At 72.9% G+C, this 56,040-nt stretch carries 53 protein-coding genes and 1 pseudogene (1 of these 54 only partly in view); 15 read left to right on the forward strand and 39 right to left on the reverse strand.

Annotated elements, in window-relative coordinates; genetic code table 11:
• Window positions 1-118: 118 nt before the first annotated feature.
• Window positions 119-850 (reverse strand): SseB family protein, encoded by a 732-nt coding sequence (locus ABZ117_RS17465; RefSeq protein WP_356821628.1) that lies wholly within the window; start codon window positions 848-850, stop codon window positions 119-121.
• Between the two features lie 141 nt (window positions 851-991).
• Between ABZ117_RS17465 and ABZ117_RS17470 the strand changes: the two are divergent.
• Window positions 992-1,949: pseudogene (locus ABZ117_RS17470) on the forward strand (serine hydrolase).
• Here ABZ117_RS17470 and mycP read toward each other — a convergent pair.
• Both mycP and ABZ117_RS17480 read right to left on the reverse strand, forming a co-directional pair.
• Window positions 1,936-3,108: a type VII secretion-associated serine protease mycosin gene (gene mycP / locus ABZ117_RS17475; RefSeq protein WP_356821629.1), complete on the reverse strand. Its 1,173-nt coding sequence runs from the start codon at window positions 3,106-3,108 to the stop codon at window positions 1,936-1,938. The pseudogene ABZ117_RS17470 and the gene mycP overlap by 14 nt on opposite strands.
• On the reverse strand, window positions 3,105-3,902 hold the full coding sequence (locus tag ABZ117_RS17480; protein ID WP_356821630.1) for a hypothetical protein: 798 nt from the start codon (window positions 3,900-3,902) through the stop codon (window positions 3,105-3,107). The genes mycP and ABZ117_RS17480 overlap by 4 nt, the downstream gene beginning before the upstream one ends.
• 331 nt (window positions 3,903-4,233) lie before the next feature.
• On the opposite strand from ABZ117_RS17480, the gene ABZ117_RS17485 reads away from it, so the two are divergent.
• Together ABZ117_RS17485 and ABZ117_RS17490 are read left to right on the forward strand one after the other, a co-directional pair.
• Window positions 4,234-4,359, forward strand: a complete 126-nt coding sequence (locus ABZ117_RS17485; RefSeq protein ID WP_356821632.1) for a hypothetical protein — start codon at window positions 4,234-4,236, stop codon at window positions 4,357-4,359.
• Window positions 4,360-5,980: 1,621 nt separating this feature from the next.
• A complete protein-coding gene (locus ABZ117_RS17490) occupies window positions 5,981-7,183 on the forward strand; it encodes an amino acid deaminase/aldolase (RefSeq protein WP_356821633.1) in 1,203 nt (400 codons plus the stop codon).
• 7 nt (window positions 7,184-7,190) lie between these two features.
• On the opposite strand, the gene ABZ117_RS17495 is transcribed toward ABZ117_RS17490, so the two are convergent.
• The 4 genes from ABZ117_RS17495 to ABZ117_RS17510 form a co-directional block, all read right to left on the reverse strand.
• Window positions 7,191-8,426 (reverse strand): haloacid dehalogenase-like hydrolase, encoded by a 1,236-nt coding sequence (locus ABZ117_RS17495; protein WP_356821635.1) that lies wholly within the window; start codon window positions 8,424-8,426, stop codon window positions 7,191-7,193.
• A 25-nt stretch (window positions 8,427-8,451) separates the two neighbouring features.
• Window positions 8,452-9,243, reverse strand: a complete 792-nt coding sequence (locus ABZ117_RS17500; protein WP_356821636.1) for a 3-oxoacyl-ACP reductase — start codon at window positions 9,241-9,243, stop codon at window positions 8,452-8,454.
• Entirely contained in the window at window positions 9,240-10,595 is a 1,356-nt protein-coding gene (locus ABZ117_RS17505) for an aldehyde dehydrogenase family protein (protein WP_356821966.1), read from the reverse strand. The genes ABZ117_RS17500 and ABZ117_RS17505 overlap by 4 nt, the downstream gene beginning before the upstream one ends.
• A gap of 238 nt (window positions 10,596-10,833) precedes the next feature.
• A complete protein-coding gene (locus ABZ117_RS17510; protein ID WP_356821638.1) occupies window positions 10,834-12,192 on the reverse strand; it encodes a glutamine synthetase family protein in 1,359 nt (452 codons plus the stop codon).
• Between the two features lie 94 nt (window positions 12,193-12,286).
• Between ABZ117_RS17510 and ABZ117_RS17515 the strand changes: the two genes are divergently transcribed.
• Window positions 12,287-13,039: an FCD domain-containing protein gene (locus ABZ117_RS17515; protein WP_356821640.1), complete on the forward strand. Its 753-nt coding sequence runs from the start codon at window positions 12,287-12,289 to the stop codon at window positions 13,037-13,039.
• 76 nt (window positions 13,040-13,115) lie between these two features.
• The gene (locus tag ABZ117_RS17520) at window positions 13,116-13,805 is read left to right on the forward strand and encodes a gamma-glutamyl-gamma-aminobutyrate hydrolase family protein (RefSeq protein ID WP_356821642.1); all 690 of its coding nucleotides are present in this window, start codon (window positions 13,116-13,118) and stop codon (window positions 13,803-13,805) included.
• Window positions 13,806-14,231: 426 nt separating this feature from the next.
• Here the strand turns inward: ABZ117_RS17520 and ABZ117_RS17525 are convergent, their stop codons facing one another.
• A complete protein-coding gene (locus tag ABZ117_RS17525) occupies window positions 14,232-15,155 on the reverse strand; it encodes a LysR family transcriptional regulator (RefSeq protein WP_356821644.1) in 924 nt (307 codons plus the stop codon).
• 70 nt (window positions 15,156-15,225) lie between these two features.
• On the opposite strand from ABZ117_RS17525, the gene ABZ117_RS17530 reads away from it, so the two are divergent.
• On the forward strand, window positions 15,226-16,377 hold the full coding sequence (locus ABZ117_RS17530) for a TDT family transporter (protein ID WP_356821645.1): 1,152 nt from the start codon (window positions 15,226-15,228) through the stop codon (window positions 16,375-16,377).
• Here ABZ117_RS17530 and ABZ117_RS17535 read toward each other — a convergent pair.
• The gene (locus tag ABZ117_RS17535) at window positions 16,289-17,008 is read right to left on the reverse strand and encodes a helical backbone metal receptor (protein ID WP_356821647.1); all 720 of its coding nucleotides are present in this window, start codon (window positions 17,006-17,008) and stop codon (window positions 16,289-16,291) included. The genes ABZ117_RS17530 and ABZ117_RS17535 overlap by 89 nt on opposite strands.
• The gene (locus tag ABZ117_RS17540) at window positions 17,009-17,581 is read right to left on the reverse strand and encodes a helix-turn-helix domain-containing protein (protein WP_356821650.1); all 573 of its coding nucleotides are present in this window, start codon (window positions 17,579-17,581) and stop codon (window positions 17,009-17,011) included.
• A 351-nt stretch (window positions 17,582-17,932) separates the two neighbouring features.
• On the opposite strand from ABZ117_RS17540, the gene ABZ117_RS17545 reads away from it, so the two are divergent.
• Window positions 17,933-18,859, forward strand: coding sequence for a 5'-3' exonuclease (locus ABZ117_RS17545; protein ID WP_356821652.1), 927 nt, complete (start codon window positions 17,933-17,935; stop codon window positions 18,857-18,859).
• A gap of 116 nt (window positions 18,860-18,975) precedes the next feature.
• Complete coding sequence (locus ABZ117_RS17550; RefSeq protein WP_356821653.1) at window positions 18,976-19,821, forward strand: siderophore-interacting protein; 846 nt, start codon at window positions 18,976-18,978, stop codon at window positions 19,819-19,821.
• A 36-nt stretch (window positions 19,822-19,857) separates the two neighbouring features.
• Here ABZ117_RS17550 and ABZ117_RS17555 read toward each other — a convergent pair whose 3' ends face one another.
• The gene (locus ABZ117_RS17555) at window positions 19,858-20,445 is read right to left on the reverse strand and encodes a GNAT family N-acetyltransferase (protein ID WP_356821654.1); all 588 of its coding nucleotides are present in this window, start codon (window positions 20,443-20,445) and stop codon (window positions 19,858-19,860) included.
• A gap of 85 nt (window positions 20,446-20,530) precedes the next feature.
• Here ABZ117_RS17555 and ABZ117_RS17560 point away from each other — a divergent pair, with 85 nt between their 5' ends.
• Window positions 20,531-21,481, forward strand: coding sequence for a pseudouridine synthase (locus ABZ117_RS17560; RefSeq protein WP_356821656.1), 951 nt, complete (start codon window positions 20,531-20,533; stop codon window positions 21,479-21,481).
• Between the two features lie 71 nt (window positions 21,482-21,552).
• Here ABZ117_RS17560 and ABZ117_RS17565 read toward each other — a convergent pair whose 3' ends face one another.
• Together ABZ117_RS17565 and ABZ117_RS17570 are read right to left on the reverse strand one after the other, a co-directional pair.
• Entirely contained in the window at window positions 21,553-22,263 is a 711-nt protein-coding gene (locus tag ABZ117_RS17565; RefSeq protein WP_356821658.1) for a DUF4232 domain-containing protein, read from the reverse strand.
• A gap of 316 nt (window positions 22,264-22,579) precedes the next feature.
• Window positions 22,580-23,197, reverse strand: coding sequence for a helix-turn-helix domain-containing protein (locus ABZ117_RS17570; protein WP_356821660.1), 618 nt, complete (start codon window positions 23,195-23,197; stop codon window positions 22,580-22,582).
• Window positions 23,198-23,347: 150 nt separating this feature from the next.
• Here ABZ117_RS17570 and ABZ117_RS17575 point away from each other — a divergent pair, with 150 nt between their 5' ends.
• A complete protein-coding gene (locus tag ABZ117_RS17575; protein ID WP_356821662.1) occupies window positions 23,348-24,310 on the forward strand; it encodes a zinc-binding dehydrogenase in 963 nt (320 codons plus the stop codon).
• 286 nt (window positions 24,311-24,596) lie between these two features.
• Here ABZ117_RS17575 and ABZ117_RS17580 read toward each other — a convergent pair whose 3' ends face one another.
• A complete protein-coding gene (locus ABZ117_RS17580; protein WP_356821664.1) occupies window positions 24,597-25,160 on the reverse strand; it encodes a helix-turn-helix domain-containing protein in 564 nt (187 codons plus the stop codon).
• 91 nt (window positions 25,161-25,251) lie between these two features.
• On the opposite strand from ABZ117_RS17580, the gene ABZ117_RS17585 reads away from it, so the two are divergent.
• Window positions 25,252-26,139, forward strand: coding sequence for an NAD(P)H-binding protein (locus tag ABZ117_RS17585; RefSeq protein ID WP_356821666.1), 888 nt, complete (start codon window positions 25,252-25,254; stop codon window positions 26,137-26,139).
• Between the two features lie 69 nt (window positions 26,140-26,208).
• Here ABZ117_RS17585 and ABZ117_RS17590 read toward each other — a convergent pair whose 3' ends face one another.
• From ABZ117_RS17590 to ABZ117_RS17665, 16 genes are all read right to left on the reverse strand, one after another.
• Window positions 26,209-27,699, reverse strand: coding sequence for a cytochrome P450 (locus ABZ117_RS17590; protein ID WP_356821668.1), 1,491 nt, complete (start codon window positions 27,697-27,699; stop codon window positions 26,209-26,211).
• Window positions 27,700-27,745: 46 nt separating this feature from the next.
• Window positions 27,746-28,366: an ATP/GTP-binding protein gene (locus ABZ117_RS17595; RefSeq protein WP_356821669.1), complete on the reverse strand. Its 621-nt coding sequence runs from the start codon at window positions 28,364-28,366 to the stop codon at window positions 27,746-27,748.
• A complete protein-coding gene (locus ABZ117_RS17600) occupies window positions 28,347-28,760 on the reverse strand; it encodes a DUF742 domain-containing protein (protein WP_356821670.1) in 414 nt (137 codons plus the stop codon). Before ABZ117_RS17600 ends, ABZ117_RS17595 begins: the two co-directional genes overlap by 20 nt.
• On the reverse strand, window positions 28,757-29,161 hold the full coding sequence (locus ABZ117_RS17605; protein ID WP_356821672.1) for a roadblock/LC7 domain-containing protein: 405 nt from the start codon (window positions 29,159-29,161) through the stop codon (window positions 28,757-28,759). Before ABZ117_RS17605 ends, ABZ117_RS17600 begins: the two co-directional genes overlap by 4 nt.
• Window positions 29,158-30,822, reverse strand: coding sequence for an ATP-binding protein (locus tag ABZ117_RS17610; RefSeq protein ID WP_356821673.1), 1,665 nt, complete (start codon window positions 30,820-30,822; stop codon window positions 29,158-29,160). Before ABZ117_RS17610 ends, ABZ117_RS17605 begins: the two co-directional genes overlap by 4 nt.
• A 408-nt stretch (window positions 30,823-31,230) precedes the next feature.
• Window positions 31,231-34,083 (reverse strand): DEAD/DEAH box helicase, encoded by a 2,853-nt coding sequence (locus ABZ117_RS17615; RefSeq protein WP_356821675.1) that lies wholly within the window; start codon window positions 34,081-34,083, stop codon window positions 31,231-31,233.
• 89 nt (window positions 34,084-34,172) lie between these two features.
• On the reverse strand, window positions 34,173-35,117 hold the full coding sequence (tatC, locus tag ABZ117_RS17620; protein WP_356821677.1) for a twin-arginine translocase subunit TatC: 945 nt from the start codon (window positions 35,115-35,117) through the stop codon (window positions 34,173-34,175).
• Between the two features lie 47 nt (window positions 35,118-35,164).
• Window positions 35,165-35,452, reverse strand: coding sequence for a Sec-independent protein translocase subunit TatA (gene tatA / locus ABZ117_RS17625; RefSeq protein ID WP_356821679.1), 288 nt, complete (start codon window positions 35,450-35,452; stop codon window positions 35,165-35,167).
• Between the two features lie 255 nt (window positions 35,453-35,707).
• Window positions 35,708-35,902 carry a hypothetical protein gene (locus ABZ117_RS17630; protein WP_356821681.1) on the reverse strand — a complete coding sequence of 65 codons (195 nt, stop codon included), beginning with the start codon at window positions 35,900-35,902 and terminating at the stop codon, window positions 35,708-35,710.
• Between the two features lie 42 nt (window positions 35,903-35,944).
• Complete coding sequence (locus tag ABZ117_RS17635; protein WP_356821968.1) at window positions 35,945-36,205, reverse strand: hypothetical protein; 261 nt, start codon at window positions 36,203-36,205, stop codon at window positions 35,945-35,947.
• Between the two features lie 96 nt (window positions 36,206-36,301).
• On the reverse strand, window positions 36,302-37,333 hold the full coding sequence (locus ABZ117_RS17640; protein WP_356821682.1) for a WYL domain-containing protein: 1,032 nt from the start codon (window positions 37,331-37,333) through the stop codon (window positions 36,302-36,304).
• Between the two features lie 14 nt (window positions 37,334-37,347).
• Window positions 37,348-38,301 (reverse strand): WYL domain-containing protein, encoded by a 954-nt coding sequence (locus tag ABZ117_RS17645; RefSeq protein WP_356821684.1) that lies wholly within the window; start codon window positions 38,299-38,301, stop codon window positions 37,348-37,350.
• Between the two features lie 137 nt (window positions 38,302-38,438).
• The gene (locus tag ABZ117_RS17650; protein ID WP_356821686.1) at window positions 38,439-38,810 is read right to left on the reverse strand and encodes an FKBP-type peptidyl-prolyl cis-trans isomerase; all 372 of its coding nucleotides are present in this window, start codon (window positions 38,808-38,810) and stop codon (window positions 38,439-38,441) included.
• Window positions 38,811-38,896: 86 nt separating this feature from the next.
• On the reverse strand, window positions 38,897-39,901 hold the full coding sequence (locus tag ABZ117_RS17655) for an FKBP-type peptidyl-prolyl cis-trans isomerase (RefSeq protein WP_356821688.1): 1,005 nt from the start codon (window positions 39,899-39,901) through the stop codon (window positions 38,897-38,899).
• Between the two features lie 140 nt (window positions 39,902-40,041).
• A complete protein-coding gene (pafA, locus tag ABZ117_RS17660) occupies window positions 40,042-41,403 on the reverse strand; it encodes a Pup--protein ligase (RefSeq protein WP_356821690.1) in 1,362 nt (453 codons plus the stop codon).
• A 9-nt stretch (window positions 41,404-41,412) separates the two neighbouring features.
• Complete coding sequence (locus tag ABZ117_RS17665) at window positions 41,413-42,672, reverse strand: MFS transporter (RefSeq protein ID WP_356821692.1); 1,260 nt, start codon at window positions 42,670-42,672, stop codon at window positions 41,413-41,415.
• Window positions 42,673-42,842: 170 nt separating this feature from the next.
• On the opposite strand from ABZ117_RS17665, the gene ABZ117_RS17670 reads away from it, so the two are divergent.
• Window positions 42,843-43,859, forward strand: a complete 1,017-nt coding sequence (locus ABZ117_RS17670; RefSeq protein ID WP_356821694.1) for a LacI family DNA-binding transcriptional regulator — start codon at window positions 42,843-42,845, stop codon at window positions 43,857-43,859.
• 73 nt (window positions 43,860-43,932) lie between these two features.
• Here ABZ117_RS17670 and prcA read toward each other — a convergent pair whose 3' ends face one another.
• From prcA to arc, 6 genes are all read right to left on the reverse strand, one after another.
• The gene (gene prcA / locus ABZ117_RS17675) at window positions 43,933-44,670 is read right to left on the reverse strand and encodes a proteasome subunit alpha (protein ID WP_356821696.1); all 738 of its coding nucleotides are present in this window, start codon (window positions 44,668-44,670) and stop codon (window positions 43,933-43,935) included.
• Between the two features lie 61 nt (window positions 44,671-44,731).
• Window positions 44,732-45,577, reverse strand: coding sequence for a proteasome subunit beta (gene prcB / locus ABZ117_RS17680; RefSeq protein ID WP_356821698.1), 846 nt, complete (start codon window positions 45,575-45,577; stop codon window positions 44,732-44,734).
• Complete coding sequence (locus tag ABZ117_RS17685) at window positions 45,529-45,858, reverse strand: endonuclease domain-containing protein (protein ID WP_356821701.1); 330 nt, start codon at window positions 45,856-45,858, stop codon at window positions 45,529-45,531. The genes prcB and ABZ117_RS17685 overlap by 49 nt, the downstream gene beginning before the upstream one ends.
• Window positions 45,848-46,066, reverse strand: coding sequence for a ubiquitin-like protein Pup (locus ABZ117_RS17690; protein ID WP_356821703.1), 219 nt, complete (start codon window positions 46,064-46,066; stop codon window positions 45,848-45,850). Before ABZ117_RS17690 ends, ABZ117_RS17685 begins: the two co-directional genes overlap by 11 nt.
• Before the next feature lie 173 nt (window positions 46,067-46,239).
• Window positions 46,240-47,751, reverse strand: coding sequence for a depupylase/deamidase Dop (gene dop / locus ABZ117_RS17695; RefSeq protein WP_356821706.1), 1,512 nt, complete (start codon window positions 47,749-47,751; stop codon window positions 46,240-46,242).
• A 231-nt stretch (window positions 47,752-47,982) separates the two neighbouring features.
• Complete coding sequence (gene arc / locus ABZ117_RS17700; protein ID WP_356821708.1) at window positions 47,983-49,749, reverse strand: proteasome ATPase; 1,767 nt, start codon at window positions 49,747-49,749, stop codon at window positions 47,983-47,985.
• A 520-nt stretch (window positions 49,750-50,269) separates the two neighbouring features.
• Between arc and ABZ117_RS17705 the strand changes: the two genes are divergently transcribed.
• Window positions 50,270-50,572: a ferredoxin gene (locus ABZ117_RS17705; RefSeq protein ID WP_356821710.1), complete on the forward strand. Its 303-nt coding sequence runs from the start codon at window positions 50,270-50,272 to the stop codon at window positions 50,570-50,572.
• A 7-nt stretch (window positions 50,573-50,579) separates the two neighbouring features.
• Here the strand turns inward: ABZ117_RS17705 and ABZ117_RS17710 are convergent, their stop codons facing one another.
• The 3 genes from ABZ117_RS17710 to ABZ117_RS17720 all read right to left on the reverse strand — a co-directional run bounded on the left by ABZ117_RS17710 (window position 50,580) and on the right by ABZ117_RS17720 (window position 54,277).
• Window positions 50,580-51,149, reverse strand: a complete 570-nt coding sequence (locus tag ABZ117_RS17710; protein WP_356821712.1) for a hypothetical protein — start codon at window positions 51,147-51,149, stop codon at window positions 50,580-50,582.
• A 225-nt stretch (window positions 51,150-51,374) separates the two neighbouring features.
• The gene (locus tag ABZ117_RS17715) at window positions 51,375-52,277 is read right to left on the reverse strand and encodes a tRNA (adenine-N1)-methyltransferase (protein WP_356821713.1); all 903 of its coding nucleotides are present in this window, start codon (window positions 52,275-52,277) and stop codon (window positions 51,375-51,377) included.
• Between the two features lie 41 nt (window positions 52,278-52,318).
• Complete coding sequence (locus ABZ117_RS17720) at window positions 52,319-54,277, reverse strand: site-2 protease family protein (protein WP_356821715.1); 1,959 nt, start codon at window positions 54,275-54,277, stop codon at window positions 52,319-52,321.
• A 178-nt stretch (window positions 54,278-54,455) separates the two neighbouring features.
• Here ABZ117_RS17720 and ABZ117_RS17725 point away from each other — a divergent pair, with 178 nt between their 5' ends.
• Together ABZ117_RS17725 and ABZ117_RS17730 are read left to right on the forward strand one after the other, a co-directional pair.
• The gene (locus tag ABZ117_RS17725) at window positions 54,456-55,412 is read left to right on the forward strand and encodes a RecB family exonuclease (protein ID WP_356821716.1); all 957 of its coding nucleotides are present in this window, start codon (window positions 54,456-54,458) and stop codon (window positions 55,410-55,412) included.
• Window positions 55,413-55,426: 14 nt separating this feature from the next.
• Window positions 55,427-56,040: the 5' portion of a response regulator transcription factor gene (locus ABZ117_RS17730; protein ID WP_356821718.1), read on the forward strand. The gene runs 58 nt beyond the window's last position; the window shows 614 of its 672 coding nt (coding positions 1-614); the start codon lies at window positions 55,427-55,429; the stop codon falls past the right edge of the window.

Here is a 56,040-nt window from a genome sequence, read left to right on the forward strand (position 1 = left end):
CGAACCCATTCGGCATTGGTCAGATCACCCCGCCCCATGCAGGGCACAACGAGCAAAGGATCCGACAGTCACATGATCCGCCGGACAGAACCTAGTCCGTCCGCTCGACGGCACACGTTCATCCGCGCACGTACAGGGGCTCGCCCGGCGGCGTGGTCCCGGCCGGCAGCAGTGCCAGGTCGAGGCCGCGTACCAGGCGGGCCCGCAGTGTCTCGTCGGCCGCCAGGCGTTCGGCGACCGCCCGGGCGGCCTCGGCGGGCACAACCGCCGGGTCGAGGACGAGCGCGAGGATGCCGTCGGCCCGCCCGGGGCCGAGGTGGGCGCGGAGCACGGCGGGTTCCGCCGCCACCGCCGTACGGACTGCCTCGACGACCGCGGGGTCGGCGAGCGGGTCGATGCTGGTGCGGCCCTCGGCGAGGGCGAGCAGCGCCGGGCCGGTCAGCTCGAACGGCACCGGCCCGGCGAGGTCCAGCACGACCGTGTCGGCCTTCTCGTGCGCGGCGGCCTGAAGCGCCTGGTGCAGGGGTACGGCGACCGGGCGGGCCCCGGGGTCCCAGCGGGCCAGGGAGTCGGTGGAGGTGAAGGCGGGCAGCGCGGTGCGGTCGCCGGCCTTCAGCGTGGGGACGGCCATGTCGCTGGTCTTCTCGCGGCGCAGCCCGTTCTCGTCCTCCTCCACCTCGCCGAGCACGGCGACGACGGGGACGAGCAGGCGGGCGCCCTTGAGCGCCTCCAGGACGGGCCCGAGGGCGCCGCGGTCCTCGGCCCAGGCGGCGAGGGCGGCGCTCAGCCGGGGGTCGGCGGAGCCGTCGTCGCCGGAGAAGCCGGGGTCGGGGATGTTCTTGTTCGCCACGGTCACCGACCCTATCGGGGGGAGGCCGCCGGCCGGCCGCGGGGCCGGAGGCACGCCGTCCACAGGAATCCCGGCATTCCCTGACGTGACCCTCAGCCCGGCCCCAGGGGGCGCACAGCCCGCGCCCCGAGCATCGCGGGCATGGAATCCTCCCGAGCCCGCCGTCGCCGCCGAGGGCGCCCGTCCCGGCGCCGTCCCCTCCTGTGTGCCGCGCTCGCCGTCGTCGCCGTGGGCGGGGCCACCGCCGGCGGCACGGTCTGCGTGCGGGAGCGGGCGCGCTCGGGGAACGCGGCCGTATCGTCGGCGGCGACGCTCCCGGCCTCCCCCCTCCGCCGGGGCGGGCGAGGAGGCGTCGGTGGAACCCGTCACGGAACCCGCGGTGGACCGGGACGCGCTGCTGTCCAGGGCGATGGCGCGGGTGGCCGTGCCGTCCGGGGCGCGGGTGTCGGTGGCGGTGCTGGAGACGGACTCCGGCGGCAGCGCCGTGTACGGCGACGCGGCCTTCGACACCGCGAGCATCGTCAAGGTCGACATCCTGGCCGCGCTGCTGCTCCGGGCCCCGGACGCGGGGCGGGGGCTGACGGCGGCCGAGCGGGCGTACGCCGAGAAAATGATCGAGAACAGCGACAACGCGTCCGCGACGGCGCTGTGGCACACGATCGGGGGCGCGGCCGGCCTGGACGCGGCCAATGCACGCTTCGGCCTGAACGCGACCTCCGGCGGCGCGGACGGGCTGTGGGGGCTGACGCGGACGACGGCCGCGGACCAGCTCGTCCTGCTGCGGCAGGTGTTCGGGGAGGACTCCCGGCTGAGCGCGGCCTCCCGCGCGTATGTGCGGGGGCTGATGGAGTCGGTCCGGGCGGACCAGCGGTGGGGGGTGTCGGCCGCCGCCCGGGGCGGCTCCTCGGCGCTGAAGAACGGTTGGCTGCCGCGCGGCACGACGGGGCTGTGGGACGTGAACAGCGTCGGCCGGGTGACGGTGGACGGCACCGGCTATCTGGTGGCGGTGCTGTCGGACGGCACCCGGAGCCAGGCGGAGGGCATCGCGCTGGTGGAGGCGGCGGCGAAGGCGTCCGTCTCCGCGTTCACCGCCGGCTGAGCCGTCTCCTCCTGCCGCCCCGCCACAGCAGGACGCCCGCGACCAGCAGGACCCCGCCGGCGCCGCCCGCCAGCGGGCCCGCCCAGCCGGAGGCCGAGGAGGCGGTACCGGGGGCGTCGGGACCGGCACCGAAGTACCGCTCGCCGTACGACGCCGGGCGCAGGCGCTGCGGCTTCAGGCGGGCCGCCGACTCCAGGGCCGCCGCCGGGTCGATCGTCCCGAAGCCCCGGGAGTCGTCCCGGCCGCCCACCGGCGCGTCCCGCGCGGTGTCCTCCAGGAGCTTCTTGATCTGCGCCGGGGCCAGGGCGGGGTGGGCGGACCGGATGAGCGCCGCCGCGCCGGAGACGAACGCGGACGCGGCGCTCGTACCCCAGCCCTCGTAGTACTTGTGGTCGGGGTCGGCGATGATGACGTCGACCCCGGGCGCGCTGACCGCCGCGTACCAGCGGCGGGTGGAGAACGAGGCGCGGGTGCCGTAGCGGTCGACGGCGGTGGCCGCGATGACGCCCGGATAGGCGGCCGGGTAGGAGACGTGGTCGCCCTTGTCGCCGCCGTTGCCCGCGGACGCCACGACGACCACGCCCTTCTTCAGGGCGTACTGCACGGCCTCGTCCTCGCCGGGCTCCGGATGCGCGGAGTCGGAGTCGTCGCCGAGGGAGAGGTTGATGACGTCGGCGCCGTGGTCGGCGGCCCAGCGGATGCCGTCGGCGAGGGCGCTGCCACGCTCGGTACGGGCCTTGGCGCGGGCCGGGTCGCCGTCCTCCAGGATCACCCGCACGGGCAGGATCCTCGCCTCGGGGGCGACGCCCATCACGCCGTCGGCGTCGCCGGGACCGTGACCGTGCCCGGCGATGATCCCGGCCATGGCGGTGCCGTGCCGGGCCCACGTTCGGTCTCCGGGCCCGGCACCGAAACCGATCATGTCCTTGGCGGGCAGGACGTTTCCGGTGAGGTCCGGGTGATCGGCCTCGACGCCGGTGTCCAGGACGGCCACGGTGACACCCCGGCCCTTGGTGGTCTGCCAGGCCCGGTCCAGATGGAGGGCGGACAGGGCCCACTGCCGGTCGCGGATGCCGTCGGCGTGGGCGGTGGTGGCCGGCAGCAGGACGAGGGAGCCGGCGAGCAGCAGGCTCAGCGCCGCCGCGCGGATGTGCGTCATGCGGGCTTCTCCGAGGCTGTGCCGACGGTCTTGCGCAGGCGCCGTTCGATGCGGTCGGCCAGGCCCTGGGCCTCGTTGCCGAGGCCGGCCTGGGCCGGTGCCGTGGCCGCGCCGGAGCCGACGGCGTCCGCGGCGGGCTGGGGGGCGTCGACGGTACGGCCGTCGGCCCAGCCGGAGACGGCGTAGGCGACGACGGGGGCGTCGGTGAGGACGGAGATCGTCCAGGACGCGCGCTGACGGTCGCCGAACGCGGCGGCGGCCGTGCCCGGGGCGGCGTACGGCCGGGGCATCAGGTCGGCCCGCCGGTCCAGGTGCTCGGTGCGGAAGCGGGCGGCGAGCGCGGACATGGCGGCGGGGTCGGCCTCGGTGAACAGCAGGCCGACGGTGGTGACATGGGTCTGGGTGGCGTCGGTGTAGGTGGCGCGGACCAGCCGCCGGCAGCCGACGGGGGCGAGGACCTTGCCCAGCAGCGGGTCGAAGGCGTGGGCGCAGCCGCTGTCCGGGGCGACGGCGATCCGGGTCCAGGTGCGGTCGGCTCCACCGGGACCGGCGCCGGTGCCCTGGACGGTGGGCGGGAACAGCCCGTCCACGGGCACGCTGTGCCAGAGCGTGCCGGCGGCCGTGTACGCGTCGGCGGAGGCGTGGTCCGCGCCGTCCCCGGTGAGCCAACTCCCGGTGACGGCACCGCCGATGAGACCGAGACCGAGCACGAGGCAGGCGGCGGCAGCGGCGGTGCGCGGCCCGAGACGGCCGGGCGTCCGCTCGCCGAACGCCTCGGGCACCGCGAACGTCACGACGGGACGGGCGGCCGGGGCGGCACTCCAGGAGTGGGCCGGGTCGGGCGGGGAGCCCGCGGGGCGGGCGGAGGCGAGCGGACTCCAGGCACCGGGCACCGGCTCGGCGGACCCGGGCCGGACACGCTCACCACCGACACCGGCCGCCCCACCGACGCCGCCACGAGGTCCCCACGCGGTCCCGGCGCGCGTCGTCCCGTCGGACCGCCCTGACGCGGGGGGCGTGGCGGACCCGGAAGGCGCGGGAGGGGTGGGGGGTGCGGAGGGCACTGGGGGTGCGGAGGCGGGGCGCCGGGGTTGCGGGGGTGCGGAGGGGGGCGACGACGGCGAGGTGACCGAGGACGCCGGGCGGGGTGCGGAAGGGGTCGGCAACGGCGAAGACGCCGAGGACGCCGGGCGGATCGGGCGGAGCCGGGCCGTCGTCTCCGACGCGGCCTCCGCCGGGGCGCCGCCCTGACCTCTGGCCTCCCGGCCGGGGCGCGACCGGGCGGTCACACCGGAGGCCGTCTCCGGCGGGGCCTCCCCCGCGGCGACCGGGGCCGCCTGGGCTGCGGGGCGCTCCCTGTCTGCGGGGGCTGCCGGGCCGGCCGGGACCGTCGGCGTCGACGGGCCCGGCACTGCCACCGGGGCCGCGGGGCCTGCCGCCTTGGCCGGACGACCGGGCGACGCCGTCTGCACTGCGGGAGCCGCGGAGCCTGCCGGGGTCGCCTGCCCTGCCGGGGGGACCGGGCCTGCCGGGGTCGCCTGCCCTGCTGAGGCCGCCGGACTTGCCGGGGACGCCTGACCTGCCGGGGTCACTTGACCCGCCGGGGTTGCATGACCTGCCGGGGCCGCCTGACCTGTCGAGGCCGCGGGACCAGCCCAGGCCGCCTGACCCTCCGAGGCCGCGGGGCCTGCTGCGGTCGCCGAAGTCGCCTCACCTGCCATGTCCGCCTGACCTGCCGGCGTCACCGGACCTGCCGGGACCGCAGGGCCTGCCCAGGCCGCCGGACCGGCTGGGCCCACCGGACCCGCCGAGGTCGCCTGACCTGGCGAGGTCGCCGGACCTGCTGGAGTCGCCTGACCTGCCCAGGCCGCCGGACCGGCTGAGCCCACCGGACCCGCCGAACCCGCCGGGGCCACCGGACCCGCCGGGGTTGCCTGACCGACCGAAGTTGCCTGACCTGCCGAGGTCACCGGACCCGCCGGGGTCGCCTGACCTGGCCAGGCCGCCGGACTTGCCGGGGTTGCCTGGCCTGCCGAGGGCACCGGACCTGGCCGTGGCGGCCGGTCTGCCGAAACCCCCTGTACCGCCTGTTCCCCACGTACCCCCGAGGCCCCTTGTCCTCCCGAGGGCCTCTGGGCCGCCGGGGTCACCCGTCCTGCCAGGGGCTCCTGACCTGGCGAGGTCAGGGGGTTGGACCGGCTCACCGGGGTCGTCGCGTCCGTGCCTGCCGCCTGCGCGGGTCGGCCGGGGGGGCGGGACGGGCGGGGCGGGGCGGGGGTGCCGCGGTCAGGTTCGTGTCCGGGCTTCGGTGGGGCGTCGGGGAAGCGGGCCGAGGCGGGGGGCGGCGGCGGGCTCACGGGGTCGGCGACCTCGGGTACGGCCCGGCCGGGCCGTGGGCGCGGGGTGCGGGGGGTGAAGACCGAGGGTTCGTCGTCGGGGTCGTAGGGGTCGCCGGTGCGTGGCGCGGCCGCCGGGCGGGGCGGGGTGGAGCGGGCCGGCGGATGCTGGGTGCCGGGCGGGAGCGGCCCGGTGCCGGCGGGCTGTCCGGGCGGGGTCGACGGACGTCGCGGGACGGGAGCGTGCCGCGCTTCCGTGCTCATGCACTCCCCGTTTCCTCGTGCCCGGGCCGTTTGTCGTACGCGGGCCGTTGTGCTGCTCGGCCGCGCCCGGTACGGAAGCTCCCGTCGGGCACGCATACCCGTACGGCCGGACCGGCATCCCGGTTCAGACGGGTGTGCCGGGCGCGTCGCGCCGTACGTGCGCGTCACTCTACGGGTTGGCGGGGGCCGGGACGGAACCGGTGCGCGGGCCCGCGGCATCTGCCCGGAACGTCCCTCTACCCTGCGGTAATCCTGTCTGGCACTCTTCCGTCATGACTGCGCGCGCCGCTGACAGGGCCCGTTACGACCGGGCCACCGCCCATCTCGACGCCCCCCTCGCGATCGTGGACCTGGACGCGTTCGACGCCAACGCCACCGACCTGGTCCGCCGTGCCGGGGGCAAGCCCGTCCGCGTCGCCAGCAAGTCGGTACGCTGCCGGGCCCTGCTGGAACGGGTCCTGGCCCGGGACGGCTTCCAGGGCATCATGTCGTTCACCCTGGCGGAGTCGCTGTGGCTGGCGCGGTCGGGGTTCGAGGACATCCTGCTGGCCTATCCGTCGGCCGACCGGGCCGGGTTCGCGGAGCTGGCCGCCGATCCGAAGCCGGCCGGTGCCGTCACGGTGATGGTCGACGACCCGGCGCAGCTGGACCTCATCGACGCCGCCCGCGACGGCGGGCGCGAAGTGGTGCGCGTCTGCCTGGAGTTGGACACGTCGCTGCAACTGCTCGGCGGCCGGGTACGGGTGGGCGCCCGGCGCTCGCCCCTGCGCTCCCCCGCCCAACTCGCCGAGCTGGCACGCTCGGTGGCCCGGCGGCCGGGGTTCCGGCTGGTGGGGATCATGGCGTACGAGGGGCATGTCGCCGGGGTCGGGGACGCGGTGGCCGGGCGGCCGCTGCGCTCGCGGGCGATCCGGCTGATGCAGGCCGCCGCGCGGCGGGAGCTGGCCGAGCGGCGGGCCGCGGTCGTGCGGGCGGTGCGGGCCGTCGTGCCGGACCTGGAGTTCGTCAACGGCGGCGGCACGGGCAGCGTGCAGCACACGGCCGCCGAGGACGCGGTGACGGAGATCGCGGCCGGCTCGGGGCTGTACGTGCCGCGCCTGTTCGACAACTACACCTCGTTCAGGGGCCGTCCGGCCGCCCTCTTCGCCCTGCCGGTCGTACGGCGGCCCGGCGTGGGAGTCGTCACCGTGCTGGGCGGCGGCTATCCGGCCTCCGGCGCCGCCGGCCGCGACCGGCTGCCGGTGCCGTATCTGCCGGAGGGGCTGGCGTACGACCCGCAGGAGGGTCCCGGCGAGGTGCAGACCCCGCTGCTGGGCTCGCCCGCCGACGACCTGCTCGTCGGCGACAAGGTGTGGTTCCGGCACGCCAAGGCGGGTGAGCTGTGCGAGCGGTTCGACACGCTGCACCTGATCGAGGGGGGCGCGGTGACGGCGGCCGTGCCGACCTACCGCGGCGAGGGGCGGACGTTCCTGTGAGGGCCGGTCAGTAGACCGTGTCCAGCTGGTCCGGCACCACCGATCCGTCCGGGCGGCGGAGCGGTCCGTGCGTGCCGTCGGGCGCGGTGTACGCCGTGGTCGCGCAGGGGTAGGGGGCGGTCCGGCGTGGCAGCGGCGCGAGGAACATGGGGTTGACCAGCCAGCGGCCGTCCGCGTCGTCGTACGCCCGGCACATCAGCTCGGGTCTGTTGCGGTTGATCACGAGGTGGGCGCCGGTGGCGTCCCCGACGAAGGTGACGTCGGTGTCGGCGTCCCCGGCGGCGAGGGCGGGCCGCCGCTCGCGGGGCTGCCGTCGCCAGGCCCGCGCGCCCCGGACGCCGTACACCTCCTCGTCGAGCAGGCAGCGCTTGCCGTCGATGTACGGGATGACCGTGCCCCGGCCGTCCGGGACACCGCCGCAGCCCTCGGTGCGGGCGGTGATCCGGCCCCGGCGGTCGAGGACCGGGCGGATGGCGAGGGTGTGCGCGGCGTCGACGCCGACCGCGCGGGACCAGACCTCGGTGACGGGCTCGACGCCGGCCGAGACGACGTACACGCGGAAGCCGGCGCGGTGCAGGGTGGCGATCAGGGCGCGCTGCGGGTCGTAGTAGCGGACGTAGGCGGGGACCGTGTGGGTGCCGAGGACGCGGGTCGCGCCGACGGGGGCGGCCAGGGCCTCACGGCGGGCGGCGCGGGCGTAGGAGGCGAGGTCGGCGGGGGTGCGGCCGGCGAAGAGCGGGGACACCCAGGCGTACTGCGGGACGGTACGGCGGTGGTTCCAGTGACCGGCGAAGGCGGGGGCGCCGCTCATGGTGGTGCCGTTCTCGCGGATCTCCACGATCTCGTCCGTGCAGCGGGGCCGGGCCGAGGTCGGCAGGGACGCGCCCGCGCCGGTGCCGCAGGCGGCCGTGAGGGCTCGGTCGGCGGCGTCCGTCAGCCAGGCGCTGGTGTCCTTCCAGCGGGCCGGGCGGGGCAGGCGGTCGTGGCGCAGGGCCCAGGACAGGGTGGCGTCGGTGACGTCGTTCCTGGTGAGCGTGTTGTCCCAGTCGAAGGCGGCGACCGCTCCGGTGTGTCCCGAGCAGGTGCCGTAGGCGTCGATGACCTGTTGCAGGCGGGCGCGGTTGTGGCCGTACCAACTGCCGTGCAGGCGCGGGCAGTCGGCGGGGCGTGCCGTCGTCGGAGCGGTGGGCGCGGCCGCCAGGGCGGCGGCCGCTGCCAGGAGCCACGCGAGATGCTGTCGCATATGCGCGGACCGTACACCTTCGTCCCTACAGGGGCGTGACGTACGCGCCCGAGATGCCGCCGTCCACCAGGAAGTCGGAGGCGTTGACGAAGGAGGAGTCGTCGCTGGCCAGGAAGGCGACGGCGGCGGCGATCTCCTCCGCCTCGGCGAACCGGCCGGCCGGGATGTGCACCAGGCGGCGCGCGGCCCGCTCGGGGTCCTTGGCGAACAGCTCCTGGAGCAGCGGGGTGTTCACCGGTCCTGGGCACAGGGCGTTCACCCGGATGCCCTCGCGGGCGAACTGCACGCCCAGCTCACGGGACATGGCGAGGACGCCGCCCTTGGAGGCCGTGTAGGAGATCTGCGAGGTGGCCGCTCCCATCCGCGCCACGAAGGACGCCGTGTTGATGATGGAACCCTTGCCCTGGCGGCGCATGTAGGGCAGGGCTGCTTTGCAGCACAGGTAGACGGAGGTGAGGTTGACCTCCTGGACGCGTTTCCAGGCCTCCAGGCCGGTCTCCAGGATGGAGTCGTCGTCGGGCGGGGAGATACCGGCGTTGTTGAAGGCGATGTCGACGCTGCCGTACGTGTCGTACGCCGTCCGGAACAGCGTCTCGACCTGCTCGGGGTCGGTGACGTCGGTCTTCACGAAGAGCCCGCCGGTCTCCTCGGCGGCGGCCCTGCCCCGGGCCTCGTCCACGTCGGCGCAGACGACGTGGGCTCCCTCGGAGGCGAGCCGGCGGGCGGCGGCGAGGCCGATGCCGCTGCCGGCTCCGGTGACGACGGCGGTACGGCCGGCAAGGCGGCGGCAGACGGTGTCGGTGTGCTGAGCGGTCACTGTGCGGGGCCCTCCGTGCTGAGGAAGACGTTCTTGGTCTCGGTGAAGGCGGTCAGGGCGTCGGGGCCGAGTTCGCGGCCGAGGCCGGACTGTTTGAAGCCGCCGAACGGGGTCCAGTAGCGGACGCTGGAGTGGGAGTTGACGGACAGGTTGCCCGCGCGGACGGCCCGGGACAGGCGCAGGGCGCGGCCGAGGTCCCGGGTCCACAGGGACCCGGAGAGGCCGTAGGGGGTGTCGTTGGCGAGACGGACGGCGTCCTCCTCGTCGGTGAAGGGCAGCAGGACGGCGACGGGGCCGAAGATCTCCTCGCGGGCGGCCCGGCTGCCCGGCCGCTCGCCGGTGAGGACGGTCGGCGGGAACCAGAAGCCGGGGCCGTCGGGGGCGCTGCCGCGCAGCGCGGGGGCGTCCCCGGGGACGTAGGAGCGGACACGGTCGAGTTGCCGCCGGGAGATCAGCGGGCCCATCCCGGTCCGCTCGTCGGCGGGGTCGCCCACGACGACGGCGGCCAGCGCGCCGGCGAGGAGTTCGCGGGCCTCCTCGTACACCGTCTCCTGGACGAGGATGCGGGTGCGGGCGCAGCAGTCCTGGCCGGAGTTGTCCAGGAAGGAGAACGGGTCGAGGGCGGCTTCGAGGTCGGCGTCGGCGAAGACGACGTTGGGGCTCTTGCCGCCGAGTTCCAGGGTGACCGGTTTGACCAGGCGGGCGCAGCGCTCCATGACCTCGCGGCCGGTGCGGGTGGAGCCGGTGAACACGATCTTGGCGACGTCCGGGTGGTCCACCAGGGCGCGGCCGGCGGTGTGGCCGTGGCCGGGCAGCACCTGGAAGACGTGCTCGGGCAGGCCCGCCTCCAGGGCGAGCGCGGCGAGCCGGAGCGCGGTGAGCGGGGTGGTCTCGGCGGGCTTGAGGACGACCGCGTTGCCGGCGGCCAGGGCGGGGAAGGAAGCCCAGGCGGCGATCGGCATGGGGAAGTTCCAGGGGGCGATCACGCCGATCACGCCCAGGGGTTCCTGGAAGGTGACGTTCCAGCCGCCGGGGACGGGGATCTGCCGGCCGAGCAGGCGTTCGGCGCCGCCGGCCGCGTAGAGGAGCAGATCGCGGGCGTTGCCTGCCTCCCAGCGGGCGTTGCCGATGGTGTGGCCGGCCTCCCGGACCTCCAGCCGGGCGAGTTCCTCGGTGTGGGTGTCGACGACGTCGGCGAAACGGCGGAGCAGGCGGGCCCGGTCGGCGGGAGCGAGGGCGGCCCACCCGGCCTGGGCGCGGCCGGCCCGTACGACGGCGGCGTGCACGTCCTCGGCGGTGGCGGCGGGGACGGTGGCGACGACCTCCTCGGTCGCGGGGTTGAGGATCTCCAGCTCGTGCGGGTCGTGCGGACCGGACGACCCGCGGGGGCCGGACGACTGGTGAGAGCCGGACGACTCATGGGGGTCGGGCGACTCGTGGGGGTCGGACGACTCGTGGGGGTCGGACGACTCGTGGGGGTCGGACGACTCGTGGGGGTCGGACGACTCGTGGGGGTCGGACGACTCGTGGAAGTCGGGCACGTGAGGACCTTTCACAGGCGACGACGCGTGACTGGCGTGCGGGGGCGGCTCACAGGCGTTCGAAGGAGCGGCGCAGCTCCCAGTCGGTGACCGCGGCGTCGAAGGCCGCCAGTTCCACGCGCGCCATGTTGCGGTAGTGGGCGACGACCTCGTCACCGAAGGCGGCCCGGGCGATCGGGCTGTTCTCCCAGAGTTCGGCGGCCTCGCGCAGGGTGGTGGGAACCTGCGCGAAACCGGCGGTGTAGGCGTTGCCGGCGCAGGGTTCGGGGAGTTCCAGCTTCCGCTCGATGCCGTGCAGACCGGCCGCGACCAGCCCCGCGACGGCCAGGTGGGGGTTGACGTCACCGCCGGGCAGGCGGTTCTCGAAGCGCAGGGAACGGCCGTGGCCGACCACGCGCAGGGCACAGGTGCGGTTGTCGTGCCCCCAGGCGACGGCGGTGGGGGCGAAGGAGCCCGGCTGGAACCGCTTGTAGGAGTTGATGTTGGGCGCGTAGAGGAGCGAGAAGTCACGCAGGGCGGCGAGCTGTCCGGCGAGGAAGTACCGCATCACCTCGGACATCCCGTCGGGCCCGGCCATGGCGTTGTTGCCGTCGGCGTCCGCGAGCGAGAGGTGGATGTGGCAGGAGTTGCCCTCGCGCTCGTTGTACTTGGCCATGAAGGTGATCGACACCCCCTCCTGCGCGGCGATCTCCTTGGCGCCCGTCTTGTACAGGGCGTGCTGGTCGCAGGTGACGAGGGCCTCGTCGTAGCGGAAGACGATCTCGTGCTGGCCGGGGTTGCACTCGCCCTTGGCGGACTCCACGGTGAGGCCGGCGCCGGCCATGTCGTTGCGCAGGCGGCGCAGCAGGGGCTCGATGCGGCCGGTGCCGAGGATGGAGTAGTCGATGTTGTACTGGTTGGCCGGGGTCAGGCCGCGGTAACCGGCGTCCCAGGCCTGCTCGTAGCTGTCCCGGAAGACGATGAACTCCAGCTCGGTGCCCGCCTGCGCGGTGTAGCCGAGTTCCGCGAGCCGCTCCAGCTGGCGGCGCAAGATCTGCCGCGGGGCGGCGGCGACCGGGGAGCCGTCCTCCCAGGCGAGGTCCGCGAGGAGCAGGGCGGTGCCCGGGTGCCAGGGGACGCGGCGCAGGGTGGCCGGGTCGGGGCGCAGGGCGAAATCGCCGTAGCCGCGCTCCCAGGAGGACATCGCGTAGCCGTCGACGGTGTTCATCTCGGTGTCGACGGCGAGCAGGTAGTTGCAGCCCTCGGTGCCGTGGTGCAGGACCTCGTCGAGGAAGAAGCGGGCGGCGAACCGCTTGCCCTGGAGGCGCCCTTGCATGTCGGGGAAGGCCAGGACGACAGTGTCGATCTCACCGCCCGCGACGAGGGCGTGCAGTTCCTCGACGCTGAGCGGGGCTGTGCGGACTGCCACGGGAGAGCCTCCTTGGGCGCCATCGCGCTTTTCGGCCGGGCCGGGAACCATAAGGTATTGCTGAGAACCATTGCTTGGGAAGGGGGCACGGCGGGTGTCGCGGGAGACGGAACGGCAGGGGGCGCGTGCGCCCGGCACCGGCGACCGGCTCGCTCCGGTGCTGCGGCCGGTGCGGGCGGGCAACGGCTTCGAGGAGGCGCTGGAGCAGATCCTCCAGGTCGTCCGGCTCGGCCTGGTACCGGACGGCGGGCGGCTGCCGGCCGAGCGGGAGCTGGCCGGGCGGCTGGGCATCAGCCGGGTGACGCTGCGCGAGGTGCTGAAGGTGCTCCAGGAGCAGGGGCTGGTGGAGGCGCGGCGCGGGCGGTACGGCGGCACGTTCGTGCTGCCCCGCACGGACGCGGGCGGCGAGGACGAGCTGCGGCGGCGCGTCACCGGGACCGACATCGAGGACGTGCTGCGGTTCCGGGAGGTGCTGGAGGTGGGGGCCGCCGGGCTGTGCGCGGCGCACGGGCTGACCGGTGAGCAGGCGGACCGGCTGCGGGCGGCGCTGGACCGCACCCGCGACGCCCCGCTGGCGGACTACCGCCGGGCGGACACGCTCCTGCACCTGACCCTGGCCGAGCTGTGCGGATCCCCGTCGCTGACGGCGCAGTACGCGGCGGTCCGGGCCACGGTGAACGACCTGCTGGACTGCATCCCGCTGCTGGTACGCAACCTGGAGCACTCCCAGCGGCAGCACACCGCGCTGGTGGAGGCGGTGCTGGACGGGGACGCCGACGGGGCGCGGGAGATGACGCGGGAGCACTGCGCGGGAACGGCGGCGCTGCTGCGGGGGTTCCTGGCGTGAGCCGGTTGTGTGATGGTACGCGGATCGACCTTTGACGGGTGAGCGTCTGACGTCCCGGTGTCCGGGGAGGGCTGGCATGACCGTACGACCGCTGATCGGTGTGAGCACGTATCTGGAGGCCGGGGCCCGCTGGGGCGTCTGGGAGCTGGAGGCGGCACTGCTGCCGGCCGCGTATCCCCGGCTGGTGCAGCGGGCCGGGGGGCTGGCGGTGATGCTGCCGCCGGACACACCCGGGCGGGCACCGGCCGCGGTCGCCCGGCTCGACGGGCTGGTGATCGCGGGCGGCCCGGACGTCGACCCGTCGCGGTACGGCGCGGAGCGCTCGGCCCGTACGGGGCCGCCCGCGCCGGAGCGGGACGCCTGGGAGCTGGCCCTGATCGACGCGGCGCTGGCGGCGGGCGTGCCGGTGCTCGGCATCTGCCGGGGCATGCAGCTGCTGAACGTGGCCCTCGGCGGCACGCTGGTGCAGCACCTGGACGGGCACGCGGAACGGGTCGGCGTGTTCGGCGGGCACCCGGTGAAGCCGGTACCGGGGACGCTGTACGCCGGGATCGTCCCGGAGGAGCTGACCGTGCCGACGTACCACCATCAGGCGGTCGAGCGGCTCGGTGCCGGTCTCGTGCCGTCGGCCTACGCGGCGGACGGGACGGTGGAGGCCGTCGAACTGCCGGCGGAGGGGGGCCGCTGGGTGCTGGGGGTGCAGTGGCATCCGGAGATGGGCGAGGACCTGCGGGTGATGCGGGGGTTGGTGGGGGCGGCGTCGTGAGTGGGGTTGGTTTGCGGGGGCGGCGTCGTGAGTAGGGGCGGTTTGCGGGTGCGGGCCCGTCGTGGCCGTGCGGGCAGTTCCCCGCGCCCCTGACAGGGAGACAGGGCCGTCGGCCGTTCAGGTGCCGGGGCGTTTGCGGATGCGGGCCCGTCGCGACCGGGCGCGCAGCTCCCCGCGCCCCTGACAGGGGGACAGGGCCGTCGGCCGTTCAGATGCCGGAGCGTTTGCGGGTGCGGGCCCGTCGCGACCGGGCGCGCAGCTCCCCGCGCCCCTGACAGGGGGACAGGGCCGTCGGCCGTTCAGATGCCGGAGCGTTTGCGGGTGCGGGCCCGTCGCGACCGGGCGCGCAGCTCCCCGCGCCCCTGACAGGGGGACAGGGGCGTCGGGCTGTTGCCTGCGGGCCTTGGTGGGGTGCAGGGGCGTGGGTCAGGTTCTGGTCAGGGTGAGGAGGTCCCGGGCCGGGCCTGTGGGGCGGTGGCCTGTGGGCCATACCGCTCGTAGGGCTCGGCGCAGGGAGATGTCCTGGACCGGGATGCCGACCAGCCGTCGGGTCGCCAGCTCCTCCCCCACCGCCAGTTCGCTCAGGACCGAGGGGCCCGCGCCGCTGACCGCGGACGCCTTCACCGCCGTGGTCGACGACAGTTCGATCAGCGGACGGGCCAGGCCACCGAGCGCCGTGTCCAGGACCTGGCGGGTGCCGGAGCCGCGCTCGCGGAGGATGAGCGGGGTCGCGGCCAGTTCCGCCGCGGTCAGCGGGCGCCGGCGGCGGGCCCACGGGTGGCCGGGGGCGGTGACGACGATCAGGCGGTCGTGGGCGATCACCGCCGAGTCCAGGCCCGCCGGCGTCGTCAGGCCCTCCACGAAGCCCAGGTCGGCCTCGCCGGCCAGCAGCAGTTCCGCGACCTTGGCGGAGTTCCCGGCGAGCAGCGAGACGGCCGTGTCGGGCCGCTGGGCGCGCAGGGCGAGGAGCCACCCTGGCAGCAGGTACTCGGCGATGGTCATGCTCGCCGCGACCCGGAGGCGTGAGTCCCGGCGGTCCCGCAGCGCCTGCGCCCCCGCGTCGAAGGCCGCCGCGGCCTCGACCACCCGGCGGGCCCAGTCGGTCACCAGGGCGCCCGCGTCGGTGAGCCGGGAGCCACGCGGCGAGCGGTCGACCAGGGCCACCCCGAGCTGCCGCTCCATCGAACGGATCCGGCTGCTGGCGGCGGGCTGGGTGATGCCGACCTCGCGGGCCGCCGCTCCCAGACTGCCCAGCCGCGCCACGGCGAGCAGCAGCTCCAGCGCGCCCAGGTCCGGCACCCGGTGCGCCAGCGATTCGTTGCGTGTCTGCCGCCCCTCCACCTCACTCATAAGACCAGCTTATGCCCTCATAGGACGGAACTCCCTGGTCAGGGGCGGCCGGTGACGGCACCGTGGACGCATGGTCACCGCAGCCCAGCCCCTGCCCCGCGCCGCCCGGTTCCGGCACCTCGGCCCGAACTGGTACGCCTGCGTCATGGGCACCGCGATCGTCGGCTCGGCCGGTGTCGCGCTGTCCGGGCCCGCGCACGGCCCGCACGGTGTCTTCGCGGCCGTCTGGGCGCTGTCCCTGCTCCTGCTGGTGGCTCTGCTGGCCGCCCGGGCGCTGCACTGGTCCCGCCATGGCGACCAGGCCCGCGCCCACCTCCTGGACCCGGCGACGGCTTCCTTCTACGGCTGTCTGGCGATGGCCCTGCTGGCGGTGGGCGGCGGCGCCCTGACGGCCGGGCGGGAGCTGATCGGCACGCGCGCGGCGGTCGCCCTGGACACCGTGCTGTTCACCGCCGGTACGGTGACCGGGCTCGGGGCCGCCGTGGCCGTCCCGTACCTGATGGCCGTACGGCACCGCCCCGGGGCCGCCGAGGCGACGCCGGTGTGGCTGCTGCCGCTCGTCGCGCCCATGGTGTCGGCCGCGGCCGGCCCGCTGCTCGTGCCGCATCTGCCGCCGGGCCAGCCGCGCGAGACCCTGCTGCTGGGCTGCTTGGCGCTGTTCGGGCTGAGCCTGCTGGCCGTGCTGCTGACGCTGCCGCTGGTCTTCGCCCGGCTGATCGCCTCCGGGCCGCTGCCGCCCGCGCTCGCCCCGGCCCTGTTCCTGGTCCTGGGGCCGCTCGGGCAGTCCACCACGGCCGTGGCACTGGTCGCGGACGCCGCTCCGGGGGTCGTACCGGCCCCGTACGACCGTGGTCTCGCGGTCTTCGCCGTGCTGTACGGGGTGCCGGTCATGGGGTTCGCGCTGCTGTGGCTGGCGCTGTCGGCCGCGCTCGTGGTGCGGGCCCGGCGCGACGGCATGGGGTTCACGCTGACGTGGTGGGCGTTCACCTTCCCGGTGGGCACCTGCGTGACCGGTGCGGCGGCCCTCGCGCGCCACACCGGCCTCGCCGTGTACGACGTCCTGGCCACCGGCCTGTACGCCGTCCTGGTGGCGGGGTGGCTCGCGGCGGCCTGCGGCACCGTACGCGGCCTGCTCAGCGGCGAGCTGCTCGCAGGGCCGCGGCCAGCACCCGCGGCGCCCGTGCCAGCGAGGGCCCGTACCAGGTCAGGTGCCGTCCGCTGACCAGGGCGCAGGGCAGGCCGGGGAAGGCCTCCGGGCCGTCGTCGGCGGTGAAGCGGTGGGGCTCGTCGGGGAGGACGACGAGGTCCGGGTCCGCCGCGCGCAGCTCGTGCAGCGGGACGCGGGGGTACCGCTCGGAGTGGGCGGCGTACGCGTGGTCCACGCCCAGGCGGGCGAGGACGTCGCCGGCGAAGGTGTCCCGGCCGAGGACCGTCCAGGGGCGGCGCCAGACCGGTACGACCGCCGTCCTACGCTCCGCCGGCTCCGGCAGGGCCGCCCAGGCCGCCTCCGCCTCGGCCAGCCAGGCCGGCCGCCCGGACGCGCCGCACGCGGTGAGCACCCGGTCCAGCTCGGTGAGGGCCTGGGGCACGGTGCGCACCTCGGTGACCAGCACCGCCAGTCCCGCCGCGCGCAGGGCGGCGAGGTCGGGGGCGCGGTTCTCCTCCTCGTTGGCGATCACCAGGTCGGGGGCCAGGGAGACGATCCGGTCCACGTCCGGGTTCTTCGTACCGCCGATCCGGGCGACGTCCAGGTCCGCCGGACGGTCGCACCAGTCCGTGGCACCGGCCAGCACCCCGGGGAGCGTGACGGCGACAGCCTCCGTCAGCGACGGGACGAGCGAGACGACCCGCACCTAACGCGACCGGTCCTGGACGGCCTCGATGTGCTCGGCGACCGCCACCACGACGACCCGGGTGTCCGGGACCGTGGCCCGCCAGCGGTGCCGGACGCCGCCGGTCAGGTACAGGGTGTCGCCGCGTCCCAGGCGGTAGGCCCGGCCCTCGGCCTCGATCTCCACGGCGCCGTCGGCGACGTACATCAGCTCGTCGTTGCGGTGCTGGAACTCGCGGCCGGCGTCGTGATCGCCGGTGAACTCGGAGGCGTGCAGCTGGTGGTGGCCGCGCACCAGGGAGCGGGTCCGCGGGTCGAAGTCGCCCTCGGCGACCTGCTCGGCCCGGACCACGTCGACGCTGGCCGCCGGATCGGCCGCGGCGAGGAGTTCGACGGCCGTGGTGCGCAGGGCGTCGGCCAGCTTCTCCAGGGAGGTACGGCTCGGACGGGCCCGGTCGTTCTCGACCTGGCTGAGGAAGGGCACGGAAAGGCCGCTGCGCTCGGCCACGACGGCGAGGGTCAGTTCCAGCACGCGCCGGCGCCGCCGGACGGCCGCGCCCACCCGCACGGGCTGCTGCTCTTTGTGGTCGCCCATCGCTCCGGCTCCCTCCCTCATTCGTCGTGCCGCTGTCCGGGTGCCCGCCCAGGGGCACACCTCTCCCGATGACTTCTCTGCACCCTACGCATGTTCGGCGCACCGTTTCACGTGCGGTCACATCCCTGACATGCCCGTGCCCCTCCGACCTCACCTTTCGCGCCAGCATCCCAGGCACCGGGACCACCCGGAAATCCGGCCCCGGCGGCGCGGGAACACGCCGACCAGCCGGGCCACGCGCCCCCGCACGGACCGCCGCCCGTCACCTCGGGTGATTGTCCTGATTCTTTCCGTAAGGGGGAGCACCGCCGGAGCCGGGTCGCTGTCGGTGCCGTACGGCATGATGCGAACGTGACCGGACGACTCATGCTCCTCGACACCGCCTCGCTGTACTTCCGCGCCTACTTCGGCGTCCCGGACTCCGTGAAGGCGCCGGACGGCACACCCGTCAACGCCGTGCGCGGACTGCTGGACTTCATCGACCGGCTGGTCCGCGACCACCGGCCGGAGCGGCTCGTGGCCTGCATGGACGCCGACTGGCGGCCGCAGTGGCGGGTCGACCTCATCCCCACCTACAAGGCGCACCGGGTCGCCGCGGAGCGCGCGGACGCGCCGGACGAGGAGGAGGTGCCCGACACCCTCGCCCCACAGGTGCCGGTCATCGAGGACGTGCTGGACGCGATCGGGATCGCGCGCGTCGGGGTCGCCGGGTACGAGGCCGACGACGTGATCGGCACGTTCACCGCGCGCGCCGGTGAGCCGGTGGACATCGTCACGGGCGACCGGGATCTGTACCAGCTGGTGGACGACGGGCGCGGGATCCGGGTGCTGTACCCGCTGAAGGGCGTCGGCACGCTCCAGCTGACCGACGAGGCGGCGCTGCGCGAGAAGTATGGCGTCGACGGCCGGGGGTACGCGGATCTGGCGCTGCTGCGCGGCGACCCGAGCGACGGCCTGCCGGGCGTGGCCGGCATCGGCGAGAAGACGGCCGCCAAGCTGCTCGCCGAGTTCGGCGACCTGGCCGGGATCATGGCGGCGGTCGACGATCCCCGGGCGAGACTCACGCCGTCGCAGCGCAGGCGGCTCACCGAGGCCCGGCCGTATGTCGCGGTCGCGCCGAAGGTGGTGCGGGTGGCCGACGACGTGCCGCTGCCGGACGTCGACACCGCCCTGCCGCGCGCCCCGCGTGACCCGGCGGCCCTGGAGGACCTGGCGCGGCAGTGGGGTCTCGGCGGCTCCCTCCAGCGGCTGCTGGTCACACTGGCGGAGCGGCCTTGACGGGGACCTGACCGGAATATTCCGGCAAAGGGCCGTCATCGGGCCCCCGGGAACCGAGTGTTCACAGAAAGCGAGTGTTAACTTAGGTATACCTAACCAATATGCAGGAGGCCGTGATGGCAGAACGTCCCGGACGAAAGCCGCGCAAGCCCCATACCGCCCAGGTGGTGCGGACCGAACGACTGACCCCGCACATGCAGCGGGTGGTGCTCGGCGGCGAGGGCCTCGCCGGATTCCCCGCGGACACCTGCACCGACCACTATGTGAAGCTGCTGTTCGGCGCCCCCGGCGTGACCTACCCCGAGCCCTTCGACGTGGAACGGATCCGCGCCGAGTTCCCGCGCGAGCAGTGGCCGGTGACCCGGACGTACACCGTGCGCGCCTGGGACCCCGAGCAGCGGGAACTGACCCTCGACTTCGTGATCCACGGTGACGAGGGCCTGGCCGGGCCGTGGGCCGCCCGCGTGCGTCCCGGCGAGACCGTGCGCTTCATGGGCCCCGGTGGCGCCTACGCGCCCGACCCCGAGGCCGGCTGGCATCTGTTCGCCGGTGACGAGAGCGCCCTGCCCGCCATCGCCCGCGCCCTGGAGACACTGCCCGCCGGCACCCGTGCGCACGCCTTCGTCGAGGTCTCCGGACCCGAGGAGGAGCAGAAGATCGACACCGAGGTGCCGGTCGTCTGGCTGCACCGCGGGGACCGGCCGGTCGGCGAGGCCCTGCTGGAGGCCGTACGGGGACTCCGGTTCCCCGAGGGCCGGCCGCAGGCGTTCGTGCACGGGGAGGCGGGGTTCGTCAAGGAACTGCGCCGGCTGCTGCGCGTCGAACGGGAGCTCCCGCGCGAGGATCTGTCGATCTCCGGTTACTGGCGCCTCGGCCACAATGAGGACGGCTGGCAGGCCTCCAAGCGGGAGTGGAACGCCCGCATCGAGGCCGAGCAGGAGGGCGCGGCGACGGCGGCCTGAGCGAGACGGGCAGGCGCGGCCGGGCCGCCGGTCCCGTCAGGCGCCGTCGCCCCGCACGCGTGCGTGCAGGTGCATGTCGTGCCAGCCGTCCGGGTGCAGCAGGGCGCTGCGCTTGGTGCCCTCCACGGTGAAGCCGGCCTTGACGGCGACGCGGCAGGACGCCTCGTTGGCGAGGGCGTGGGACAGCTCCAGGCGGTGGAAGCCGATCTCCTCGAAGGCCCAGTGGGCCAGCGCGGATGTGGCACGCGGGGCGATGCCCCGGCCGCGGGCCCCCGCCACCGTCCAGTACGCGACCTCGGCGACGCCGTCCCCGAGCAGGATCTGGCGCAGCGCGACCCGGCCCAGCAGCTCGTCCGTGATCTCGTCCGCGACGGCCCACTGGGCGTCCTGCTCGGCCTCCCACCCCTTGCGCCACCGCGTGATCCAGTCGGCGGCCTCCTCGGCCGAGCCGCAGGACCTGAGGTGCCACTGGTGCATCAGCGGATCCTGGAAGGCCGCGTGCACGGCGGGCGCGTCCCCGGCCCGCCACGGGCGCAGGACCAGGCCGTCACCGGCCGCGAGAACGGGCTGGGGGATGCGGGAGAGAGCCCCGGGGAACAGGACCGGGCTGCTGAGGAACGGCATGATCCCCATCCTGCCGAGCCGGTGGCCGGTGGCCCACTCATTTACGGCCGCCGCCCGGGTGACCGCCCCCCGTACCCTTGACCCGGTGAGACGCCGTACGCCGCCCCCGCCCGCCCCGCTCCCCCAGCGCCACGGTGTCGACCCCGTACGGGTGCGGCTGCCCGTGGACGGGACGTGGGCGACCGTACGGGAGCACCTGGTGGAGCGGCTGACCGGCGCCGCGCCCGGAGCCGTCGCGTCGATGTTCGACGCGGGGCTGGTGGTCGGCGCCGACGGACGGCCCGTGTCCCCCGAGGCGCCGTACCGGCCGGGGATGTTCGTATGGTTCCACCGCGAGCTGCCCGCGGAGGTGCCGGTGCCGTTCCCGGTGGAGGTGGTCCACCGGGACGAGCACATCGTGGTGGCCGACAAGCCGCACTTCCTGGCCACGACCCCGCGCGGCTCGCATGTCGCCGAGACCGCGCTGGCCCGGCTCCGGCGCGAGCTGGACCTCCCGGAGCTGACGGCGGCGCACCGCCTGGACCGGCTCACCGCGGGGCTGGTGCTGTTCACCGTGCGGCCCGCGGAGCGGGGCGCCTACCAGACGCTGTTCCGGGACCGGCTGGTCCGCAAGGAGTACGAGGCGGTCGCGCGGTACGATCCCGCGCTCGTCCTGCCCCGCACCGTGCGCAGCAGGATCGTGAAGGAGCGCGGGGTGCCGGCCGCCCGGGAGGTGGCGGGCGAACCGAACGCCGAGACGCGGGTGGAGCTCGTCGGCCACCGAGGCGGACTGGCCCGCTACCGGCTCCTCCCGGCGACCGGGCAGACCCACCAGCTGCGGGTGCATCTGAGCGCCCTGGGCGTGCCCGTCCTCGGCGATCCGCTCTACCCCGAGGTGACCGGCCCCGTACCGGCCGGCGACTTCCGCCGCCCGCTCCAGCTGCTCGCCCGCAGACTGGAGTTCACCGACCCGGTCACCGGCACGGAGCACACGTTCGTCACCGGACGCGCACTGCGGGCCTGGACGTCGTACGAAGCGTGGACCGCCGGGGACTAGGCTCCGTCCGGCCATGCCTCACCCCCGCGGCCGCGGCGCCGGATGCGGACGGAGACCTGGCCGACCGTCCGTCAGAAGTCGTACGGCTTCTCGGTGTTCCAGTTCAGGACGTCGGCCTCGTTCCAGCTGAACTGCGGCTTCTGGCCCTTGACGCCGACGGAGTAGAAGGGGCCGTTGTGACCGTCCGGGCCGCGCAGCGCGATGGCGAACGACCGTGCCGTGTGGTGCTTCGAGCCGTAGTCGAAGAGGTTCACCGCGCTGTATGCCTTGCCTCCGGGCCGGAGCGTGATGTGCTTGTCGCCGCCCGGGTTGTTCTTCTTCGAGTGCGGCAGTGCGACGTTGTCGACGTTCCAGTCGAGCACCACGGCCGGGTACGAGGTGACCCAGCATGGCTTGGTGCCCTCGTTCACCGCGGTCACCAGCAGATGGTCGCCCTGCTGACCGGCGAACCGGTGCACCGCGGTGACCAGCATCTCGTCTCCGCGGCACTGCTGGGCGCCGGCCGTTGTGACCTTGCTCGCGACCTGGTCCGTCCGGCCGGAGAGGGTCGTCGAGCGCGCCCCTTCCCTGGAGTCACCACCGCTGCCGGCCTGCTCCGCGCCGCCCTTTCGGTTCCCGTCGGTCGAGGACCGGCTCTGCGCGGCGCCGGCGGTGTGGTGGCCGCCCGCCGCCTTCGAGCCCTCATCGGCGCTGCCGCAGGCGGTCAGGCCCAGCGCCAGCGCGGCGGTGACGGCGGCCAGGGCGGTGGAACGGGCGGTACGGCGGGCACGGTGCGTGGTCATGATGGAAGCTCCCCCATGGTCTGCCAGGACACGGCACCTCCCCTGCTCCCGCAGGGCGTCCGGCCGCATCGGCTGTTTCGCTGCACCCCAAGAGATGACGCCGGGGCGGGGGCCGTTCGCTCTGGTCTGTCCGCATCCGGTAACAACGCGACCGGGCGCCGCGGCGCCGGTGTTCATCCGCGCCGTCCGGAGCCGACAGCGACACAACGGGCCCTTCCCGTCCTGGCTGCGGCAGGGATCCGGCAAGGCTGTCGGTCTGCCTGCATGGGCGGACCTCCGGGTGACGGATTCATGGCGTGCTGCGCGAGTACGCGAGCTACAGGCGTGGCGCCGGCGGCAGCGGCGCAGGCGCCCCGGTCTCCGGTGCGGCGCGGAACGCCTCGATCACGTAGGCGGCGAAGCGGCGGGAGGCCGTGGCCCGGGCGGCACGCGGCGTGTCCTGGAGGCCCTGGTGGGCCTTGAGCATGAGGATCAGGTCGTCGACGACGAAGCCGGGGCGCAGCCGGCCGGTCTCCTGGGCGCGGCGGGCCAGTTCGCCGACCGCGCGCAGAGTCTGCTCCCGGTCAGCGGCGAAGTCCATGGCCTCGGGGAAGGCCGCCATGAAGGCGTCGGCGAACCCCCGGCTGTCCGCGTGGAGTTCGCAGATCCGCTCGATCAGGCTACGGAATCCGTGCCACGGGTCCGAGTCCGTGAGGGCGTCACGGACGGCCGTACGGCAGGCTCGCCGCTGCTCGGCGAAGGTCTGCGCGATCAGTGCCTGCTTGGTCGGGAAGTGCCGGTACAGCGTGGCGGGGCCGACGCCCGCATGCCGTGCGACCTCGCGCATGGGCGCGCTCAAACCCTCCTCGCCGAACACCGCGCGGGCGGCGTCCAGGATGCGGGCCCGGTTGTCGCGGGCGTCGGAGCGCACAGTCCGAGGCAAATGGCCGGCCATCGTTCTCACTTTAGCCGGGCGGACGGGGCCGCTCGTTACGGTCCGATGGCGGTGCTGCCGTCCCGTCCCGGTACTTCGCCGGTGATGCCCCGGCTGCACGGGCCGGCTCGGCAACCACGGCCGCAGCAACCACCGACCCGAGGAGCAGAGATGAAAGCCGTCGTGATCAGGACGTTCGGGGACCCCGATGGCCTGGAGGTCGTCGATGTGCCCGTGCCCGTTCCTGCCCCGGGGCAGGTGCGGATCGCCACGGAGGCGATCGGGGCGGGCGGCGTGGACGCGGTGATCCGCCGGGGAACGCTTGCCGCCCACGGCTTCCGGGAGGGCCATCTCCTCGGCAGCGAGGTCGCGGGAAGGGTCACCGCGGTGGGAGAGGGCGTGGACGCCTCGTGGATCGGACGGCGGGTGTGGGCGTTCACCGGCCTGTCCGGTGGGTATGCCGAGCAGGCCGTCGCCGCGGTCGAGGACGTCCTCGCGCTGCCCGACGGACTGACCGGCGCCGACGCGGTGACTCTCGGCGGCTCCGGCGTGGTCGCCGCTTTCGCCCTGGACCGGGCCCGTCTCACGCCCGGTGAGACGGTGCTCGTGCGCGGTGCGGCGGGCAGCATCGGGATCACGGCGGTCCAGCTCGCGGCCAGGGACGGCGCCAGCGCGGTGGCGGTCACCGCCTCGTCGGTGGCGCGTGGCGCCCGCCTGCGAGACCTGGGCGCGACCCATGTCCTCGACCGCTCCGGCGAGGGCGGCCCGGACGCACCGGCGGGCTTCGACGTGGTGATCGATGTCGTGGGGGGACCCCGGCTTCCTCTATTCCTGAACAAGTTGAACTCCAACGGACGGTATGTGGCCGTCGGTGTGGTGGGCGGCCAGCCGCCGGCTGACTTCGGCATGCGGCTGATGGACGCCTTCCGCAGGTCGTTGTCGTTCGCCACTTTCAGCTCCGACACCGTGCCCGGCCCCGACCGGCAGGCCGTACGGTCGTCCCAGTTCGCCGATGCCGCGCACGGGTCCCTGCGCACGGTCGTGCACGAGGTGCTGCCTCTGGACCAGGCGGTGCTGGCCCACCGCGCGATGGACGCGGGGGAGGTATTCGGCAGGGTCGTGCTGGCGCCCTGAGCCGGGCGAAGGAAGCGTTCACGGCCCGGGGACGACATGGCGCCCGCTCAGGTCGGCGGCCGATGCCGGCGCCGGGAGCCGTCAGGTCTTCGGAATCCCGATGGCCTGCTCACCGAGGGCGCGGACCTCGGCACGGGAGACGTTCACGGCCTGCCGGCCTGCCTGGAACTCGTCCCGGCGGCCGCGGCAGGGGGCCCGGACGGTGCCGTCGGACAGCCGTGGGGACGCGCTGGTGTCCCGTCATGCCGGCGGGGTGCATCCGTGCCCTGCCGCCGCGGGCATCGGATCAACGTCCGCGGTGGCGGATGCCCTCGAGGAAGAGGGCGACATGCCTGCGCCAGTCAGCGGTGCCGGTCATGTTGGCCATGGCTCCGCGCGTGATGAGGACGAAGTCGTGGGCGCGGAAGTCCTCACGGAGGTGGCCGGCCTTGACGGCGCGCTGCACGATGCGTTCGGTGATGTCCGAGAAGTCGGTTTTCTCGGCGGCGATGTCGCTCCAGCGTGGCTCTGCCGAGCCGAGGAGTGCGAACCGGAAGGACGCGTCGGCCTGCGCTGACTCCAGGTAGCCGTAGAGCAGCGTCTCGAACGCGGTCCAGGCGTCCTCGGTCGCCTCGGCGGCGCGGGCGATTGTCGTCATCGCCTCGAATCGGCGCCCGATGATCGCCGCGAGTAGCGCCTGCTTGTCGGCGAAGTGCCGGTAGAGGGTGCCGACGCCCAGGCCGGCGTGCTCGGCGATCTCGTCCATCTGCACGGCGTCGCCTCGCTGAGCGAAGAGTTGGCCGGCGGCGTCGAGGACGGACTCGCGGTTGCGCCGGGCGTCGGCGCGCAGTGGGCGTTCGGGAGCGGTCATGGTCGATCCACTGTAGTTGACGTTGCGCGGAAGCCGCCCTAATATCCGGAACCGGAGTTCATGTTCCGATTGGAAGGACGTCCGATGATCGTTGTCACCACACCGACAGGACAGATCGGCAGACCAGCTGGTCCGCCGGTTACTGGACCAGGGCGAGAAGATCCGGGTCATCGTCCGGGACGCCTCGCGCCTGGACGAGTCGGTCCGCGAACAGGCCGAGACCGTCAGCGGCTCCCACGACGATCCGGCGGTGCTCGACCAGGCACTGCCCGGCGCCAAGGCACTGTTCTGGCTCGTCCCGCCGAACCCGCGAGCATCGAGCGCCGAGGCGCACTATGTCCATTTCGCCCGGGCAGGCGCCGCGGCCATCGCCCGCCACGATGTCGGCCACGTGGTCGGGGTCTCCAGCGCGGGGCACGGCTGGCCCACCCCGGCCGGTGTCCTCTCGGCGGCCTTCGCGATGGACGCCGAACTCCGCACGTCCGGTGCGGCGTACCGGGCCCTGTCCATGCCCTTCTACATGGAGAATCTCCTGTGGCAGCTCGACGCCATCCAGGAGCAAGGCGTGTTCTGCCTGACCTGTACGGCGGACCTGCCACTGGCGTCGATCGCGACCCAGGACATCGCCGGCACCGCCGCCGGTCTCCTCACCGATCCGTCCTGGACCGGCCAGGAGAATCTCCCCGTGTTCGGCCCCGACCGCCTGAGCCCCGACGGCATGGCCGAGGTGATCAGCCAGGAACTCGGACGTCCGGTCACCTACCGCCGCATGAGCATCCACGACCACGCATCGCTGCTCCGCTCCCAGGGCGCCGGCGACCAGACGGTCAGGGACCTGACCGAGGCGTTCGCCGCACAGGACCACGGCATCTACGACGCGGACTGGGCGACTGCCGAGCCGACGGCCACGGACTTCCGGACGTGGTGCAGGGAAGTACTCAAACCCGCCGCAGACGCCCGGGCATCCCGACACGAGTGAGGATGCGGTCGCAGCCGGGGGCCGTCCCGGGCCGGGGAGGGCGGGCCCGCCCCGGGAGAGGCCGGTGTGTCACTCGCCGCGCCACCAGAGCAGCAGGCGGCGCCAGACGCCCGGGGCGCCGGACGGTTCCGCGGGCGCGGGGACCGGGGCCGGGATCCGGGGCGGGCCGGGGGGCGCCGTCCGGGGTGCGGTGGCCCGGGCCGGGTCGCTGCTCAGGGTGCCGACCTGCCAGGGGGAGCGCTGCGGCGGGACGGCCACCGGCCGGGGCGGCATCTCCACATCCTGCTGCGGCTTGGGTTCGAACCGCACCGGCAGGGCCACCAGATGCCGCGAGGCGATGGACGAACGCCAGCGCAGCTCCTCCTCCGCGCAGTCCAGCTGGATGTCGGACAGCCGCGTCAGCAGCGCGTCGACGCCGACGTCGGCGATGGCGCGGCCGATGTCCTGGCCGGGGCACTCGTGCGGTCCGCCGCCGAAGGCGAGGTGGGACCGGTTGCCCTGCATGCCGGCGGACAGGTCCGGGCGGATCCGCGGGTCGAGGTTGCCCGGCGCGGGAGCGAACAGCAGCCCGTCGCCCTTGCGGATGCGCCGGCCCCCCAGCTCGGTGTCCTGCTTGGCGTAGTAGGCGAAGACGGTGCTGAACGGCGGCTCGTCCCACAGTGACTGCTCGATCGCCTCCGGCACCGTCATCTGGCCGCCGTTGAGCTGCGCGCGGAAGCCCGGCTCGGTCAGGACCATGCGCAGCGCGTTGGCGAGGAGGTTCGCCGTGGCCTCGTAGGCCGCGAAGAGCACGAGCCGCAGGTGTTCGCGGACCTCGTCGTCGGTGAGTCCGGCCGGGTGGGCGATGAGGTGACTGGTGAAGTCGTCCTCGGGCAGGGCACGGCGCCGGGTGGTGAGCCGGCTGAGCGCGCTCATGACGTACCCATGGCTCTGGATGGCGGTCTCGGTGCCCTTGAGGGCGTCCCGCGCGGCCTGCACCATCCGGTCGTCGTACTCCTCGGGCATGCCGAGGATCTCGCACATGACGGCCATCGGCAGATGCTCGGCGAACTGGGAGACCAGGTCGGCCCGGCCACGCTCGCAGAAACCGTTGACGAGGGCCTGGGTGTGACGGCCGATGTGGCGGCGGACGCTGCGGTGGTCGATGGTGGCCATGGCCGCGGTGACCGCCGCGCGCAGCCGCTGGTGCTCGTCCCCCTCGGCGTGGGAGCAGATGGGCTGCCAGGCGATGTGCGGCATGAGGGGGTGATCGGGCTTGACCGTGCCCTCCAGCAGCGGGGTCCAGACGCGGCTGTCCCGGGTGTACTGCGAGGGGCTGCGCACCAGTTGCAGGTTCTCGGCGTGCCCGAGCACCACCCACATCGGTACGTCGTCGGGGAGCAGCACGGGGGCCACCGGGCCGTGCTGCTCGCGCAGGCGCTCGTAGAGGCTGCCGAGGTCCTCGGCGTCGGGGCCGTAGAGCCGGTGCAGCCCGCCGGGGCCGAGGCCGTGCGCCGGGCAGCCCGGCGGCGGGCCGGACGCGGGGTCAGTGCCGGTCAGGGACGGGGATTCAGACGTCACGGTGTCGCTCCGGAACGGATGGTGAGGGGAACGGTCGGGCGGCGGGTCAGGTGCGGGCGCCGGACAGGGCGATGGAGTGCAGGAAGCGCATGAGGGTCATCAGCACGTCTTTGCTGGAGGCCCGGCGGCGCACGTCGCAGTCGATGATCGGGACGGCCGGTGCCAGGTCCAGCGCGGCACGCAGGTCCTCGACCGGGTAACGGGGCGCGTCCGGGAAGGTGTTGACGGCCACGACGAAGGGCACGCCCCGCTCCTCCAGCCGGCCCATCACATCGAAGCTGACCTCCAGGCGCCGGGTGTCGACCAGGACGACCGCGCCGAGGGCGCCTTCGAACAGGCCGTTCCACAGGAACCAGAAGCGCTCCTGGCCGGGGGTGCCGAAGAGGTAGAGCACCAGCTGGTCGGTGACGCTGATCCGGCCGAAGTCCATGGCCACGGTGGTGGCCGTCTTGGAGTCGGAGCCGTAGTCGTCGTCCACGCCGATGCCGGCCTGGGTCATGGTCTCCTCGGTGGTCAGCGGCCTGATCTCGCTGACGGAACCGACCATGGTGGTCTTGCCGACACCGAATCCGCCCACGATCACGATCTTCACCGCGGCCTGGGCCGTGTGCGGCAGATGGTCCTCGGTGCGCGGACCGGGGACCGTGTCAGAGCCGTTGAAGTCCATGCATCACCGCTTCGAGGAGTGAACGGTCGGGGACCGACCGGCGGACGATGGGGGCGCGCGCCTGCACCAGTTCCGCCCCGATCAGCTCGGTGATCAGTACGGTCATCACGCTGAACGGCAGCTGGAGATAGGCCGAGAGTTCGGCCACGGACAGCGGGGCGGCGCAGAGCCGGAGCACGGCCGCCTCCTCCGGCGAGGCGGACGGCTGCGGCGAGGAGCGCGCCACGACCAGGGTCACCAGGTCGAGTTCGGCGCGGGCGCCGTCGGCGGATCCCGCGATGGTGTACAGCCGCTCGGGGTTCCTGGGAGGCTCCTGGCCGCCGGCCGGCGGGGGCGACGGCGGCGGGGGCGCCACCGGCTGCGGCTGGCGCCGTTTGCGTCGTGGAGGCGTCATACGGCCTGTCCGTTGCGCCGGGGCGGGCTGGTCAGGTGGGCTCCGATCCGGACGACGAGGTCACGCATCATGCCGCTCATCCGCCCCGGTTCGCAGGTCACGTCGGCGAGCACGGCGAGGTAGGCGTTGGCGCCCGCGTTCATGAGGTAGAAGTAACCGCCGTCGATCTCGAAGACGACGACCTTCATGTCACCGGCGCCGGGGATCTCCTGGATGATGGCACCGGCCAGGCTCTGGACGCCCGCGCAGGCGGCGGCCACCCGGTCCGCGGCGTCGGGGTCGCCGCCGTAGCGGGCGATGCGCAGTCCGTCGGCGGAGAGGACCACGATCATCTCGATACCCGGCACACCGTCGTTCAGCTGCTTGAGCATCCAGTCCAGGTTCGCGCGCTGCTGGATCACTTGAGGTTCCCCTCGTCGTCGGCCGCGGTGGCGCCCTCGCCGGGATCGGCCGAATCGTTGAGCAGATGCAGGTACTTGGTCGGGTTGAGCGTGAAGTCGGTCAGTTCCGAGGCGGTGGCGTCCGCGGGCATGCCCTTGCGCAGGCCGTCCCAGAACGCCTCCATCCACATGCCCGGCGGCCGGTCCATGAGCTTCTTGCGCTCGGGGTCGATCTCCGGCTCGGGCTCCGGCCTGCTCTGGGACCAGATGGTCGGCCTGCCCTCGCGCTCGGCGCGCTCGATGGCGGCCTGCTCGGCGATCCGCTGGCCGATCGGGGTCTTGACCCGGCTGCGCCGCTGCGGCAGACCGCCCGCGGTCCACTCGGTGACCTCCGGGACGTCGTCCTCCATGGAGATGCCCGCGGGGATCTTGGGGCTGGTGGGGCGGCGCTTCTTGGGCGGGCGCTTGGGGCCCTCGACGGCGCCGAGTTCGGGCTTGGGGATGCCGGTGGCGCCGATGCCGTGCGCGGCGCCCACGCCGGGCTCGGTGGTCGTCATCACCCGCGGCACGATGAGGATCGCGCGGACGCCGCCGTAGGCGGAGGAGCGCAGCGAGACCTCCATGTCGAACTGCTTGCAGAGACGGCCGACGACGGCGAGACCGAGGCGCGGGTTCTCACCGAGGTTGTCGGCGTCGTCGTTGTTCTTGGCGTCCTCGATCGCCTGCTCGATACGGGCGCGGGACTCCTCGCTGAGGCTGACGCCCGCGTCCTCGATCTCGATGACGACACCGGACTGCACCTCGGCCGCGGTGACGTGCACCTTGGTCGAGGGCGGCGAGTAGCGGGTGGCGTTGTCGAGGAGTTCGGCGGCGGCGTGGAGGACCGGTTCGACCGCGGTGCCCTTGATGTTGATGTTGACGATGGAACTGAGTTCGATCCGGCGGTACTCCAGGATGCGGGACATGGCACCGCGCAGCACGCTGTAGAGGGAGACCGGCAGGGGCCACTGACGGCCGGGCCGGCCGCCGCCGAGCACCGAGATGGTGTCGGCGAGGCGGCCGATCAGCGAGGTGCCGTGGTCGATGCGCAGCAGGTCGTCGAAGACCTCGGGGTTGCGGCCGTGGTCCTCCTCCATCTCGCGGAGTTCCTTGGCCTGCTGGTGGACGATGGCCTGGACGCGGCGGGCGATGCTCACGAAGGAGCGCTCCGTGGCGTCGCGCATCGAGATCTCGTGGTCGGCGCCGCGCCAGGCGACGCGTACCAGTTCGCGGTAGCCCTCGGGCAGGCCGCGCAGGTCGGGATCCGCGTCGTAGACGTTGCTCACGGTGTCCCGGAGCGCCTCGCCGCGGCGCAGCCGGTAGAAACCGGTGGGCAGGATGTCGGTGGTGATGCGGTCGATCAGCGCGTTGTGGGCGGCGATCCGCTGTTCCAGATACGCGGCGTGCCGGGCGTGTTCGGCCTGCGTCTCGCGGAGGCGGCGGCCACGGCGGACGGCCTCCCCGGCCGCGCCGAGGACCAGCAGCACGGCCAGCGTTCCGCACACGCCGACGGCGAGCCGGGCCGTGGGCGGTACCAGGGCGACGGCGGCCCCGGCTGCGGCGGCCATCGCTATGGCCGGCGCCAACAGCACGCGCGCACAAGGACGTTCACGGCCGCCGGGAGGCTTCTGAACACTCACCATGGATGCCTTCTGAGATGAGTCGGCTGGGTGTCGGGGGGTCTTGCGGGGGGAAGGTTCACGGACGATCGGGATCTGTTTCGCACAAGGGGAACAGGCGCACGAATTACCTCAACCCGGTGCGCCTCGGGCGAGCTTAGTCCGACCGGATCATCGCCGTGCCCTCTTCGGCAAGCATCTGAAATCGCCCCCGCGACAGGAGTACGCTCGAAGCCATTTGCACACTGTGCTGCTGTTCGAACACTCTTTGTAGCCGCGAACAGACATGTGAATGCCGCTCACCGTGAGGGGTGAACCTGACGAGTGAGCCACTCCCCCTCAGCCGTGCCCCGGCCGGCGCCTACCAGCCCTCGGCGGATGCGGGAGCCCGCGCGCTCGACCGCGGCGCGCCCCCGCCCGCCGGACGGCGGGTCACCCCACCGACGAGTAGGCCACCACGCCGCGCAGCAGCTGGTCCACCGCCTTGCGCGCGTTCTTCGCCACGGTCGACCCCTCCGTGGGCGCCGCCGCCGAGATCTGCCCCAGCACGTCGATGACCTGCTTGCACCACCGCACGAAGTCACCGGCGGGCATGTCCGCCTCGCGCAGCACCTCATCGAGCCCGTTGCCCGTCGCCCACATGTACGCCGCCCAGGCGAACCCCAGGTCCGGCTCCCGCTGGCCGACCCCCTCGGTCTGGCTGATCCGGAACTCCTCCTCCAGGGCGTCGAGCCGCCCCCAGATCCGGACCATGTCACCGAGCGCGGCCTTCGCCCCGCCCGACGGCAGCTTCGGCGCCAGCGCGTCGTCGCCCGTCCGGGACTCGTACACCAACGCCGAGACGCAGGCCGCGAGTTCCGCGGGGCCGAGGCCCTCCCAGACGCGCTCGCGCAGGCACTCGCTGGCCAGCAGGTCCAGTTCGCCGTAGAGCCGGGCCAGCCGCTTGCCGTGCTCGGTGACCTCGTCACCGCGCAGGTAGTCCAGCTCGGTCAGCAGCGCCACGATCCGGTCGAAGGTCCGCGCGATCGTGTTCGTACGCCCCTCGATCCGCCGCTCCAGCTGCGAGGTGTCGCGCAGCAGCCGGTGGTAGCGCTCGGCCCAGCGGGCGTGGTCCTCACGGTCGTCGCAGCCGTGGCAAGGGTGCGCGCGGATCGCCGTGCGCAGCCGTGCGATCTCGCGGTCGTCGGCGGCCTGCGACCGCTGCTTGCGCGCCCGCTCCGGCGGGATGTGCCCGGCCTTGGTGCGCAGCGCGGACGCGAGGTCCCGACGGGACTGCGGCGAGCGGGGGTTGAAGGACTTCGGGATCCGCATCCGGTCCAGCGGCTCGACCGGTACCGGGAAGTCCATCGAGGCCAGCCGCTTGACCTGCCGCTCCGCGGTCAGCACCAGCGGGCGCGGACCGTCCTGGTGCTCGAAGCCGCGATGGCCGTCGGCCCGGCCGGCGGGCAGGCCGGGGTCCAGCACGAGGGCCAGACCGGCGTACTTGCCCGTCGGCACGTGGATGACATCGCCGGTCCTTAGCTTCTCCAGGGCGACGGCGGCCTCGGCGCGGCGCTGGCCGGCGCCCTGCCGGGCCAGCTCCGTCTCCCGGTCCTTCAGTTCGCGGCGCAGCCGCGCGTACTCCTCGAAGTCGCCGAGGTGGCAGGTCATGGAGGCCTTGTAACCCTCCAGGCCCTCCTCGTTGCGCTGCACCTGCCGGGAGATGCCGACGACCGACTTGTCGGCCTGGAACTGCGCGAAGGACGTCTCCAGCAGTTCGCGCGAGCGGTGCCGGCCGAACTGCTCGACCAGGTTGACCGCCATGTTGTACGACGGCTTGAAGCTGGAGCGCAGCGGGTACGTGCGGGTGCCCGCGAGACCGGCGAGGTGCTCGGGGCTGCTGCCGCGCTGCCACAGCACGACCGCGTGGCCCTCCACGTCGATGCCGCGGCGGCCGGCCCGGCCCGTCAGCTGGGTGTACTCGCCGGGCGTGATGTCGGCGTGCTGCTCGCCGTTCCACTTGACGAGCTTCTCCAGCACGACCGAGCGGGCGGGCATGTTGATGCCGAGCGCGAGGGTCTCGGTGGCGAACACGGCCTTCACCAGGCCGCGCACGAACAGCTCCTCCACGACCTCCTTGAAGGTCGGCAGCATGCCCGCGTGGTGGGCGGCGATGCCCCGCTCCAGCCCTTCGAGCCACTCGTAGTAGCCGAGGACGTGCAGGTCCTCCCGCGGAATCGAGGCGGTGCGCTCCGCGACCAGGGCGCGGACCCGCTCGCGCGCGTCCTCGTCGTTGAGCCGGAGGCCGGCGTGCAGGCACTGCTGGACGGCGGCCTCGCAGGCGGCGCGGCTGAAGATGAAGGTGATGGCCGGGAGCAGGCCCTCGGAGTCCAGGCGCTCGATGACCTCGGGGCGGCTCGGCGTCCACACCCGCGAACGCTGCCGGCGCTCGCGCTCGCGATCGGCCTCGCGCATCGAGCGGCCACGCCTGCGGTCCTGGAACGACGGCCGCTGCGCCTCCATCCGGGCGAGGCGGACGAGGTCGGGGTTGACGGCCTTCTTGTGGCCCTCCCCCTCCTCGAACAGGTCGTACATCCGGCGTCCGGCGAGCACGTGCTGGAACAGCGGTACGGGCCGGTGCTCGGAGACGATCACCTCGGTGTCGCCGCGGACGGTGTCCAGCCAGTCACCGAACTCCTCGGCGTTGGACACGGTGGCGGAGAGCGAGACCAGGGTCACCGACTCGGGGAGGTGGATGATCACTTCCTCCCAGACGGCGCCCCGGAAGCGGTCGGAGAGGTAGTGCACCTCGTCCATGACCACGTGGCCGAGACCGAGGAGGGTCTGCGAGCCGGCGTACAGCATGTTCCGCAGCACCTCGGTGGTCATCACGACCACCGGGGCGTCGGAGTTCACGCTGTTGTCGCCGGTGAGCAGGCCCACCTTCGCGGCGCCGTACCGCCGGCACAGGTCGGCGTACTTCTGGTTCGACAGGGCCTTGATGGGCGTTGTGTAGAAGCACTTCTTGCCCTGCTGGAGGGCGAGGTGGACGGCGAACTCGCCCACGATCGTCTTGCCCGAGCCGGTGGGCGCGGCGACCAGCACACCCTTCCCCGCTTCGAGTGCCTGGCAGGCCTCGATCTGGAAGGGGTCGAGGCCGAAGTCGTACATCTCGCGGAAGGAGGCGAGCGCGGTGGCCTGCTCGGCAGCCCGCCTGCGGGCTGCCGCGTACCGCTCGGCCGGTGAGAGGTCCTCTGTCATCGTGCTTTCGAGCGTACCGGGCCCCACTGACAACAGGACGATCATTATCCGGAACGTGGGCTGATCGGCAAAGACGGATGCCCCCGCCTCCGGAGGGCTCCGGGGGCGGGGGCATCGCGCGTGGTGGGAGGGGCTCAGGTCACGTCGTCGTAGCCGTTGACCCGGTCCGTGCTCGCCTGCTCGGGCAGTGCCCGGGCCGCCGGGACGGGCTCGACGGCGCCGATGTCCTCGGGCGTGAGGTCCAGCTCGGACGCCTCGTCGTCGCCGGGGCCATCGGCCTCGCGGCGGGCCCGGCGCCGGTCGTTGAGCAGCGCGATGGCCACGGCGACGAAGTACAGCGCCCAGATCGGTGCCGCCAGCGCCAGCATCGTCATCGGGTCGGGGCTGGGCGTGGCCACGGCCGCGAAGGCGGTGATGCCGACGACCATGGCGCGCCACCAGCCCAGCATGCGCCGCCCGGACAGCACCCCGGTGAGGTTGAGCATGACCAGCAGCAGCGGCATCTCGAAGGCGAGGCCGAAGACGACGATCATGCGGGTGATGAGGTCCAGCAGGTCGTCCAGCGGCAACAGGTTCTCAGCGCCCTCGGGCGTGAGCTCGATCATGAACTTCGCCGTGGTGGGCAGCAAGTGGAACGCGAGGTAGCCGCCGCCGAGGAAGAGCGGGAAACCGAAGCCGACGAACGCGTAGGCGTACTTCTTCTCGCCGCGATGCAGCCCCGGTGCGACGAACGCCCACAGCTGGTAAAGCCAGACCGGCGACGCGAGCACGATGCCGGCCATCAGGGAGACCTTCAGGGCCAGGTTGAACGCGCCCAGCAGGCCACTGACGGTGATGTGCGCACAGCGGACGTTCTTGGCGTCGGCCAGTTCCCCGAAGGACTGGTGGCAGCCGATCTCGTCCAGCATCGGCCGGGTGATGATCTCGATGATGTCCCGATAGAAGAAGGCCGAGACGATCGTGACGGCGAGGATCGCCAGGACACCCTTCGCGAGCCGGTTGCGCAGCTCGCGCAAGTGATCCGCGAGCGGCATCCGCCCCTCGGGATCCCTCTCCTTTTTGCGGGCAGGCTTGAGCAACCCACATCCTCATCTCGTGCAGCGGACCGGATGCCCCGGTCCTCGCGTCAGCGCTTGGTCGTGTCCGTCGGCTCGGTGACCGGGCGGGAGCTGGTCACGTCACCGGGAGCGGCCTGGATCGTGCGCTGAGCCGGAGCGGGCTCCTCGGCGGTGGACTGGGCGGTGCCCTCGGGCTGCTTGCCGTCGTCCTTCATCGCCTTGGCCTCGCTCTTGAGGATGCGCGCGGACTTGCCGAGCGAGCGCGCCATGTCCGGGAGCTTCTTGGAGCCGAACACCAGGACGATCACCAGAACGAGGAGCAGCAGGTGCCACGGCTCAAGTCCGTTGCGGAACATAAATCTTCACCTTCTCACCGAGGCGGGCACGTCCGACAGGTCGGACACTTGTCCGGACGTCATGCTGGCTGCGATCGTAACGCCTGGGAATGAACGCGGGACAATCCCCCGGCGTACTCCTGCTTCGCGGACCGCGCCTCGTCATCGGGCCGCTACCAGCACCAGCAGCGTACCCGGCCGGGTGGGCGCGGTGACAGAGCCGAGTGACCGACACCGCAGTGACGGGCCGGGACTCAACAGCACCGCCCGGCGCGGCTACAGCGTGTCCACCGCACGGGCGGCGCTCACGGCCGCCCGTTCCAGGTCCTCCGCAGCCCTGGTGATACGGCGTCCGGAATCGGCGACCTGCCGCCCGAGGCGCCGCGCCTCCAGGAACACCCGGACGGCGAACACGCCCAGGACGGCGAGACCCAGGAACCCCATGGCTACCGCGAACATCGGCCAGAACATGACGCCGAGACTAGTCCGTCCGCCGGGGCGGATCCCAGCCGGCTACACCGTGGAGTGCAGCCGCAGGGTCCGCACGCCGCCGCCGGTGAGCAGCTCGACGATCCGCTCCCCCGCGGGCTTGCGGACCGCGGTGCCGCAGTCGGGACAGGTGAAGGAGTAGAACGTCGTCCGGCTGGTGGCGCCGATGGCCAGGCGCAGCGCGCTCGCGGCGAGCTCGAAACGGCCCCGGCAGTCCGGGCAGCCCGCCCGGAAGACCACCGGGACCGCTCCGCGCATACCGGCGAAGGCCGAAGCCGCCGTCATCTCACCCGCACCGGACACCGGGGACTCCCTCACAGCCCTCGCTCCTCTTCCTCTGGTCGCTCCGGGTCGTCCGCCACCGGGGCGCACGGCCCCGGCTCACGCGGGACTCAGGTCCCGGCCGTCACCCGCGCCCGTCACCGCGCCCGCCGGACCGTCGTACGCCGCCAGGGCCTCGTGGGCGGCGCGGCGGGCGCTCTCGGCCAGCTCGGCCGGGGAGATGATCCGGCCGTCACGGCCGAGCCGCAGGGCCAGCCGGCGCAGGGAGGCCGGATCGGGGGTGCGCAGAGTGATACGCAGTCCGCCGTCGGGCAGCTCATCGGCGCTGTCGTGCGGGTAGTACTCGGCGACCCAGCGACCGCCGGGGCCGACCTCGACCACCACTTCCGGGTCCTCGGCGGCCGGCTGTACCAGGGCCTCGGAGAGGTCGCGCAGCTCCACCTCGGGCGGGGCCGACGGCTCGTCGAGGACCTTGATCTCGGCGACCCGGTCGAGCCGGAAGGTGCGCCGGGCCTCGGAGCGGCGGCACCAGGCCTCCACATAGGTGTGGCCGACGCTGACCAGCCGGATGGGGTCGATCTCGCGCTCGGTGATCTCGTCGCGCGCCGGGGAGTAGTAACGGATCCAGAGCCGGCGGCGCTCGGAGATCGCCCGGTCGACGTCGGCGAAGACACCGCCCTCGGACTCGAAGGTCACCGACAGGCGGGAGCTGGCCCCGGCGGCCTCGCCGGCCGCGGTCTCCACCTTGGCCGTGGCCCGCAGCAGAGCCTGGCGGTCACCCTCCCGCAGCCCGGGCAGCGTCGACACCGCGCGGGCGGCGACCAGCAGGGCCGTGGCCTCGTCGGCGGCGAGCCGGAGCGGTTCGGCCGCCTCCTCACCGAGCGCGGCCGGGTTGTGCCACCAGATGCGCTCGCCGTCGGTGTCGATGTCCAGCAGGTCGCCGCCGCGGAAGCTGGTGCCGCACATGGGCAGCAGGTCGAGGTCGGCGACCAGTTCGTCCTCGGTGATGCCGAAGGCGCGCGCCACGTCGGCGATCCGGGCGCCGGGGCGCTCCCGGAGGTAGGTCACCAGCGAGAGCATCCGCCGGGTCTGGTCGATGGCGTTCACGGGCCTGACCGGTTTGCCTGCCACAGTCCTGCTCCCCCTCAGCCCTTGGCCACGGCACGCAGCCGGTCCACCACGTCGGCGCGCAGCTCGGCCGGCTCCAGAACCACCACGTCCGGTCCGAACTCCACCAGCCAGGCGTCCAGTCCGTGCCCGTACGGAATCTCCAGCTCGTCCCAGCCGTCGCCGAGTTCCCGGACCGCGGTGGCCTTAGCCCGAAGGGGGTAGCCGGCGCCGGAGCGCAGCCGGATCAGCGCCGAGCGGTCGGCGATCTCGCCGGCCCAGCTCGCGACGGTCTCGCGCACGGTGACGACGTCCGGCACGGGCACGGTGAAACCCGTGCCCCGCGTGCGGACCCTGCCGGTGATCCGGGAGAGCCGGAAGACGCGCTCGGCGCCCCGGTCGCGGTCCCAGCCGGCCAGATACCAGTGGCCGCGCCAGCACTCCAGCGCCCATGGCTCGACATGCCGGGGCTCGGGGTGGGCGGCGGAGGCCTTGCGGTACTCGAAGAGGACCGGGCGGCGGTCGCGCAGGGCCAGCATGAGCGGCTCGAAGGCGGCCTCGTGCACCGGGATGCGCGGTTCCAGGGCGCTGTGCGCCTCGTAGGGGTCGACGTCCTCGGGCAGGCCCGCGGCGCGCAGTTTCTGGAGGGCGCCGCTGGCCGCGCCGGCCAGCCGGGCCTGCTGCCAGACCTTGGCGGCGAGGCCGAGGGCGGCGGCCTCCTCGGCGTCCAGGGTGATGGGGGGCAGACGGTTGCTGTCGCGGCGGGCGAGGTAACCGACCTCGCCGTCGATGTTCTCGACGGTCTCGATGACGAGGCCCAGCTCGCGCAGGTCGTCCTTGTCCCGCTCGAACATGCGGTTGAAGGAGTCGTCGCTCCCCGCTTCGAGGTAGGCCTCGATGGACGCCCGCAGCTCGCGCTTGCTGAGCGGCCGCCGTGTCCCGAGCAGACACAGCGCGAGGTTCATCAGCCGCTCGGCCTTGGCAATGGCCATCGACGCCCTTCGCCTTCCCTATGGTGCTTCTGACCGATGACCGTACCGCTCCGCGGGGCGGTGACAAAAGCCGAGGGCCCACGCCCGAACAGGCGTGGGCCCCAGGTGATCGGATCCGGTCGGATCCGGGCCGTGAATCAGACGCCGAGCAGGTCGACCACGAAGATGAGCGTCTCGCCGGGCTTGATCGCCGGGGTCGGGCTCTGGTTGCCGTAGGCGAGGTGGGCGGGGATGGTCAGCTGGCGGCGGCCACCGACCTTCATGCCCTGCACGCCCTGGTCCCAGCCCTGGATGACCCGGCCCTGGCCCAGCGGGAAGCGGAACGGAGTGCCGCGGTTCCAGCTGGCGTCGAACTCCTCGCCGGTGCTGAAGGCGACGCCCACGTAGTGGACGGTGACGTTCTGGCCCGCCTCGGCGACCGCGCCGTCGCCCTCCCAGATGTCCTTGATCTCGAGGTCGGCCGGGGGCGCGCCCTCAGGGAAGTCGATCTCGGGCTTCTCGATGCTCACGTCAAAAGCTCCTGCTTGTGTACGACACGGAACGCGGACAGTCTTTCATCATCGCGGGCCCGTCGCCCGCCCCGGGCGTCCCCCGGCTACATCGCCGCGAGGATGTCCACCGTGAAGACCAGGGTGGCGCCCTTCTTGATGATCCCGCCGCTCGGCGGGTTGTCGCCGTAGCCCAGCTCCGGCGGGACGACGATCAGGACCCGGCTGCCCACCTTCTTGCCGGTGAGTCCCTGCGCCAGGCCCTTGACCGCCTGCTGCATCTGCTCCAGGGAGAACTGGCTGAGCCGGCCGGAGCCGTAGGTCCGCTGGAAGGTCTTGCCGCTCTCCCAGACCAGGCCCTGGAACTGGCACAGGACCGTCTGGGCGGCCTTCAGTTCGGCGCCGTCGCCCTCCAGGACGTACTCCGAGACGAGCTTCTTCGGCGGGTCCGACTTGGGGATGGTGACCTTGGGCACCTGGCCGTCGGTGTTCGCGGCCACCTTCGGCAGGGCCGGGTCGTTCTGCGCGACCGGCTTGCCCTTGGCGGAGCTCTTGGAATTGAAGGAGTCGACGACGTCGATGACGAAGACCAGGGTGTCGGTGCCCTTGATGCCCGCGTCCGGCTGGCCCGACTTGCCGTAGCCCAGGGCGGGCGGGACGGCGATCTCGATCCGGCTGCCGGTCTTCTTGCCGGCCAGGGCGTACCGCCAGCCGTCGATGATGCTGCCCTGGGCGAGCTGCATGACCAGCGGGCGTTTGCGGTCGTAGGAGTTGTCGAAGACCTTGGCGGTGTCCCAGATCTGGCCGAGGTAGTCCGCCTGGACGAAGTCGTTCTCCGCGACCGTGCGGCCGCTGCCCGGGATCAGCGTCTTGACCGCGAGGTTCTTCGACGGGTCGCCCGGTCCCTTGGCGATGACCGGCTTCTCGCCGAACTTCGTGCCCGCCGTGACCGCCGGCAGCGGTCCGTCCACGATCTTGGGCGGGGGCGAGGCGGACGCCGACGGCGACGGCGAGGCACTGGTCTTGCCGGAGTCGGACGAGTCGTCACCGCAGGCGGTGAGCGTGACCAGCCCTGCGGGGACTGCGGCGAGGAGGAGTGAGCGTCGGCGCACGGAGAGCCTCGTAATCGGTCGATCTTGCGGATGGCGTGCGCGCAACTCTACGGCGTGAGAAGGGCGCCGTACGGAAAACGTACGGCGCCCGTGTGGCGTTCCGGCATTTCGGAGCCGGAACGCTTGACCCGGCCCTTCGCCTACATTCCGGCGATCAGCTTCTCCACCCGGTCGTCCACCGAACGGAACGGGTCCTTGCACAACACGGTGCGCTGCGCCTGGTCGTTGAGCTTCAGGTGGACCCAATCGACCGTGAAGTCCCTGCGCTGTTCCTGCGCCCGCCGGATGAAGTCGCCGCGCAGCCGGGCCCGAGTGGTCTGCGGGGGAACGGACTTCCCCTCGAAGATCTTCAGGTCGTTGCAGATCCGGGCGGCCTGGCCCTTCTTCTCCAGCAGGTAGTACAGGCCACGACGGCGGTGGATGTCGTGGTAGGCGAGGTCTATCTGCGCGACCCTCGGGTGGGACATGGTCATGTTGTGCTTGGCCCGGTACCGCTCGATGAGCTTGTACTTCATGACCCAGTCGATCTCGGTGGCGATCCGGTCGAGGTCCTCGGCCTCGATCGCGTCGAGCGTGCGGCCCCACAGGTCCAGGACCTCCGCGACCGTGCCGGTGCGGATGCCCCGGCGCTCGCAGAAGTCCACGGCCTTGTCGAAGTACTCCCGCTGCACCTCCAGCGCGGAGGCCTCCCGGCCGCTGGCCAGGCGTACCTTGCGCCGGCCGGTGATGTCGTGGCTGACCTCGCGGATCGCCCGGATGGGGTTCTCCAGGGTGAGGTCGCGCATCACGGTGCCCGCCTCGATCATGCGCAGCACGAGGTCGGTGGCGCCGACCTTGAGCAGCATGGTCGTCTCGGACATGTTCGAGTCACCGACGATGACGTGCAGCCGGCGGTAGCGCTCGGCGTCCGCGTGCGGTTCGTCGCGGGTGTTGATGATGGGGCGGGAGCGGGTCGTCGCCGAGGAGACGCCCTCCCAGATGTGCTCCGCGCGCTGGCTGACGCAGTAGACGGCGCCGCGCGGGGTCTGGAGCACCTTGCCGGCGCCGCACAGCAGCTGCCGGGTGACGAGGAAGGGGATGAGAATGTCCGCGAGCCGGGAGAACTCCCCGTGCCGGGCCACCAGGTAGTTCTCGTGGCAGCCGTAGGAGTTGCCCGCCGAGTCGGTGTTGTTCTTGAAGAGGTAGACGTCGCCTGCGATGCCCTCCTCGTGCAGGCGTCGTTCCGCGTCCACCAGGAGTCCTTCGAGAATGCGCTCGCCGGCCTTGTCGTGGGTGACCAGCTCGGTCACGTTGTCACATTCGGGAGTCGCGTATTCCGGATGTGAGCCCACGTCGAGATAGAGCCGGGCGCCGTTGCGCAGAAACACATTGCTGCTGCGGCCCCATGACACGACACGGCGGAAGAGGTACCGCGCCACCTCGTCAGGAGACAGACGGCGCTGTCCCCTGAACGTGCACGTGACGCCGTATTCGTTCTCCAGCCCGAAGATGCGGCGGTCCATGAGGGAACATTACGCCCGATCCCCCGAGCTGAAACGAGGTTCGACGGCACGATTTGGATCATTTTCCGATGAAGCCGCAACGACCCCGCCCCGCGCGGGAGCCGCGAGGACCCGTCCGGTGGCCAGCAGGACCAGCAGGGACACGGCCCCGGCCGCGCCCGGCAGGGCGAAACCCCACAGGGTGCCGCCGGCCTGGACGACCGGTCCCGCGAGGCCCGTTCCGACCGAGGCGCCCACGGTGAACGTCGTCACCAGCCAGGAGAACGCCTCGGTGACGGTCCCGGCCGGCGCGTGCCGGTCGACGATGATGAACGCGCAGGCGATGCAGGGCGCCAGGAAGACGCCGGAGACCACGCTGAGCAGCACCATGGCGAGCGTGCCGGGGGTCAGCGTCAGCGGCAGGTAACAGACCGCCAGCAGGGCCACCAGCACCGTCAGTCGCCGTTCGGGCGCGCCGGCCCACCGGCGGGCGCCGTAGACGCTGCCGCCGGCGAGCGCGCCGAGGCCGAGTCCGGCCATGAGCCAGCCGTAGACCGCGTCGCCGCCGTGCCCGTCGGCGTACGACACCGAGGCGACCGTGATGGAGCCCAGCGCGATGCCGACGAACAGGAAGGCCGCGAGCAGCGCGAGCAGGCCGGGCGAGCGCAGGGCGCCCAGCCAGTGCGCCTCGCGCGGGGCGGAGCGCCACGCGCGCGAGGGCGGCGAGAGGACCACGGAGAGCGCGCCCAGCACGCCGAGGAGGTTCAGCACGAGCAGGGCGGCGCGCTCGTCCCACAGGGACACGCACAGGGTCACCAGCAGCGGGCCGGCGGTGAACATGATCTCCTGCGCGATCGCGTCCATGGCGTACGCGGTGTGCACCTGGTCCTCGCGGCGCAGCACGGACGGCCACAGGGCGCGCAGGCCGCCCTCCAGTGGCGGGGCGAACAGGCCGGCCGCCGCCACGGTCGCGTGGGCGAGGGGGAGCGAGCCGGTGCCCAGGAAGGCGAAGGCGGTCATCGAGAGGGCCGCGAGGACCGCCGCGGGCAGCTGGACGCGCGGCTGGCCGTACAGGTCCACGAGCCGGCCCAGGACCGGCTGGCCTACGGCGTTGGCGACGCCGTACACCGCGGCGAGGGCGCCGGCGAGGCTGTAGCTGCCGCCCTCGGCGCGGACGAAGAGCACCAGGGCGATGGCCGCGGTGGCGTTGGGCAGGCGGCCCACCAGGGTGCCGGTGAGCAGCCGGCACGCGTGCCTCGCTCGGAGGATCTCCAGGTATCCCGTGGCCATGTCCAGCCCTTCCGTGGCTCGCGGGACGCCTCGACGGCCCGAAGTGTTACGTATAACGTCCCCGTCCATACGTACCATGTGCGCTGTTCACCCGTCCAGACGGCCGCCGGTGACCCGCGGGCGCGCCGAGCGCCCCGGGCGGACGGCCGAAGCAGAGGAGCAGGCCCGCGGTGGCAGCCAGCAGCACCCGCCCGACCAGCCGTGACGTCGCCCGGGCGGCCGGGGTCTCCCAGGCGGCCGTCTCCCTCGTACTGGGCGACAAGTGGCGCGGCCGGGTGTCCGAGGCCACCGCCGAACGGGTCCGGGAGGCCGCGCGGGAGCTGGGCTACCGGCCCAATCTCGCCGCCCGCAACCTGCGCCTCGGCCACACCCGCACCGTCCTGCTCGTGGTGCCCGCCCTGACGACCGAGTTCTTCGCCGGGGTCTACACGGGCGCCGCGCGCGTGGCGGCCGAGCACGGCTTCGGTGTGGTCCTCTACCCCTCACCCGAGGGCATCGGCCCGGCCCGCGACCCCTTCGCCTCCGCGCAGGCCGCCCTGGACGGCGTCATCGCCTCCTCGATGGCCGCCGACGCCCTCACCGCGATCCGCGGCGACCAGCTGCCCCTGGTCATGCTGGACAGCGATCCCGCGGGCAGCCTGGGCGCCGCGACCGTGAACCTGGACATCACCGACGGCGTCCGCCAGGTCGCCGAGCACCTGCTGGGCCTCGGCCACCGCCGGGTGCTGCACCTGGCGGCGGACGTGCCGTCCTGGACGTTCGAGATCCGCGCGCGCGAGCTGGCCGCGCGCCTGGCCGCGGTCCCCGGCACGCGCGTGCGTACGGCCCGGGCCCCGATCTCCATCGAGGGCGCGCTGGCCGCCACCGAGGCCGCGCTTACCGCGCCCGGCCCCCGGCCCACGGCCGTGGTGTGCGACGACGACAAGCTCGCCGCGGGCGCGTACAAGGCGCTGCGCCGGCTGGGCCTGCGGGTCCCGGACGACGTCTCGGTCACCGGCCTGGACGACCTGGCACTGGCCACCGCCCTCGACCCCGAGCTGACGACCGTACGGCTGGACGCCGAGCTGTTCGGCGAGCACGGGATGCGGGCCCTGCTGGCGGTGCTGGAGGGCCGTGCGCCGCAGAGCGGGGACATCCCCGTCGAACTGGTCGTCCGGGGCTCCACGGCACCGCCCCGCGAGGCGTAGGCCGGTCACCGACCGCCGTAACGGCAGGTGCCCCGGCCGGAGGACCGGCCGGGGCACACCTGGTCCGAGGGGGTCACTCCTCGTCGGCGCTCTCCGCCTCCGTGGTCGCGCCGCCCGCCTCCAGCAGGCGGCCGAGCTGCCGGCCGACGATGCGCTTGAACTTGCGCTTCTGCGGGCGCGTGCGGTCCAGCACGGCGACCTCCAGCCGCTCGGCGGGGATCTCCCGCTCGCTGCCGTTGGTGTCGCGGGACAGGGCCTGCACGGCCAGCTTCAGGGCCTCCGCGAGGTTCATGCCGTCGCGGTGGCGCTGGTCCAGGAAGCTGCTGATCTGCTCGGTGTTGCCGCCGACCGCGACCGAGCCGTGCTCGTCCACGATGGAACCGTCGTGCGGCAGCCGGTAGATCTGGTCACCCTCGGGGGTCTCCCCCACCTCGGCCACCACCAGCTCCACCTCGTACGGCTTCTCGGCCGCCGAGGAGAAGATCGTGCCCAGCGTCTGGGCGTAGACGTTGGCCAGGCCGCGGGCCGTGACGTCGTCACGGTCGTAGGTGTAGCCGCGCAGGTCGGCGTAGCGCACGCCGCCGATGCGCAGGTTCTCGTACTCGTTGTACTTGCCGGCCGCCGCGAAGCCGATCCGGTCGTAGATCTCGCTGAACTTGTGCAGCGCGCGGGACGGGTTCTCGCCGACGAACACGATGCCGTCGGCGTACTGGAGCACGACCAGGCTGCGGCCGCGGGCGATGCCCTTGCGGGCGTACTCGGCCCGGTCGGCCATGGCCTGCTGGGGTGAGACATAGAACGGCGTCGACACCGGTTATCCGTCCCTTTCTGTCATGGTCACTGGATCACCTCGATAAGAACCGGGGCCGGGCTCAGAGCAGGGCGGCCTTGGGGCCGTCGGGCTCCTCCAGGCGCTTCTGGAGCACCGCGCGGGCGAGCCCGGACGACTCCTCGTCGGTGAGCCGGCGGAAGCCGTCCTCGGTGATCACGGTGATGATCGGATAGATCCGGCGGGCGACATCGGGACCACCGGTCGCCGAGTCGTCGTCAGCCGCGTCGTAGAGGGCCTGGACCACGAGCGTGGTGGCCTGCTCCTCGGTCAGGTCGTTGCGGAACAGCTTCTTCATCGCACCGCGCGCGAAGACCGAGCCCGAACCCGTCGCGGCGAAGTTGTGCTCCTCCGAACGGCCGCCCGTGACGTCGTAGGAGAAGATGCGTCCCCGCTCGCGGTCCAGGTCGTACCCGGCGAAGAGGGGCACCACGGCCAGGCCCTGCATGGCCATGCCGAGGTTGGAACGGATCATCGTCGACAGCCGGTTGGCCTTGCCCTCCAGGGACAGCTGGGCGCCCTCGACCTTCTCGAAGTGCTCCAGCTCCAGCTGGAAGAGCTTGACCATCTCGACGGCCAGCCCGGCGGTGCCGGCGATGCCGACGGCCGAGTACTCGTCGGCCGGGAAGACCTTCTCGATGTCCCGCTGCGCGATGACGTTGCCCATGGTCGCCCGGCGGTCACCGGCGAGCACGACACCTCCGGGGAAGGCGACGGCGACGATCGTCGTGCCGTGCGGCGCCTCGATGACACCCTGCGTGGGCGGCAGCTGCCGGTTGCCGGGCAGCAGCGCGGGCTGGTGCTCGGAGAGGAAGTCCATGAAGGAGGAGGATCCTGGCGTCAGGAAGGCAGCTGGTAGACGCCCGGTGCCACGAGTATTGGCTTCCACGAGATTCCTTCCACATAGCGGCAGTCCGGCGGGCAGGTCCGGGGCGTCTTCCCCCACTTGCCGATGGCCGAATTGCGGTTGAAGCACGGTATGCCACGGACCTTACCCGGCCGGTGACGGTGATCCACCTGCCCGGCGGAAGCCGTTCCCCGGGGACGAGGACTGCCCGCGGCCCGGACTTCTCCGGCCGCGAGCAGTGCTTCCTCGTCCGTTCGCCGGCCACTCACGACTCCGACGCCCCCGAATCTTGGATCCGAAGGGGAAAGCAGCCTACTGGCCACCCTTTTGCACGAACGAGCGCACGAAATCCTCCGCGTTCTCCTCGAGGACGTCGTCGATCTCGTCCAGGACAGAGTCCACGTCGTCGGAGAGCTTCTCGTGCCGCTCCTTGAGGTCGTCCTGCGCCTGTGCGTCCTGCGCCTGCTCCTCGGCCTCCTCGGTGGAGCGCGTGGCCTTCTGCTGGCCGCCGCCCGTGTCCTTGGTCGCCATAACCCTCACCCCGCTCAGTTCGCCTGCCGATCGGTGATGATCAGACCCTACAAGCCGGGTCCGACATCGGCCCCGCAGTTTCTGCAACGAACGGGGGCCATCCCGATGATTCCCGGGCGGTGGGCTTTCCACCCTGTCCGCCCGGGGCGCACCGAGTACCCCCCTGACACCGCTCACCCGCCGGACAGGACCCTGACCAGGTCTTCCGCGGTGCGGCAGCGGTCCAGCAGCTCCTTGACGTGATTTCGCGTTCCGCGTAGCGGTTCCAGGGTTGGAACGCGCTGGAGGGAATCGCGGCCGGGGAGGTCGAAGATGACCGAGTCCCAGCTCGCCGCGGCCACGTCGTCCGCGTACTGCTCCAGGCACCGGCCGCGGAAGTACGCGCGTGTGTCCTCCGGCGGCTTCGTGCGGGCCCGCTCGACCTCGGCCTCGTCCAGCAGCCGTTTCATGCGCCCACGGGCCACCAGACGGTTGTAGATGCCCTTCTCGGCGCGGACGTCGGCGTACTGGAGGTCGACCAGGTGCAGCCGCGCGGCGTCCCAGTCCAGGTCGTCCCGGCGGCGGTACCCCTCCATCACCTCCCGCTTGGCGACCCAGTCCAGCTCGCCGGCCAGGCTCATCGGGTCGCGCTCCAGCCGGGTCAGGGTGTCCTCCCAGCGGCCGAGGACGTCCTTGGTCTGGTCGTCGGCGTCGGCGCCGAAACGCTCCTCCACGTACTTGCGGGCCAGTTCGAAGTACTCCATCTGTAGCTGGACCGCGGTGAGCGTGCGCCCGCTGCGCAGGGTTACCAGGCGCTTGAGGGACGGGTCGTGCGAGACCTGGTGGAGGGTGCGCACGGGCTGGTCGACGGCCAGGTCCACGGCGATGAAGCCGTCCTCGATCATGGACAGGACCAGGGCGGTCGTGCCCAGCTTGAGGTAGGTGGAGATCTCCGAGAGGTTGGCGTCACCGATGATCACGTGCAGCCGGCGGTACTTCTCCGCGTCCGCGTGCGGCTCGTCGCGGGTGTTGATGATCGGGCGCTTGAGCGTGGTCTCCAGGCCGACCTCGACCTCGAAGTAGTCCGCGCGCTGACTGAGCTGGAAGCCGTGCTCGTGCCCGTCCTGGCCGATGCCGACGCGGCCCGCTCCGGCGAAGACCTGACGGGAGACGAAGAAGGGCGTGAGGTGGCGCACGATGTCCGAGAACGGGGTCTCCCGCTTCATCAGGTAGTTCTCGTGCGTGCCGTAGGAAGCGCCCTTGTTGTCGGTGTTGTTCTTGTAGAGGTGGATCTGCTGCGCTCCCGGCAGCTGCGCGGCGCGCTCGGCCGCCTCGGCCATGATGCGCTCGCCCGCCTTGTCCCAGAGGACGGCGTCGCGGGGGTTGGTGACCTCGGGCGCGCTGTACTCGGGGTGGGCGTGGTCGACGTAGAGACGCGCACCGTTGGTGAGGATCACGTTGGCCAGGCCGATGTCCTCGTCGGTGAGCTGGCTCGAGTCGGCTGTCTCCCGGGCGAGGTCGAAGCCTCGCGCGTCCCGCAGCGGGTTCTCCTCCTCGAAGTCCCAGCGGGCCCGGCGGGCCCGGTGCATCGCGGCCGCGTAGGCGTTGACGATCTGGGACGAGGTGAGCATGGCATTGGCGTTCGGGTGGCCGGGGACGGAGATCCCGTACTCCGTCTCGATTCCCATTACTCGCCGTACGGTCATGCGGCCCTCCTTGCCCGGCGGCGCCCTCGGTCGTGGGCGCCGCTCATGTGCCGCTGGCGCTCCGGTGTGTGTGCGGTGCCCGTTCCCGCACGGCGCGACTCGGCGGCAGGAACGAGCCTAGAACGCCTTTGCACTGGTGGGGAGATCATTTGCGTCATTGGCTGCTCCGGTCGTGGCCCTGAAAACAGTCGGCTGCGGGTACCCGCCGGGGCACCCGCAGCCGCCCTGCCGTTACAGGTACTGACCGGTGTTCGCCACCGTGTCGATCGAGCGTCCGGTGTCCGCGCCCTGCTTGCCGGTGATGAGCGTACGGATGTACACGATCCGCTCGCCCTTCTTTCCGGAGATCCGGGCCCAGTCGTCCGGGTTCGTGGTGTTGGGCAGGTCCTCGTTCTCCTTGAACTCGTCCACGCAGGCCTGGAGCAGGTGGGAGACGCGCAGACCCTTCTGGCTCTTCTCCAGGAAGTCCTTGATCGCCATCTTCTTGGCCCGGCCCACGATGTTCTCGATCATGGCGCCGGAGTTGAAGTCCTTGAAGTAGAGGACTTCCTTGTCGCCGTTGGCGTAGGTGACCTCCAGGAAGCGGTTCTCCTCCGACTCGGCGTACATGTGCTCGACCGCTGTCTGGATCATGCTCTGGACCGTGGTGGTCTTGTCACCGCCGTGCTCGTCGACGTCGTCCGTGTGCAGCGGCAGACGCTCGGTGAGGTACTTGCCGAAGATGTCCTTCGCCGCCTCGGCGTCCGGCCGCTCGATCTTGATCTTCACGTCGAGCCGGCCGGGGCGCAGGATGGCCGGGTCGATCATGTCCTCGCGGTTGGAGGCGCCGATCACGACCACGTTCTGGAGGCCTTCCACACCGTCGATCTCGGCGAGCAGCTGCGGGACGATGGTGTTCTCCACGTCCGAGCTGACACCGGAGCCACGGGTGCGGAAGAGGGACTCCATCTCGTCGAAGAAGACGATCACGGGAGTGCCCTCGCTGGCCTTCTCACGCGCACGCTGGAAGACCAGGCGGATCTGCCGCTCGGTCTCGCCGACGTACTTGTTGAGCAGCTCGGGACCCTTGATGTTCAGGAAGAAGCTCTTGCCCTGGGCCTGGCCGGTGACCTCGGCGACCTTCTTGGCCAGCGAGTTGGCGACGGCCTTGGCGATGAGCGTCTTGCCGCAGCCGGGCGGCCCGTAGAGCAGGACGCCCTTGGGCGGGCGCAGCTCGTGCTCCTTGAACAGGTCCGGGTAGAGGTACGGCAGCTCGACCGCGTCGCGGATGGCCTCGATCTGGTTGCCGAGGCCGCCGATCTGCTCGTAACCGATGTCGGGGACCTCTTCGAGGACCAGCTCCTCGACCTCGCTCTTGGGCACGACCTCGTAGACGTAACCGGAGCGGGGTTCGAGCAGGAGGGCGTCGCCGGGGCGGATGGTGACGTCCAGCAGCGGCTCGGCGAGCCGCACCACCCGCTCCTCGTCGGTGTGCCCCAGTACGAGGGCGCGCTCGCCGTCCTCCAGGATCTCCTTGAGGGTGACGATGTCGCCGACGCGCTCGTACTCCATGGCGTCGACCACGTTGAGTGCCTCGTTGAGCATGACCTCCTGGCCGCGCCGCAGATCGTCGAGTTCGACGCTGGGGCTGACGTTGACCCGGAGCTTGCGGCCACCGGTGAAGATGTCCGCGGTGCCGTCCTCGTTCGCCTGGAGGAAGACACCGAAGCCGGCCGGCGGCTGGGCGAGCCGGTCGACCTCCTCCTTGAGGGCCACGATCTGGTCGCGGGCCTCGCGGAGGGTGTTGGCCAGTCGTTCGTTCTGGGCGGACACGCCGGCCAGGTTCGTCTGTAGCTCGACGATCCGCTCTTCGAGAATCCTCGTGTGCCGCGGAGAGTCGGCGAGCTTGCGTCGCAGGACGGCGATCTCCTGCTCAAGGTAGGCGATCTGCCCGGCCGGGTCGTCGGACCCGCGTCCCGGGCGGATGCCGCGGTTCATGTCGTCGTCGTGGGCTGCCACGGTCCTCACCTCCTCCAAGGGGAGCTGGACGCTTCCAGACCCTACCTGGGTGGGTGTCGATTGAAACCCCTAGATCACAAAGACTGTCAAGGTGTGTCGTCGGTCACCCGGCGCGCACTCCCTCGCACGGAGGGGATACCCACTGAACGTGAGGGGAAAGCAGCCTGTTCCACTCATGGCGCGGTCGAAAGCCTTCGCGGCTGGCCGGAGTTGTCCGTTCCGGGCCGATCGGCCCGTTTGCGGGCAGCCCTCGGGCCGCTCGCACGGTCATCACGCAGAGCGACGAAACCGGGAGGGGCTGTCACCGCGGAGGCGGCCTGAAGTGATCGGTCCGGCCGCCGGGGCACCCCTGTCCCGGCCCGGCGCTGGTACCCGAGCGGGCGGGTCCACAAACCCCGGACCGGCCCGGCCCGGACGCGAACCGGGCGGAGGTAGGGTCGAGGGTGTCCCACAGCCGCTGGAGCGGACCCGGCCGGCCCTCGCGGCGCCCGGACCGCCCGGCGAACCGACGGCAGGAGAGATGACCGTGCAGCAGGAGGCCCCGGGCGACGAGGCGCTGGAGGTCTGGATCGACCAGGACCTGTGTACCGGCGACGGCATCTGCGCCCAGTACGCCCCCGAGGTGTTCGAGCTGGACATCGACGGGCTGGCCTATGTGAAGGGCACGGACGACGAGCTGCTCCAGGCCCCGGGCGCGGCCACGCCGGTGCCGCTGCCGCTGCTGGCGGACGTGGTGGACTCGGCGAAGGAGTGTCCCGGCGAGTGCATCCACGTGCGGCGCGTTCAGGACAGGGTCGAGGTGTACGGCCCGGAGGCGGACTGAGCCCGCTTCAGACGCTGTGCGCGGCCCCCGTGGAGCGGATGAAGGCACTGCCGTTCCACTGCCAGGCGGCCGGGGTCCTCAGGTCGGGGCAGCAACTGGGCACGGAGTCCGACGAGTAGCCGAGCAGCGTGGCGGACACGGTACGCGCGTGTACGGCGAAGCCGGTGACCGTGAGCCGGTCCGCGGGCCTGACGAGGGTGGCCACCACGCGTGGCCGTTTGCCGTCCGCGGAGCGGGTCAGGACGTAGACGCCGTCCGGCGGGGTGCCCATGGGCGCGTCGCAGTGGACCACCGCGACGGTTTCCGGCCTGCCGTCACCGTCCAGGTCCGCGTCGGCCTTCTTGACGACCAGGGCCTTCACCGGTCCGCAGTCCAGCGGGAACGTCGCCCCGGCCGTGCCCGGCGCGGCGGCCGCGGTGGTCGTCCGTGTGCCGGTGGCGGACTGGGCGGCCGTGGCCGATCCGGGCTGGGCGACGGTGGAGAGGGCCACCACGGCGGCGACGGCCGTGGCGGTGAGGACCCAGTGGATCGGCCGGGTCTGGGTGTGGGCGAGCTCCGGAACGGCGGATTGCTGCACTAGGAGTGTCTCCTGTGAGGGCTGTGCCGGTGGGATGGGCTGCATGCTGCCACACGCCACTGGGCGGGGGAACGGCGGGGACCGGGATTCCCTCCGGGCGGCAGACCCGCGCCCGGCAGGCGCCGGTGCCGGTACCGGCTCAACGCGAGGGCGCCGTGCCCGAGTTCCCGGATGCGGTGGGGAACTCGGGCACGGCGCCCTTGCGTTGTACGCGTGCGGGGCCGGTCAGCGGCCGGCGCCGCCTTCGGCGTTGGGTCCGGCGTAGTCCTCGCCGTACGCGCCCTTCGCGGGGCGGCGGCGGCGCATGGGCGGCTCGACGCCGTCCGCGAGGCGGCGGGCGGTGAGCAGGAAACCGGTGTGGCCGATCATCCGGTGGTCGGGACGGACGGCCAGGCCCTCGATGTGCCAGTTGCGGATCATGGTCTCCCAGGCGGTCGGCTCGTTGAAGCAGCCGATCTCCCGGATGGACTCCACGGTCCGGGCGAGCTGGGTGGTGGTGGCGACGTAGCAGCACACGATGCCGCCCGGGACGAGCGCCTTGGAGACGGCCTCCAGGCACTCCCAGGGGGCGAGCATGTCCAGGATGACGCGGTCGACGTCGGTGTCGGACAGGTTGTCCTGGAGGTCGCCGACGGTCAGCTGCCAGGCGGGGTGCGGGCCGCCGAAGTAGCGCTCCACGTTCTGCTTCGCGATCTCGGCGAAGTCCTCGCGGCGCTCGTAGGAGTGCAGCATGCCCTGGTCGCCGATGGCCCGCAGCAGGAAGCTGCTGAGCGAGCCGGAGCCGACGCCGGCCTCCACGACGCGCGCGCCGGGGAAGATGTCGGCGAAGGAGAGGATCTGCCCCGCGTCCTTGGGGTAGACGACGGCTGCCCCACGGGGCATGGACAGGACGTAGTCGGGGAGCAGGGGGCGCAGCGCGAGGTAGGCCACGTTGCCGGTGGTCCGGACAACGCTGCCCTCGGGAGCGCCGATCAGTTCGTCGTGCGGGAAGGAGCCCTTGTGGGTGTGGAAGTTCTTCCCGGCTTCGAGCGTGAACGTGTAGTGGCGGCCCTTGGGGTCGGTCAGCTGTACCTGGTCCCCGACCTTGAAGGGCCCGCGCCTGCGGGCGGCACCGGTCGGTTCGGACATGTGACCAGCCTACCGGCGTTTCCGGGGGCCGCCGACCACGGCTACGGGGCGGGCCGGGCCATCGCCTTCACGAAAGCGCGTTCGACGTCGGCGGCGGACAGGACGCCGTAGATCTCGCCGGTCTGCTCGACCACGAGGTACTCCGTGGCGGGGGCGGCCCGGAGGGCGTCCAGCAGGTCCTCCCCGGCCAGCTCGGCGGAGACCCGCATGCCGTCGGTCAGCTCCTGGGCCAGGCCGCTCACGGCCACCCAGGGGCGGCGGTGCTCGGGTACGCCGACGATGGCGGCCTCGCGGACGAGCGCGAGGGGGGTGCCCTCGGCGTCGACGACGACCAGGGCACGGGCACCCGCGGCGTTGGCCCGGCGCAGCGCCTCGGAGAGCGGGGTGTCGTTCTCCACCGGTACGGCCCGCCGGGTGAGGGTCCGGGCGCGCAGTTCGGGCAGGTGTTCGCGCAGCCGTGCCATCCGCAGACTGTTGCCGGCGCCGGTCCAGATGATCGCGGCGAGGATGGCGGCGAGCAGGGCGTCGGTGACCGTGTCCATGCCGCTCGTCTCCTCACCGCCGCCGCCGAGGGCGCCGGAGTGGTTGAGCAGCGGCAGACCGATCAGGACGGAGACGGCGAGGGCACGGCCGACCCAGGCGGCGGCGACGGTGCCGCTCATCGGCCTGCCGGTGAGCTTCCAGACGACGGCGCGGAGCATGCGGCCGCCGTCGAGGGGCAGGCCGGGCAGCAGGTTGAAGATCGCGACGATGAGGTTGGAGACCATCAGCCCGGCCAGCAGCACGCCGGGGACGGTGCCGGGCTCGACGGGCTTCATGGCGAGGTAGAACAGCCCGGCCAGGACGAGCGAGAGCAGCGGCCCCACGAACGCCAGCACGAATTCCCGGCCGGGGGTCTCGGCCTCCTTCTCGATCTCCGAGACACCGCCGAAGAACTGGAGCTGGATGCGGCGGACCGGCAGCTCGAAGCGGATCGCGGCGACCGTGTGGGCCAGTTCGTGGACCAGGACGGAGGCGTAGAAAGCGACCGCGAAGAAGAGGGAGACCAGGTAGCGGGCGGCGCCCAGCTCGGGCAGCACGCGGTCGAGCTGGCCGCCGAAGACCCAGGTGATCAGCGCGGCGACGAGGAACCAGCTCGGCGCGACGTACACGGGCACGCCGAAGGGCCGCCCCATGAGGATGCCGCCGCCGGGCTCCTTGGGCCGGGGGCGGGGCGGCTCGCCCTTGGCGATACCGGAGTGCGCGAGCGAACGGTGCTCGGAGGAGTCACCGGCGTGCGGCACGGATTCCCCTGCCGGGTGGCGGGCGCTGTCCGTGTCCTCCGCACCAGGAGCGCCGACCGGGTCGGCGGGACGGGGGGCGCTGCCCGTGGCTACCGCGCGGGGGCCGCTGACCCTGTCGGCCGGGCCGGCGTCGCTGTCCGTGGCTGCCGCGCGGGAGGCGTTGTCCGTGTCCGCCGGAGAGCTGCCCGTGCCCTCCGTACGAGGGGTACGAACCGTGTCGGCGGGACGGGGGCCGCTGACCCTGTCGGCCGGGCCGGCGTCGCTGTCCGTGGCTGCCGCGCGGGAGGCGTTGTCCGTGTCCGCCGGAGAGCTGCCCGTGTCCTCCGTACGGGGGGTACGAACCGTGTCGGCGGGACGGGGGTCGCTGACCCTGTCGGCCGGGCCGGGGTCCGCTGCCGCGCGGGAGGCGTTGTCCGTGTCCGGCGGGCGGATCGGCTGGTCGGCGTCGGCCGTGCCGGGCGTGGGGGCGGCGTCGTCGCCGCTGGATGCGCTCGCCTCCCCCGCCGCGTCGGCGGTGCCGCCTCCCGCGGCCGTGTCGTCCTCGTCGGCCGGGTGGGGGTCGTCGGGCCGGGTGGCGGGGTGCGGTGTCGTGGGGCGGGGGGCGTCGTGGGTCAGGTCCGCGGGGTGGTCGGTGGGTTCGGCCGTGGGGTCGGCGGAGTTGTCGGCCGGCCCGTCGTTGCCGGACCGCGGCTGCCCGCTCCCGCCGCTCACGTCCACGGTGTCCCCTCGTTCGAAGCGTCTCCCGCGCCTGCCGGGCGGAAGGGTCTCTGCTCGATGGTATGCGGCCGTGGCGGCACGTTCCGCCCCGGCACCCCTTGTGTTCGCCCCCCCGCTCACCGGCCGGCGCGGCCGGCGGGCGGGTCACTGTCGGTGCCTGGCCGTAAGGTCTGTGGACATGGACAGCAGCATCGAGGAGGCAGCGGCCCAGCCGGCCGGCGCCGAACAGACGCCACCGGACGCCCCACCGCCGGCGCCCCCGGCGGCCGGCGAGGAGCGGGTGGCCGTGGCGCCGGCCTCCCTGTCGCCGTCCCGGGCGAGTGATTTCATGCAGTGCCCGCTGCTGTACCGGTTCCGGGTGATCGACCGGCTACCGGAGAAGCCGAGCGAGGCGGCGACGCGCGGCACGCTGGTCCACGCCGTGCTGGAGCGCCTGTTCGACGCGCCCGCCGGTGAGCGGACCGCGCCACGGGCGAAGGCGCTGATCCCGGGGCAGTGGGACCGGCTGCGGGAGAGCCGCCCGGAGGTGACCGAGCTGTTCACCGACGATCCGGAGGGCGAGCGGCTGACCCGGTGGCTCGCCGAGGCGGAGCGGCTCGTGGAGCGCTGGTTCACGCTGGAGGACCCGACGCGGCTGGAGCCCGCCGAGCGGGAGCTGTTCGTGGAGGCCGAGCTGGACTCGGGGCTGCGGCTGCGCGGGATCATCGACCGGGTGGACGTGGCGCCGACCGGCGAGGTGCGGATCGTCGACTACAAGACGGGCAAGGCGCCCCGCCCCGAGTACACGGAGGGCGCCCTGTTCCAGATGAAGTTCTACGCCCTCGTGGTGTGGCGCCTGAAGCGGGTGATCCCGCGCCGGCTGCAGCTGGTCTATCTCGGCAGCGGCGACGTGCTGACGTACGACCCCGTCCTCGCCGACCTGGAGCGGGTCGAACGCAAGCTGCACGCATTGTGGGAGGCCATCAGCCAGGCCACGGAGACGGGGAACTGGCGGCCCCGGCCGACCCGGCTGTGCGGCTGGTGCGACCACCAGGCGCACTGCCCGGAGTTCGGCGGCACTCCCCCGCCCTACCCGCTGCCGGTGAGGGCGGCCGGGTCCGGGGTGGTGGCGCAGGGCACAATGGGCGCGGACTAGCGAAGGAGTGTCACGTGGCCATCCGCGTCCTATTGGTCGATGACCAGCCGCTGCTGCGTACCGGCTTCCGGATGATCCTGGAGGCCGAGCAGGACCTCGCCGTCGTCGGCGAGGCCGGTGACGGTCTCCAGGCCCTCGACCAGGTACGGGCGTTGCAGCCGGATGTCGTGCTCATGGACATCCGGATGCCGCGGATGGACGGTGTGGAGGCCACCCGGCAGATCACCGGCCCCGGGCGGGACGGTCCGGCCAAGGTGCTGGTACTGACCACGTTCGACCTGGACGAGTACGTGGTGGAGGCGCTGCGCGCGGGGGCGAGCGGCTTCATGCTCAAGGACGCGCCCGCCGACGAACTGGTGCAGGCCATCCGGGTCGTGGCGGCCGGCGAGGCCATGCTCGCGCCGAGCATCACCCGGCGGCTGCTGGACAAGTACGCCACGCATCTGCCCTCCGGCGAGGACCCGGTGCCGGACGCCCTGCACACCCTGACGGACCGTGAGGTCGAGGTGCTGAAGCTGGTGGCGCGCGGGCTGTCCAACGCGGAGATCGCGGCCGACCTGTTCGTCAGCGAGACGACCGTGAAGACCCATGTGGGCCACGTGCTGACCAAGCTGGGCCTGCGTGACCG

The organism is Streptomyces sp. NPDC006309 (assembly GCF_040613095.1).
GTDB lineage: Bacteria > Actinomycetota > Actinomycetes > Streptomycetales > Streptomycetaceae > Streptomyces.

What these genes read in the sequence shown, in the direction of transcription:
- mycP (WP_356821629.1), bottom strand. Translation starts at nt 3,108, where the DNA reads ATGACGCACATCCGCGCGGCGGCGCTGAGCCTGCTGCTCGCCGGCTCC.
- ABZ117_RS17490 (WP_356821633.1), top strand. Translation starts at nt 5,981, where the DNA reads ATGACTGCGCGCGCCGCTGACAGGGCCCGTTACGACCGGGCCACCGCC.
- ABZ117_RS17495 (WP_356821635.1), bottom strand. Translation starts at nt 8,426, where the DNA reads ATGCGACAGCATCTCGCGTGGCTCCTGGCAGCGGCCGCCGCCCTGGCG.
- ABZ117_RS17520 (WP_356821642.1), top strand. Translation starts at nt 13,116, where the DNA reads ATGACCGTACGACCGCTGATCGGTGTGAGCACGTATCTGGAGGCCGGG.
- ABZ117_RS17525 (WP_356821644.1), bottom strand. Translation starts at nt 15,155, where the DNA reads ATGAGTGAGGTGGAGGGGCGGCAGACACGCAACGAATCGCTGGCGCAC.
- ABZ117_RS17530 (WP_356821645.1), top strand. Translation starts at nt 15,226, where the DNA reads ATGGTCACCGCAGCCCAGCCCCTGCCCCGCGCCGCCCGGTTCCGGCAC.
- ABZ117_RS17540 (WP_356821650.1), bottom strand. Translation starts at nt 17,581, where the DNA reads ATGGGCGACCACAAAGAGCAGCAGCCCGTGCGGGTGGGCGCGGCCGTC.
- ABZ117_RS17550 (WP_356821653.1), top strand. Translation starts at nt 18,976, where the DNA reads ATGGCAGAACGTCCCGGACGAAAGCCGCGCAAGCCCCATACCGCCCAG.
- ABZ117_RS17555 (WP_356821654.1), bottom strand. Translation starts at nt 20,445, where the DNA reads ATGCCGTTCCTCAGCAGCCCGGTCCTGTTCCCCGGGGCTCTCTCCCGC.
- ABZ117_RS17565 (WP_356821658.1), bottom strand. Translation starts at nt 22,263, where the DNA reads ATGACCACGCACCGTGCCCGCCGTACCGCCCGTTCCACCGCCCTGGCC.
- ABZ117_RS17570 (WP_356821660.1), bottom strand. Translation starts at nt 23,197, where the DNA reads ATGGCCGGCCATTTGCCTCGGACTGTGCGCTCCGACGCCCGCGACAAC.
- ABZ117_RS17575 (WP_356821662.1), top strand. Translation starts at nt 23,348, where the DNA reads ATGAAAGCCGTCGTGATCAGGACGTTCGGGGACCCCGATGGCCTGGAG.
- ABZ117_RS17580 (WP_356821664.1), bottom strand. Translation starts at nt 25,160, where the DNA reads ATGACCGCTCCCGAACGCCCACTGCGCGCCGACGCCCGGCGCAACCGC.
- ABZ117_RS17595 (WP_356821669.1), bottom strand. Translation starts at nt 28,366, where the DNA reads ATGGACTTCAACGGCTCTGACACGGTCCCCGGTCCGCGCACCGAGGAC.
- ABZ117_RS17600 (WP_356821670.1), bottom strand. Translation starts at nt 28,760, where the DNA reads ATGACGCCTCCACGACGCAAACGGCGCCAGCCGCAGCCGGTGGCGCCC.
- ABZ117_RS17610 (WP_356821673.1), bottom strand. Translation starts at nt 30,822, where the DNA reads ATGGTGAGTGTTCAGAAGCCTCCCGGCGGCCGTGAACGTCCTTGTGCG.
- ABZ117_RS17615 (WP_356821675.1), bottom strand. Translation starts at nt 34,083, where the DNA reads ATGATCGTCCTGTTGTCAGTGGGGCCCGGTACGCTCGAAAGCACGATG.
- tatA (WP_356821679.1), bottom strand. Translation starts at nt 35,452, where the DNA reads ATGTTCCGCAACGGACTTGAGCCGTGGCACCTGCTGCTCCTCGTTCTG.
- ABZ117_RS17630 (WP_356821681.1), bottom strand. Translation starts at nt 35,902, where the DNA reads ATGTTCTGGCCGATGTTCGCGGTAGCCATGGGGTTCCTGGGTCTCGCC.
- ABZ117_RS17635 (WP_356821968.1), bottom strand. Translation starts at nt 36,205, where the DNA reads ATGACGGCGGCTTCGGCCTTCGCCGGTATGCGCGGAGCGGTCCCGGTG.
- ABZ117_RS17645 (WP_356821684.1), bottom strand. Translation starts at nt 38,301, where the DNA reads ATGGCCATTGCCAAGGCCGAGCGGCTGATGAACCTCGCGCTGTGTCTG.
- pafA (WP_356821690.1), bottom strand. Translation starts at nt 41,403, where the DNA reads ATGGACCGCCGCATCTTCGGGCTGGAGAACGAATACGGCGTCACGTGC.
- ABZ117_RS17665 (WP_356821692.1), bottom strand. Translation starts at nt 42,672, where the DNA reads ATGGCCACGGGATACCTGGAGATCCTCCGAGCGAGGCACGCGTGCCGG.
- ABZ117_RS17690 (WP_356821703.1), bottom strand. Translation starts at nt 46,066, where the DNA reads ATGGCGACCAAGGACACGGGCGGCGGCCAGCAGAAGGCCACGCGCTCC.
- dop (WP_356821706.1), bottom strand. Translation starts at nt 47,751, where the DNA reads ATGACCGTACGGCGAGTAATGGGAATCGAGACGGAGTACGGGATCTCC.
- ABZ117_RS17705 (WP_356821710.1), top strand. Translation starts at nt 50,270, where the DNA reads ATGACCGTGCAGCAGGAGGCCCCGGGCGACGAGGCGCTGGAGGTCTGG.
- ABZ117_RS17715 (WP_356821713.1), bottom strand. Translation starts at nt 52,277, where the DNA reads ATGTCCGAACCGACCGGTGCCGCCCGCAGGCGCGGGCCCTTCAAGGTC.
- ABZ117_RS17725 (WP_356821716.1), top strand. Translation starts at nt 54,456, where the DNA reads ATGGACAGCAGCATCGAGGAGGCAGCGGCCCAGCCGGCCGGCGCCGAA.